This is a genomic window from Pseudoalteromonas sp. SR45-1 (assembly GCF_014163655.1).
Classification (GTDB): domain Bacteria; phylum Pseudomonadota; class Gammaproteobacteria; order Enterobacterales; family Alteromonadaceae; genus Pseudoalteromonas; species Pseudoalteromonas distincta.
Genome location: NZ_JACJDR010000016.1, coordinates 57672 through 115342, shown reverse-complemented (window position 1 = coordinate 115342; position 57671 = coordinate 57672). Strand labels below are relative to the sequence as shown.

The window sequence follows — 57671 nt, the reverse complement described above, 5'->3', positions numbered from 1 at the left end:
TCAAGTTTTATTAATCGCTTAGTCGGAACAAGTATAGTGGTGATCGCAGCAATTGTGTTTATCCCTAATATACTCGATGGCGAAAAAGTGCATTATAAAGAAGGCTTTAAAGCGATCCCAGACCGCCCTGAGTTCAAAACAATCGATCTTCAAGAGTCAATTGATGAAAATATGGCTAATGCTGAGCCACTAAAGCAAGATGAAATTGAAGACATTCAAGCTGACGATGAAGCTTTTGAGCAGCAAAGCGCGATGGATGAGAGTGATTACGCTGTGGAAGATAAAGTTGTTGAAGCAACTATAGAACCCAAAGCTACACCAATTACAAAAGCGCCTGTTCAAGCTAAGCCAGAGCCAATTGCACCACGTAAAAGTGATGAAAACCTAACGAGTATGGCCTATGTTATTCAATTAGGTAGTTTTTCACATGTTGCAAACGTTAAAGCATTACAGGCTAAATTAAAGGCTGAAGGGTTTAAAACATTTACTAAACCGATTAAAACCCCAAATGGGACATTAACCAAAGTATTTGTTGGTCCTTCGCTTGATAAAAGTGAATTACAAAAGCAGCTCCCCCAGCTCAAAGAGCTTACTAAATTAAATGGTAAAGTTACGCAGTACGAAGTAACAAAATAATTTAAAAAAGGCTTGTATAACAAGCCTTTTTTTATTTATTTATATTTTTTTTATCATTATCTTTATCTCACAATACCTAGACTAGAATGTTAATTTTTTGTATTAACTACAACCCAGTAATCTCCCGTTTAAACTTGCATACTAACGATGTTTGGGTATAGAATGCGCCCCAAATTAGCGACTAATTGGTTCTTATGATCTGGGTTGATTACGCCATTATTGGCATCATTGTATTGTCTACCATCATCGGTTTAATACGCGGCTTTGTAAAAGAAGCAATGTCATTAGCTGTATGGGCTGGCGCCTTTATCATCTCTAGCTTATTTTACCAATATTTAGCTTCCTTCCTAACAACCATTTCTGAACCCCTTTTAAGAAATGCGGCGGCCATAGCCATATTATTCTTTGCGACGCTACTGTTAGGCGGTTTACTAAACTACATTTTAGGTGAACTTGTACATCGTACTGGTTTATCGGGTACCGACCGTGTTTTTGGCATAGTGTTTGGTGCTCTACGAGGCGTGTTGGTCGTGAGCGCGTTACTCTTCTTTCTTGATGCTTTTACTGGTGCACCCAATACGCACTGGTGGGGCAATTCTATTTTGATTCCAGAATTTGGCTTTGTTGTTGAATGGTTCTTTTCGTACCTAGAAAACAACTCGAGCTTTTTAAATTCAGTAAACCGTTAATCGGCGAGGATAAATTACATGTGTGGTATCGTTGGAATAGTCGGAACATCCCCTGTCAATCAGGCGATTTATGATGGCTTAACTGTTTTGCAGCACCGTGGTCAAGATGCCGCGGGTATCATTACCATTGAGAATAATACGTTCAGCTTACGCAAAGCAAATGGCTTAGTGAAAGATGCCTTTCACACTCGTCATATGAAACGACTACAAGGTACGATTGGTCTTGGCCATGTGCGCTATCCTACAGCAGGGTCTTCAAGCTCATCTGAAGCACAGCCTTTTTATGTTAACTCACCGTTTGGTATAGCGCTTGCCCATAATGGTAACCTTACTAATGCAGAAGCTTTAAAAGAGCAGTTATTCTCAGAAGCACGTCGTCATGTAAATACAACATCTGATTCAGAAATCTTACTCAACATCATGGCACATGAACTAAGTAAATCTGATAAGTTGCATTTAGACCCTGAAGATATATTTACTGCGGTAACCGAGGTAAATAATAAAGTAAGCGGTGGTTATGCAACAATTGCTATGATTATTGGTCACGGCATTGTTGCTTTTCGTGACCCTAATGGTATCCGTCCACTTGTATTTGGTAAACGTGAGACTGCAAAAGGCACTGAGTACATGTTCGCTTCAGAAAGCGTTGCGTTAAAACCGGATGGTTTTGAGTTTGTACGTGATGTTGCCCCTGGTGAAGCTATATATGTTACAGAAGAAGGTGAATTTCATTCACTTAGTTGTGCAGATAAAGCATCTTACTCGCCGTGTATTTTTGAATTTGTTTATTTTGCTCGACCTGATTCAACAATAGACCGTATGTCTGTGTACGCAACACGCGTAAACATGGGCACAAAACTAGGTGAAAAAATTGCACGCGAATGGGCTGATAAAGACATTGATGTAGTTATCCCAATCCCAGAAACTTCATGCGATGTAGCACTGGAAATTGCACGTGTGCTTGATTTACCGTATCGTCAAGGTTTTGTTAAAAACCGTTATATCGGTCGTACATTTATCATGCCTGGCCAAGAGATGCGTAAAAAATCAGTGCGTCAAAAGCTAAACGCAATTGATCGCGAGTTTAAAGGTAAAAACGTATTATTGGTTGATGACTCAATTGTTCGTGGTACAACATCAGCACAAATTGTTGAAATGGCTCGAGAGTCTGGTGCTAAAAATGTTTACTTTGCATCCGCAGCGCCTGAAATACGCTTCCCTAATGTGTACGGTATTGATATGCCTTCAGCAGCTGAGCTTATTGCTCACGGACGTGAAGTTGAAGATATTAATGCAAGTATTGGTTCTGACGGTTTAATCTTTCAATCGTTAAAAGATTTAATAGCTGCGGTTAGCCAAGAAAATCCTGAAATTACTAAGTTCGAAACCTCTGTATTTGATGGGCAATATATTACAGGCGATATTGATCAAAACTATTTAAACCGTATTGATGAGCTACGTAACGATTCAGCAAAAAGCACCCGCGAAAGTGCGATGTCTTCAAGTTTAGAGATTCACAACCAAGACGAAAACGAAGCTGATTAATAATTAGTTAATAAAAAGTCGTTACATAAAAAAAGGAGCTAATTAGCTCCTTTTTTGCGAAGGAAAGAAAGGGAACATTTCTATCAAACACGACTCTTTATTAGCTAAACTTTACTAAGTAAACATTGGACTAACAATCCCATTTGTCCAAAGCATGGCTGTTACAGCTAAAATAATAACCAGTAATATTAATCCACACGTTACAACCGAGCTGGCATAAATAAAACCACGCTCTTCTGGAATATGCATAAGTATTGGTACGCCGGTATAAAGTAAGTAGATCGAGTAAGCTAGTGCAATAATTCCAATACACACTACAAACCAAAGTACAGGCCAAAAGGCGGCAAGCGCCGACATAAACACAGGTGTTGCAGTATAAGCTGCAAGTTCAAGTGTTTGTGTAAATGTAGGCTTAGAGCCAAATGTAACGGCCATCCAATGAGCCAAATACGCCAATGCAAAAACACCCGCTATTAAAGCAAAATACATTGCAACTGCAATTAACAGCGCACTATCGTGCGTTAAAAATACAGGATCGCCTGCGCCTATACTCCATCCTAAATAAACAGATGAGTAATAACCCATTATTGAAGGAAACAAAGCAATCAGTAAAATATGCGACAAACTATAGGTTAAACTTTCATGGCGATTATCTATTGTTTGCCATTCTTCAAGTGGGTGAGCATAAATGCCCCAGAGGTGATTTAATATCATAGTACTTACTCCATAAAAGGAACGTATTACTGTTTTGGTTGGTTTATTTTTATACAGTCTATGTACAGTTATGGTTCACTTATTTTGCAAAGTCAAGTTAACTCATTATTAACATTTTGCACAGATTAGGGCTTTGATTTATCCCAAACAAAATTTCGTGTTAAAATAATGGCATATCAAATTTATTTAGTAATGAGCAGTCAACGTGCCACATAGCCAACTTTTAGAGCCGATCAATAACTTTTTAGTGTGTACAACCCCACAGCAGTGGGTGGAGCAGGCAATTAAAAAAGAGAACTTATCAGTAATCTTAATCGATCACTTAATTTGTGAGTTAAAAGCGGCTCAAAGTGCGATGTTTTTAATACGTAAATACGCTGTTGATAAAGAGGGCAGTGATGCCTTACTCGAGTGGCTAAAGCCATTTGAAACGCTTATTTATAAGCGTGAAGGAAATTGGCGTGATCTCGCGGCTAAAAATAAGCTAACTAAATCAATAATTCCTAAATCTAATTCGCCATATGGACAAGATTTAATTGATAAAATGGTATTGTTGATAAAAGAAGAGTTGCATCATTTTTACCAAGTGCTCGAAATTATGGACGAGTACGGTGTAGAGTACCAAAGCATTACACCATGTCGTTATGCAAAAGGCATGCTTCGTCATGTTAAAACGTTTGAGCCAAACGCCCTTGTTGATAAATTAATTGTAGGCGCTTACATTGAGGCGCGTTCATGTGAGCGTTTCGCAAAGCTTGCGCCGCATGTTGACAAACGTTTAGGTGATTTTTATATTTCGCTGCTGCGCTCTGAAGCCCGTCATTACCAAGATTATCTAACTTTAGCGCAAGAAATTGCTGATTTTGATATTACCGAACGAGTTAAAGAATTTGGCGAGATTGAAGCCGAATTAATTTCATCACAGGATGAAGATTTTAAGTTTCATAGTGGCCTGCCAATAGCAGAAAGCTAATTTTCTTTTAAAAAATTAATGTATTCAGCTGTTTTTTGATTGCTGAAATTGTGTTTCTTCATGATTTCAGCAATGCTTCCGTTTTCAATTATTATATCAATCCCTCTATTAAACTTTTGTAAGTACTCTTTTGCCCTGTAATTTGATTTAGAGACAACTAAATATAGTTTATGAGAAGCAAGATCTGGCAATAAGTACTCAATTTTATTCTTATCTAAATCAACTTCGTTATTGTGCTCAAGCCAATACTTCCCTACTTCTTTAGTGCCTGCGACCAAATCAATACGTCCTTGTTGTAGCAGGTATAAACTTGTAGGAAGGCTTTTAGTGGATGTTATTGCCAGCTCAGTATTTCTTGTAAACTCTTGGCTTACAAAGGCATTGTCTTCTGTACCAATACTATAAGGTGTTAATGATTTAACTGTACCATCGAAGTTAATAGCACTCTCTTTGCGTTTAAAAATTCCTGAATGAGCAACTGCAAGTGGGCGAGAGTAGTAAAAAACTTCATTTCTTTTTAATGAATAAAAAGCGCCTAAAATAGCTGTTTTTCTCTTTTTTTCTAATAGCTTTAGGGCGCGGTCCCATGTCGTAAACTCGGCTTCGCTATTAATGCCTTGAGTTTTAAGGGCTGATTGAGTGATTTCATATAACCAACCGTTATCAGGAAGGTTTTCGCTAAAATAGGGAGGGTAGTTTTCAGTAACAATTTGCCATGTTTGCTCGCTAAATACTTTGGTAGGAATGGCAATTACTACGATGAAAATTAACAGCTTAATCATTAAACCTCTCACTATTATTCAAATATATAGTTAAATAATAGTCAGGATTTTAAATTATGCGAAAGGCGTGCTAATTAATTCTTGTGATTGAGGGGTAACGACTAAATAAGAGCCTTGGGTATACCAGTCACCTAGCACTGTACGAGTAAGCGTTTGTTCATTAACTTTATAGGTATGAACATTAGGGCGGTGAGTATGACCATGAATCATATTAGTAACGTTATGTTTGGCAAAGGTGGCAAGCACGGCTTCATCTACAACGTCTAAAATTTCGATAGGTTTATCAGCTTGGCTCAACTTACTTTTTTCGCGGGCATTACGCGCTATTTTTTTACGATACCAAAGTGGCATTGCAAGCATTAATTTTGGCCACCACCAACCACGGCTTTTTTTACGAAATTTTTGATACTCAGTATCTTGAGTACACATTTCGTCGCCATGTAAAATAACGGTAGGCGTACCATATAAATCAATGACTGTTTGTTCATCGAGTAAAGTCATTGCGGCCATGTCTGCATATTGCTTGCGCATGATGAAATCACGGTTGCCATGTATAAAATAAACAGGTGTCCCACCATCATTAACGGCGCTTAAATGCTTTGCTACATCGGCACTCAGCGCTGTAATGTAGTCATCTCCAACCCATACTTCAAAAAAATCACCCAAAATATAAAGTGCATCTACATCTTTATTTAGTATATGTGTATTTAAAAAGTCAAAAAATGCAGCGCTAATGTCGGGGCGGTTTTCGCTTAGGTGTAAATCTGCAATAAAGTAAGTTTGGCGAGTCATAGGTCAGTCTTTTCGATATAAATAAAGCGGGCGTATACACATTGCGTAAATGCCCGCTGATACTCCACATTACGTGGGTAAACTTACTATTAGCTAACAGTAACGCTTTCGATGATCACATCTTCAAGAGGCACGTCTTGGTGAAAACCAGTACTACCTGTTGCTACGCCTTTTATTTTATTTACTACGTCCATGCCTTCTACTACTTCAGCAAAAACACAGTAACCCCAGCCTTGCGATGTTTCGCTACTGTGGTTTAAAAAGTCGTTGTTATTCACGTTAATGAAAAACTGCGCCGTAGCTGAATGAGGATCAGGTGTACGTGCCATTGCTAAAGTACCTATCTTGTTAGATAGGCCATTATTAGCTTCATTTTTAATTGGGTCGTTAACTTCTTTTTGTTCCATACCTGGTACAAAACCACCGCCTTGAACCATAAAACCATCGATTACACGATGAAAGATAGTGCCGTTGAAAAAATCAGCATTTGCATACTCTAAAAAGTTTTTAACAGTGTTTGGAGCTTCTTGCTCAAACATTTTAATGGTGATGTCACCAAAATTGGTGTGTAGAACAACCATGTGTTTTCCTATATCTGGTTTAAATATTGGCGCTATTTTATCGTAGTTGGCTAAGATTAACAAAGTAGATGTTTGGTTTGTTATAAAGCGCTAGAGCAGGGGCTTTTCAAGTGGTAACATAACTGTTCAAGTAAATAGTCAAGGACTCAAAGTAAATGGTAAATATATACAACACACTCACGCGACAAAAAGAGCAATTTAAACCTATGGTCGAAGGCAAAATCGACATGTATGTGTGTGGTATCACCATTTATGATTACTGCCATATTGGACACGCTCGTACTTTTGTTGGTTTTGACGTTATTGTGCGCTACTTACGTCATATTGGTTACGATTTAAAATATGTACGTAACATTACAGATATCGACGATAAAATAATTAAACGTGCAAATGAAAATGGTGAGTCAATAAACGACTTAACTGTGCGCATGACTAAAGCGATGCATGAAGATTTTGATAGCCTAAATATGCTACGCCCAGATGTTGAACCAACAGTTACAAGCCATATGGATGAAATTATCGTTATGGTTAAGCGCTTGATTGAAAAAGGCCATGCCTATGTTGCAGCTGATGGCGATGTTTTGTTTGATGTATCAACGTTTGAGCAATATGGTGCGCTTTCTCAGCAAGATTTAACTATGTTGCAATCGGGCTCTCGCGTAGAAGTGGCTCAAGATAAAGACGATCCGCTTGATTTTGTGTTATGGAAAAAAGCCAAAGCAGGTGAGCCATCATGGTCATCACCGTGGGGTGAAGGGCGTCCTGGTTGGCATATTGAATGTTCGGCAATGAGCTCAAAACACTTAGGTGAGCATTTTGATATTCACGGTGGGGGGTCTGATTTACAGTTTCCACATCATGAAAACGAAATTGCCCAGTCGTGCTGTGCAAACAACGGCAAGTATGTAAATACATGGATACATACTGGCATGGTGCAAGTAAATAAAGAAAAAATGTCTAAGTCGTTAGATAACTTTTTTACTGTGCGTGAAGTTTTAAAAGCATACGATGCCGAATCTGTTCGTTACTTTTTAATTTCAGGGCATTACCGCAGCCAATTAAATTACTCACAAGAAAATTTAGACCAAGCGCGTTCATCACTTGAACGCATTTATACAGCGCTTCGTGATGTCGTACCGGTAGAGTGCGACTTAGAAGGCAATGAGTTTGTTGCTAAGTTTAGAAAAGCAATGAATGATGACTTTAATACACCAGAAGCACTACCTGTGTTGTTCGAACTTGCTAAAGAATTAAACCGCGTAAAAGAAAGTGACGCAGGTCAAGCTGGCAAGTTAGCGTTTATACTGCGTAGCCTCGGTGAAGTGTTAGGTGTTGCTCAACAAGCACCGGAAGCTTTTTTACAAGGTGGGCAAGATGACGACGAAGTTGCGACAATTGAAGCATTAATTGTAAAACGTAATGAAGCACGTGCTAGTAAGGACTGGGCTGCTGCTGATGAAGCACGTGATGCACTTAATGCATTAGGTGTAATACTTGAAGATTCAGCTGGTAAAACAACGTGGCGTAAAGCGTAAGCGTTTAAAGTTATTCAGGTCAAACTAAAAAAGGGTTGCCAAATGGCAACCCTTTTTTGATTTTTTAACAGCTTAGCTGTGATACTTTTCACACGCTTCAAGTGTGTTTTCAATTAAGCTTGCGACAGTCATCGGGCCAACGCCACCTGGTACAGGTGTAATAAAATGCGCTTTTTGTTCGGCCACACTGTATTGAACATCACCGACTAATTTACCCGTATCTAAGCGGTTAATGCCCACATCGATAACAATAGCGCCTTCTTTTATCCAATCTCCCGGTATAAATTCAGGTTTACCGACAGCCACAACTAATAAGTCAGCGCGGCGAACATGTGTTTCTAAGTCTTGAGTAAATTTATGGCACACAGTGGTAGTACAACCTGCTAATAAAAGCTCTAACGACATTGGACGACCAACAATATTTGACGCGCCAACGACAACTGCATGCATCCCTTTATAGCGTACACCCGTTGAATCAAGTAATGTAATAATGCCTTTAGGCGTACATGGGCGAAGGGCAGGCATACGCTGTGCTAATCGACCAATGTTATATGGATGAAATCCATCAACATCTTTATGTGGGGTAATACGTTCTAAAATCTTTTCAGCATCAAGACCTTTTGGCAGTGGTAACTGCACTAAAATTCCATCAACTTCGGCATCATTATTTAGCTCGTCAATTAAATCTAAAAGAGTTTGCTCTTGTGTGTCTGCTGGTAAATCAAATGATTTAGAGATAAAACCGACTTCTTCACAGGCCTTACGTTTTGAACCAACATAAACTTGGCTTGCTGGATCAAGTCCTACAAGTACTACTGCAAGTCCTGGTGCACGTAAACCATTTGCTACACGTTCACTTACGCGTTCTGCTACAGCGCTACGTACTTGTTTTGCGATTGCCTTACCATCAATGATGTTTGCCGTCATGGGTGACCTTTAATTGGGGTTAATTAACTAGATACCGATACTCTAAAAACGAATGCATAATAAAATAGGGGTAAAAATGCTAATAAAGAAAAATACGCTCTTTATTTAACTCGTTTTATAATGTGCCTACTATTTTCGCAGAAAAGCATAGCAGCGCCAAGTTGCTTTTAAGGTATATAACGTTTGAGCTGTTAAATAGTTTAAAATTCAGCCGACTATTGTAATATTTAACCATTGTGCACTAAAAATGAGCACTTGATTGGTTTTCTTAAAAAAACGTTTGACCTAACCCCGTCAAATCACTATTATGCACCCCGTTGTCAACGAGGTCACTCGCTAGCAATAATAAGTTTCGGCGATTAGCGCAGTTTGGTAGCGCACTTGGTTTGGGTCCAAGGGGTCGCAGGTTCAAATCCTGCATCGCCGACCATTTTTTTATAATTTTTTATAATCGAATAGCTTATTGGTAAACTATGAAGTTTTCGATGCGCCCATAGCTCAGCTGGATAGAGCAACGCCCTTCTAAGGCGTCGGTCGAAGGTTCGAATCCTTCTGGGTGCACCATTTGAAAACATGTAAATATAGCGGTGATTGTAGCTCAGTTGGTAGAGCCCCGGATTGTGATTCCGGTTGTCGTGGGTTCGAGCCCCATCAGTCACCCCATTTACAACGAATATCGGCGATTAGCGCAGTTTGGTAGCGCACTTGGTTTGGGTCCAAGGGGTCGCAGGTTCAAATCCTGCATCGCCGACCATTTTCTTAAAATGGTCTTAAACTCTCAGTTTAAGTGTTCAGTATGAAAAAAGAAGTTAACTCTTCAATGTCGGCGATTAGCGCAGTTTGGTAGCGCACTTGGTTTGGGTCCAAGGGGTCGCAGGTTCAAATCCTGCATCGCCGACCATTTTCTTATCTAATAAGAACAATAAGTAAATTCCTCTAAGTTATAATTCTAAATCTGTTAGCCTATAATTCTATTAAATAATTTCTATTTTATTCTATTTAGTCCGTAGTTAGCCTGTTTTTTATTCAGTTAGTCTTTATAGTCCCTTATCTAGTCCAAATAATTGCCCCCTATACTCGACTATCATAAATATTAGGTTATAATGCCGCGTCTATTGTTTAACATAGTGCCCGAAGGGCAAAGCAGCAATGGTGTCTCATGGTAGCGACGGATGCTTTTAAGTGTGGAAAACCGCTTAAACTTTATCAAGACTCATGCAGAACACTTTGTTTGTAAAGGAAGGCGAACAGTCGCCAAAATTGAATATTGAGGTAAATCATGCAAGTTTCTGTTGAGACGACCCAAGGCCTTGAGCGCCGTATAACTATCACCGTTCCTTCAGAGAACGTTGAGACCGAAGTAAAAAAACGCCTACAACAACTGTCAAAAACACAGCGTATAGATGGTTTCCGTGCTGGTAAAGTTCCAGTATCTGTAATTAACAAGCGTTTTGGCCCTGCAGTTCGTCAAGAAGTTGCTGGCGAAGTAATGCAACGTAATTACATTGAAGCAATCGTTTCTGAAAAAATCAACCCAGCTGGCGCGCCTACATTCGCTCCTAAATCACTTGAAGCAGGTAAAGATTTAGAATTCTCAGCAACGTTTGAAGTTTACCCTGAAGTTGAAGTTCAAGGTTTAGATAAAATTACTGTTGAAAAACCAGCAGTAACAGTAACTGACGAAGATTTAGCTAACATGCTAGAAACACTTCGTAAGCAACACGCAGCGTGGGCTGATGTTGATGCAGCTGCTGGCGAAAACGACCGTGTAACAGTTGATTTCGTAGGTACTATCGACGGTGAAGTATTTGAAGGCGGCAAAGCTGAAGACTTCCCATTAGAACTTGGCCAAGGTCGTATGATCCCAGGTTTTGAAGATAACATCGTAGGTAAAAAAGCAGGCGAAGAAGTAGTTGCTGATGTAACTTTCCCTGATGATTACCACGCTGAAAACTTAAAAGGTAAAGCGGCTCAATTCACTATCACAGTGAAAAAAGTTGAAGCGCAAGAATTACCAGAATTAAGCGAAGAGTTTGCAACTAAATTCGGTGTTACCGAAGGCGGCGTAGACGCGCTTAAAGAAGAAGTTAAAAAGAACATGACACGTGAGCTAGACCAAGCGGTTAAAGCAAGCGTTAAAGACCAAGCAATCAAAGGTCTTTTAGCTAACAACGAAATCGAAGTGCCTAAAGCACTTGTTGATCAAGAAGTTGATGCTCTACGTCAGCAAGCAGCTCAACGTTTTGGCGGCGACGCTCAAAACATGCCAGAGCTTCCAGCTGAATTGTTCCACGAGCAAGCTGTAACACGTGTAAAAACTGGCCTTTTATTAGGTGAAGTGATTAAAGCTAACGACATCAAAGTTGATGATGCTAAAGTTGAAGCATTAATCGCAACAGTAGCTTCTGCATACGAAGATCCAACTGAAGTAGTAGAATACTACAAAGGTAATGATCAACTTATGCAGCAAATGCGTAATGTAGCAATGGAAGAGCAAGCTGTTGAAGCTATTTTAGCTAAAGCAGTTGTTACTGATGTTGAAAAAGCATTTGATGACATCATGAATCCACAGCAAGGTGCTTAATAAGTCATTGACTTAAGCTCTCGCTAACGATTAAATGGCTCGTGTTACTCTGTTTATACAGCGTGCCCGGGCCATTTTAGTTTTTGGCTCTAAATTTGCGAAAAACGATAACTATGCTTCCTTATAATAAGGATAAGTATAAGCGCATAAGGAATTAAATAAGTATGAATACTGGTATTACAGATCCCCTAAATGCATTGGTCCCAATGGTTGTTGAACAAACACCAAAAGGCGAGCGCTCGTATGATATTTATTCGAGATTATTAAAAGAGCGTATTATCTTTTTAACAGGTCAAGTTGAAGACAACATGGCAAATCTGATCTTAGCGCAAATGCTATTTTTAGAATCAGAGAACCCTGATAAAGATATCTTTTTATATATCAACTCACCAGGTGGTTCAGTAACTGCGGGTATGGCTATTTACGACACAATGAACTTCATCAAACCAGATGTAAGTACAATATGTGTAGGTCAAGCTGCAAGTATGGGTGCTTTTTTACTTACTGCTGGTGCTAAAGGTAAGCGTTTTTGCCTACCAAACTCACGTGTGATGATTCACCAACCATTAGGTGGTTTCCAAGGTCAAGCATCTGACTTTGAAATACACGCTAAAGAAATTCTGTCTATTAAAGATAAGCTTAACCGCTTAATGGCTGAGCATACAGGCCAACCATTAGATATTATCTCTAAAGACACTGATCGTGATAACTTCATGAGTGCTTCGCAAGCTGTAGATTACGGCTTGGTAGACTCTGTATTTACAAATCGCGACAAAAAGTAAGCGCTTGGTAAGCAGGACTGCCTGTTTGCCACTTTGAGTTACTATGCGAAAACCAATAAATTTTGGTATAGTTAAAGCGTATTGAAATAGCCGCCAATAGTTTTGGTGGCCAACGTAATAAAATGAGGTAGCTGAATGTCTGACACTCCTACAGACGGCGACAAAAGTAATAAATTGTTATACTGCTCTTTTTGTGGCAAAAGCCAACATGAAGTGCGTAAATTAATTGCAGGCCCTTCAGTATACGTTTGTGATGAATGTGTAGAGTTGTGTAACGATATTATCAGGGAAGAGATCAAAGACATTGCTCCTAAGCATGATACGTCTGACAAACTACCTGTACCAAAAGAAATTCGTAAACACTTAGACGATTATGTTATTGGTCAAGACCATGCTAAAAAAGTATTGTCTGTTGCCGTTTATAACCATTATAAACGCCTACGTAACCAATCGACTAAGCAAGACATTGAATTAAGTAAAAGTAATATTTTGCTTATCGGCCCAACAGGTAGTGGTAAAACATTACTTGCAGAAACATTAGCGCGCCTACTTGACGTGCCGTTTACTATGGCCGATGCCACTACATTAACCGAAGCAGGTTATGTAGGTGAAGATGTTGAAAACATCATTCAAAAGCTTTTACAAAAGTGCGATTACGATGTTGAAAAAGCACAGCGCGGTATTGTCTACATCGATGAAATTGACAAGATTTCTCGTAAATCAGATAATCCTTCAATTACGCGTGACGTATCAGGCGAGGGCGTTCAACAGGCGCTACTTAAACTGATTGAAGGCACCGTTGCTTCTGTTCCACCGCAAGGTGGTCGTAAACATCCACAGCAAGAGTTTTTACAAGTAGATACATCTAAAATCTTGTTTATTTGTGGTGGTGCATTTTCAGGCCTAGATAAAGTAATTGAGCAACGTAGCCATAAAAACACCGGTATCGGTTTTGGCGTTAGCGTAAAAGAGTCTGCGGCGAGTCGTTCTTTAAGTGAAACATTTAAAGATGTAGAGCCAGAAGATTTAGTTAAATATGGCTTAATTCCTGAGTTTATAGGTCGTTTGCCGGTAGTGGCTACGCTAACAGAACTTGATGAAGCAGCTCTTGTACAAATATTGAGTGAACCTAAAAACGCGATTACTAAACAGTTTTCAGTATTGTTTGGTATGGAAGACGTTGAACTTGAGTTTCGCGATGATGCCTTAGCTGCAATTGCCCACAAAGCAATGGAGCGTAAAACAGGCGCACGTGGTCTTCGTTCAATTGTTGAAGGTGTACTACTTGATACTATGTACGAGCTTCCTTCAATGGATGATGTAAGCAAAGTAGTTATTGATGAAACCGTTATTAAAGGTGAGTCAGATCCAATCTTGATTTATGAAAATAATAAACAAGATAAAGCTGCATCAGAATAGTTTTTAAGCTATTTGAATGGAAAAAGGAGCCTTAGGCTCCTTTTTTTATAATTAATTTAATCGAGTTAGGGAAAATTGTTGAACTTTAATTAGGTTATCCCCATATACTTGAGTAATCTTTAAAATAAATGAAGTGCGAAGAGAAACTATAATGACGCTTGAGAGAACCGACCGAGTCGAAATCCCAGTCCTTGCACTGCGCGATGTTGTGGTATACCCGCACATGGTGATCCCGCTTTTTGTTGGCCGTGAAAAATCAATAAAATGCCTAGAAGCGGCAATGGACAAAGACAAACAAATTTTCTTGGTTGCACAAAAAGATGCAACTGTAGATGAACCAGAGCAAGATGATATTTATCGTATCGGTACTATTGCCACTGTACTTCAGTTATTAAAATTACCAGACGGTACAGTTAAAGTTTTAGTCGAAGGTACACAGCGCGCACAAATTGAAGAATTTGTAGATAACGATGACTTTTTTGTCGCTAATGCTCAATTTATTGAATCTGATTCTGTAGATGAACAAGAGCAAGATATTTTTATCCGAAGCGCAATTAGCCAGTTTGAAGGCTATGTAAAGCTAAATAAAAAAATTCCACCTGAAGTACTAACTTCGGTTTCAGGTATTGATGAGCCAGCACGTCTTGCCGACACAATGGCAGCGCATATGCCGCTTAAAGTACCTGAAAAACAAAAAGTGCTCGAAATTTCAAGTGTCACAGAACGTCTTGAATATTTAATGGCACTAATGGAAGGCGAAATAGACTTATTGCAAGTTGAGAAGAAAATTCGTACCCGCGTTAAAAAGCAGATGGAAAAATCTCAGCGCGAGTATTACCTCAATGAGCAAATGAAAGCCATTCAAAAAGAACTTGGTGAGCTTGATGATGTGCCTGATGAATTTGAAGCGCTTAAAAAGCGTATTGAAGATTCAGGCATGCCTGATGAAGCTAAAGAAAAGGCAACTACAGAGCTCAATAAGCTTAAAATGATGTCGCCAATGTCTGCAGAAGCAACTGTAGTGCGTTCATACATAGATACATTAATTAATGTGCCATGGAAAAAACGCTCTAAAGTGAAAAAAGACTTAGCAGGCGCACAAAAAATTCTTGATAGCGATCACCACGGCTTAGATAAAGTAAAAGAACGCATTATTGAGTACCTCGCAGTACAACAGCGTACTAATAAGCTCAAAGGGCCAATTTTATGTTTAGTTGGACCACCAGGTGTTGGTAAAACATCACTTGGGCAATCTATTGCACGTTCGACTGGTCGTAAGTATGTTCGTATGGCGCTTGGCGGCGTACGTGATGAAGCTGAGATTCGCGGTCATCGTCGTACATACATAGGTTCAATGCCAGGTAAGCTAATTCAAAACATGACAAAAGTGGGCGTTAAAAACCCATTATTCTTATTAGATGAAATCGATAAAATGTCATCGGACATGCGCGGCGACCCAGCATCAGCATTGTTAGAGGTGCTTGATCCGGAACAAAACAGTCATTTTGCCGATCACTATCTTGAAGTCGATTACGATTTATCTGACGTTATGTTTGTAGCAACATCAAACAGCTTTAACATTCCTGGTCCATTATTAGATCGTATGGAAGTTATTCGCTTGTCGGGTTACACCGAAGATGAAAAGCTAAACATTGCAAAAGAGCACTTAATTACTAAACAAGTTAAACGTAACGGTTTAAAAGAGTCTGAAATAGTTATCGAAGACAGCGCAATTATTGGCATTATTCGTTATTACACACGTGAAGCGGGTGTACGTAACTTAGAGCGCGAAATTTCGAAACTATGCCGTAAAGCCGTTAAAAATATCTTACTTGAAAAAGACACTAAAATAGTGACCATCAATCAAGATAACCTAGAAGAGTTTTTAGGTGTGCAGCGCTTTGACTATGGCAAAGCTGAAGATGGCGACCGTATTGGTCAAGTTACAGGCTTAGCATGGACAGAAGTTGGCGGTGATTTGCTAACAATTGAATGTGCGGCAGTGCCAGGTAAAGGCAAGTTAAGTTACACCGGCTCTCTTGGCGATGTAATGCAAGAGTCGATTCAAGCTGCAATGACGGTTGTGCGTAATCGAGCAGATACTTTCCGTATTAACAGCGACTTTTACGAAAAACGTGATATTCACGTACACGTACCTGAGGGCGCAACACCAAAAGATGGTCCTAGTGCGGGCGCAGCAATGGTAACGGGTCTTGTATCTAGCTTAACGGGTAATCCTGTACGAGCAGATGTTGCTATGACTGGTGAAATTACACTACGCGGTGAAGTACTTCCGATTGGTGGTTTAAAAGAGAAGTTATTAGCGGCGCATCGTGGTGGAATTAAAACAGTGATCATTCCAAAAATTAACGAACGTGACTTAAAAGAGATACCAGACAACGTGCTGGCAGGTCTTGATATTCACCCAGTTACTTGGATTGACGAGGTGTTAAAGCTTGCTTTAGTGCATCCTGTTGAGAGTTTTTCGGTCGAAACACCTAAAAACCAAGAAAAAACATAAAAAAAGTGCTTTTTAGGGCTTTTCAAATCTAAACGGTATGATAAGTTAAGCACTGGTTTTCAAGCCTAGCCCTTACGGGGCCTAGGCTTAAGAAAAATATAATCATGTGGGCATTAAAAGTTTGCTCTAAAATTTTCAAAAAAGTGATGTTAGTTTAAAAAACCATCGCTCTTGATAATAACAATGAAAGAGGATGATATTGTGAATAAATCTCAATTAATCGATCAAATCGCAGCTGATGCTGACATTTCTAAAGCGGCTGCAGGTCGTGCACTAGATTCATTCATCGAATCTGTATCTGGCGCGCTAAAAGATGGCGACTCAGTTGCACTTGTAGGTTTTGGTACTTTCTCAGTACGTGAACGTGCTGCACGTTCAGGCCGTAACCCGCAAACTGGTGAAACTATCCAAATTGCTGCTGCAACTATTCCAGCTTTCAAAGCCGGTAAAGCGCTTAAAGACGCAGTAAACTAATCACTGTTTTAAACACATTAGTTATGGCGAGTGTAAAGTTACTGATTCACCACAACAGATGAGTTAAGTAACTTTTCCGCCAGTTACTTCAAGTGAAAAAGCGTATCTGGTAAGATACGCTTTTTTTACATGTGACAAGGTAAAATACCTTGATCAAAAAGAGATAAACAAATGCTTGAGAAAATCAGAGAAGGTTCGCAAGGACCTGTAGCCAAAATAATTTTAGGCGCGGTGATTTTATCTTTTGCCTTAGCAGGGATCGGTAGTTACTTAGGTCAAACCACAGAACAACCCGTTGCTGAAGTAAATGGAATTAAAATTAGTCAAACCGATTTTAACCGTGCTTACCAAAATGAACGTAGCCGTTTAGAGCAACAATTTGGTGAATACTTTACACAAATTGCAGCTGATCCAAATTACATGGCACAAATTCGTCAAGGTGTAGTTGACCGCTTAGTACAACAAGAATTGCAATCACAGCTAGCGGCTGATTTAGGCCTTCGCGTAAGCGACGAAAGTGTACGTAAAACAATTTTAGAATTACCGTACTTTCAAATTGGTGAAAAATTTAATAACGACCGTTACCTACAAGTAATTCGTCAAATGAATTTTCAACCAGACGCTTTTCGTGAATATTTACGTAAAGATATGACACGCAGCCAGGTAGTATCTGCTGTTGCAGGTACAGACTTTGCTCTAGAGAGCGAGCTGAAAAGCGCAATTGCTCTTCAGCAGCAAACTCGTAGTATTGATTACGTAGTTGTAAACAAAGAGGCACTTGCCGCGAATGTTGAAGTATCAGATCAAGAAGTATCTGATTACTACGACTTAAACGCATCTCAATTTTTATCTCCAGAGCTTATCTCAGTAAGTTACATTGAGCTTAAAGCGGCAGATATCAATGTTGAATCGGTAACCGAGGATGACGTTAAAGCGTATTATGAGCAAAACAAAGCACAATACGTTGAGCCAGAAAAGCGTCGCGTATCACATATCTTAATTGATAACAGTGAAGACGATGATGCAGCAAAAGAAAAAGCCAATGCTCTTCATGCACAGCTAGAGCAAGGTGCAGACTTTGCTGAGTTAGCACAATCATCGTCTGACGATATCGTTAGTGGCGAAATGGGCGGCGATCTTGAGTGGATTGAGCGTGATGTAATGGACCCTGCATTTGAAGACGCGGCTTTCGCGCTTGAAAATAAAGGTGATATTTCTGACGTTGTTACTTCTGAGTTTGGTTATCACATAATTAAACTTACTGACATTCAATCACAACAAGTTAAAGCGTATGACGATGTTAAAGCTGACTTACGTGCTGAATTAGAACAAGCTGAAAAAATTGATGCATTTTACGAAAAGCAAACTGAAATGGGTGCACTTGCATTTGAAATTTCAGACCGCTTAGATGATGCTGCAGAAGTTGCTGAAGTGGAAGTTAAATCTACACCTCTTTTAGCACTTAATGCTCTACCAGAGCCGTTAAACAGCCCTGCAGTTGTCACAGCACTAACATCAGTTGATTTACTTGAAGATAAAGTAAATTCTGAAGTTATTGAGCTTGGCGATGAGCATGCAATCATTGTTCGTATTAACGAGCACAAAGCTGCTGCTACTAAGCCGTTAGACGAAGTAAGCGAGGAAATTAAAGCGCGTTTAGTGAATGAAAAATCATCTGAGCTTGCTAAAGAAAAGGCACGTAGCTTATTTGCAGAAGTACAAGCAGGTAAGAGCTTAAACGATGTTGCTAACGAGCAAAGCTTAACACTTCGCCAAGAAGCTAAGTTAACACGTCAAAGCTACACTGTTTCACCTGCTATTGTGACTCAAGCTTTTAAAATGGCTCACCCAGCGGATTCTGCGGTAGTCGATCTCGTTAATTTAAATAATGGTGATGCAGCAATTGTTGCGCTTAAGTCGGTAACGGATGCACAAGTTGCAGCTAATATTGACCCTCAAGCAAAACAAAGCATTACTATGGCGCAAGCTAATAAAAACTACATGGTATTTATTGAAGCGCTTAAAGCCAATGCTGAGCTTAACTTACCAACGGCTACACAAACTGTTGAGTAATTAATTTTAGCTCATAAAGAAAGGCGCTTTTAAAGCGCCTTTCTTTATTGTCTTTTAATTACCTCTGGCAATAAACTCAATCCGATTGCCGCTAGGCTCTCTTATCATCATATGTTGGGTTGGGCCGCTACCTAAGTTTTCGGGTGCAAACTCTATAATAATATTATTTTGCATTTTTAAGTGTTCATGTAGTTCGCTTAACTTTTTGATACTTTCAACACTGAGTGCTAAATGGTGTAAGCCCACATTTTCTGCTCGATTAAACTCCACACGTTTTGCATCGTTTTTCACGCGCCATAATGTAATGGTTATTTTATTGTTTGATAAAAAATAAGCAGGATAGGCTGGGTCATTCCCTAGCGTTTTAAAGCCAAGTACATCAGTAAAAAAATGCTTTGGATGCATCTAAGTTTGATACGGTTAAACCTAAATGATCAACGCCACCAACCCAATTTGTATCAGCAATAGCTGAGGCTGATAGAAGGAGTAATGGGGAAAGGCTAAGTAGTAACTTTTGTTTAAGCATGAGATCTCTTGTTAATTAAATACAATTAACAAGAAGACCTAGTTAAATACGGTTACCTTACAAAAAAGTTAGGTATTTATAATCTGCTTTAGCAGCTTAATAAACGCTGCGTTACTTTTGATTGAGGGTTTTGAAAAACATCTTCAGTAGGACCGTATTCAACCACTTCGCCTTTATCAAGTACAACTACAAAATCACTAATGTGACGTACTAAACTTAAATGATGAGTGATCATCACATACGTAAGGCCTGTATCGCGCTGCAGCTTAAGTAACAAGTTTACTATTTGCGCTCGTATAGAGGGATCTAAAGACGAAACAGCTTCATCAAGTACAATCACCTTAGGATCTAAAATTAATGCACGAGAAAACGCTACACGCTGTAACTGCCCCACGCTAAACATATGCGGGTAGTAGTGTTTATGATCGATTAACAAACCCACCTTAGAAAGCGTTGCATCAATCTTTTCAGTGCGTTCACTAGCATCAAGCTCAGTATTATATTGCAGGCAATCATCAAGCATTTCGCCAATGGTTAAGCCCGGGTTGAGCGATGCAGCTGAATCTTGAAAAATCATACGAATATGGCGACATTGATTATCGCGTACGCCATTATCTTCGATAATATTATTCTCGAGCAAAATTTGCCCGCTATCAGCGCTATCAGCTCCTGAAAGTAGTTTTGCCAACGTACTTTTACCTGCGCCTGTTTCGCCAATTATGGCAATGCTTTCACCTTTACCTACGCAAAATGAAATGTTTTTAAGGACTTCAAACTTTTTACGTGAAAAAAGCCCAGCTCGCACATTAAAGGTTTTACAAAGTGCTTGTACTTTTAACAGTGGCTGCATTATTTCATGTCCTTAATTAACGGGAAGTGACACGCATAACTATGCCCATGATGTTTAGTCAGGGCTGGTGTAACCACACAGGCTTTTTGCGCTTGTGGGCAACGCGGCCCGAGGCGACAGCCAATAGGCAAATGTTGCAGAGTAGGGATAGTCCCTTTAAGCGCATAAAAAGGTTCTTTATGTGCTAAGCCTTGCTCGTAGTCTGGCAAGCTTTTTAGTAATGCTTGCGTGTATGGATGGCGAGGCTGTTTGAATATTTCATGGGTTGGGCCTGCTTCAACCATTTGCCCGCAATATAAAACATGAATGCCATGCGACCAATGTGCAATCTCTTCAAGTTCATGAGAGATCATTAAAATAGACATATTTTTAAGTTGGTTTAAGCTTTTTAGTAATCTAAATACTTGTGCGCGAGTTGTGCTCTCAAGCGCTGTAGTTGGCTCATCTGCTATCAATAGCTTTGGAGTGCGGGCAATGGCCATTGCAATCATTACTTTTTGACATACGCCTTCTGAGAGCTCATGAGGGTAACTACTTAGTACTGCTTCGTGGTTTTTAATGCCCACTTTATGAATAAGCGCTTTTACTCTGTCTTTTCTCTCGCGGTTGCGCTTTAAAAAGAAACCTTTAGTTGCGACCTCTGGGAGTGTTTCGGCAATTTGGTCAAATATTTTAGCGGTTGGGTCAAGGCAGCGACTTGGATCTTGATAGATCATCGCTATATCTTGGCTTACTATTTTACGGCGTTTCTCTGGGCTTAAACGCATTAAGTCTACGCCGCGCCAATGAATACGGTCGGCAGTAATATCCCAGCGTTCGTTTAATACACCAATAATCGCTTTTGCTATTAGGCTTTTACCAGAGCCAGATTCGCCTACAAGCGCATGTACTTCACCTTCTTTTAAGCTAAAACTCACTCTGTCTACGGCTCTAATTACAGTTTCAGAGGTACGTAGTTCAATTGTTAAGTTACGAACATCGAGTAATTGCATTTAATCAGCCTTACGTGCTTTTAGCACTTGTCGCAGGCCATCGCCTACTAAATTAGTAGATAACACGGCTAAAAATAACAGTACACCAGGTAGCGCTACAGTCCACGGCGCTAGATAAATAAGGCCTAAGTTTTCGGCTAATATTGCGCCCCATTCGGTCGTCGGTGGTTGAGCCCCTAATTTTAAAAATCCCAGTGCTGAAATATCTAATATCGCAGTAGAAAGCGCCATCGTGAATATAACCACAATATGCTCATAAATATTAGGGAAAATACCGCGCGATATTATATGCCAATTAGATGCGCCATCGAGTCTAAACGCAGTAATGTAATCTTTACTTAATTCATCAACAATTAGGTTGCGCACCGAGTGAATAAATTGCGGTAGTAACGCTAAAATAATTGCCCATACGGTATTCATTAAACCAGGGCCGAGTATGGCGATTATTATTATGGCCAATAACAAAGAAGGAATAGAAAGTGTTATATCAAGTAAATGATTTAAAAAGCTTGAACGCAACCCTTTACTAATCCCTGCAAAAGTCCCCACTAATACACCAAACAGGGTCGTGATTAGGGCAGCTACAACAGAAAGTCCAAACGTATATGTTGCACCATTCATTAAGCGCGAGAGTACATCACGGCCTAAATCATCGGTGCCTAAAATAAAGCGTACATCGCCCATTTCTCGCCATGAGGGCGGTATGAGTAGTGCATCACTATGCTGTTGGTTTACGCCATAGGGCGCTAAAAAAGGAGCTGTGGCGGCCAATAATGCAAACGCCATAAATATCCATAAACCAACCAAAGCTGGGTGATTGTTTTTAAATTTGCGCCAAAATCGCGCAAGTGGCGATTTATTCGACTCTTCAGAAAATAAATTAAACTTTGCCATGGGCCTGATTCCGCGAGAGTGGATCGAATAAAGTGTAAGTAAGCTCAGCTGTAATAGAGGCTAAAATAACAAATAAAGACACCGCCATTAATCCGCCTTGAATTGCAGGAAAGTCGCGCTGATAAATACTATCGATTAACCATCGGCCAATACCCGGCCAAGAAAAAATAACTTCAGTAATCATCGCAAGTGTTATCAAGGTGCTAAATTGCAAACCAATTTGCTTAATTACCGGTAGTAGAGCATTACGCAGTGCATGGTGCATGATAAGTTGACGGCGGTTAAGGCCTTTTGCCCTAGCTGTTTTAATAAAGTTTTGATCCATTACCTTAAGCATAGACTCGCGAGTAAAGCGCACTAATACCGTGGTTGGATACATGGCCAATACAATAGTAGGGAGTGTTAAATGACGCAGCGCATCAACAAAGGCCATTCCTTTATATGGAAATCCAGCTAGAGCAATATCAATTAATATAAACCCTGTACTGGCGGGTATTTCGTAAAGGAGGCCCATTCTGCCCGACATAGGAAACCAGCCAAGCTTTAATGAAAAAACCATTATTAACAACAATGCGAGCCAAAACACAGGCATTGAATAACCTACCATAGTGACAGAGTTTATAAGTTTGTCGGGCCAGCGTTTATGATAGCCAGAGCCTAAAATGCCAGTAGGTACACCAATAACAACCGATACAATTAATGCATATACGCTTAGCTCTAAAGTAGCCGGTAGTAAGTCAATAATATGGCTAAACACGCTGTTACCAGAGGCAAATGAAAGCCCCCAATCGCCTTGAAATATTCTCCCTAAAAAGGCAATGTATTGCATAAAGTAATTGCTGTTGTATAAATATTTATCCTCAAGCTCACTATGCTGTGCAAAGTTACCACTTGGTATGCCACTTAAATTACTTAGCGGATCACCGGGAAATAAATACGCCAGTGAAAACGTAAATACGCTGAGCATTAGTATCATAAAAAAGAACAAACCAAGGCGACGTAAAATATAATCTAAGATCATTATTTTTTCCTCGCATTAGCAAGCGAAATAGCACCAAACGGGCCAAGTGTTATGCCTTCCACATCAGCGCTACTTGCTTGAAAGCGCAAGCCATGAGCAATTGGTAATAACGGCAACTCTTTAATAATTAAGCTTTGTGCATCTTCGTAGTATTTTTTACGTTTGTTTAAATCAGTGGTGTCTAGTGCTTTAGTAAGCAATAAATCAAATTGGGGATTACACCAGTTTGCAGGGTTTTTGCCACTAAAAGTAGCGGTGCAACTCAGCAGCGGGCTAAAAAAGTTATCAGGGTCGGGTGTATCTGCGGCCCAACCAAGTAATACACTGTCGTGCCTATGCTCGCCAATACGTTGAATAAACGTATTCCACTCATATTCTACAATACTGACGTTAACCCCTACTTTGCGTAAATCACTTTGCATAAGCTCAGCCATTTTACGTGCGTTGGGATTATAAATACGACTCACAGGCATAGCCCATATCGTCATATCAAAGCCATTAGGCAACCCTGCTTCAATAAGTAATTTTTTAGCAAGTTCTGGATCAAACGTAGGTATATCTTCTTGTGGCTCAAATGCCCAAGAGGTTGGCGGCAAAATAGATTGTGCGCGAGTACCGTTACCGTAATAAACCGCCTGCATTATTTTATCTACATCTATTGCGTGCGCAAGCGCTTGGCGTACGCGTAAGTCGTCAAACGGAGCACGCTCTGTATTAAATGCCCAATAACCTATGTTTAAGTTTGTTTCTTTTTCGACGTTTATATCATCGCGTTGCGCTAAAATGCTCAATTGTGCACTACTTGGATGAGCCGTTACATCGCACTCTTTAGTCAGCATTTTTGCTATGCGCGTAGTGCCGTTAGGGGTTATATCGTAAACCAATTGCTCAAGTGCAACGTCATGCTTCCAATAAAGTGGGTTACGGTAAAAGCGCACAAGATGATCTCGGCGGTATTCTTTATAAATATACGGGCCGGTGCCAATAGGGTACTGATCAAATAAGTTTTTTTGATTATTTTTCTTAAGTTTCATGGCGTATTCTTCTGAAAGCACCACGGCAAAGTCGGTAGCCATATTAGCTAAAAAACTACTTTCAGGATTAAACAATTCAAAACGGACTTGGTAGTCAGACACGCGCACAATTTTGCGAATAAGTTGATCAATTCCTACACTTTGAAAATACGGGTAATCGGCATCGCCCACAAAGTGATATGGATTATATACATCGAATAATCGGCTAAAGGTGAATATAACGTCGTCGGCGTTAAAGTCCCGCGATGGGGTAAAATAAGAAGTTGTATGAAACTTTACATCTTTACGCAGGGTAAAGGTAACCGATTTACCATCTTTGCTAATTTTCCAATCGGTCGCCAGCTCACTTTGAAACTCTGCCGTAACAGGGTCAATGCTAATTAAGCGGTCGTATAATTGGTTAGCAATTATATCAATAGTTGAACCGGTGGTCGTGACTTGCGGATTAAACGACACAGGGTTAGCTTCAGCGCAATAAACTAAGCCTTGGTTTTTTTCTTCTATGATTTCTTCTTTGCTATCAAGGCAACCAACTAAAGTGGTGGTAAGCAAAACAAGTAATAATTTATGCACCCGCATAACCTCTGACTATTGTTGATCCAACAAGTTGTATTTTTTAAGATAACCACGTAATTGATGATACGTTAAACCAAGTACTTCTGCAGTTTTCTTTTGATTAAATTGGCTATGTTCGAGTGCTTTATTAATCATGTTTATTTCAAAGTCGTTTGAACGCTCTTTTAAGCTGCACGGAAATTGAATATCGACGGCTACATTACTGCTTGCTTGAGTAATCGGTGGCGCAACAACAATAGGCTCGGCATTAACCGTTTGAGCTGCTATAGGTGCTTTAATGCGCGCTTTTGGTCTAAATGGGCTATCGAATGGGTCTAAAATAATCTGGTGAACGGGAATATGTTCACTACCGTGGCGATACAAACTGCGTTCAACCACATTTTTAAGTTCACGAATATTACCAGGCCAGTCATAACTAAGCAGTGTTTCTGTTGCGCTTCGGGTAAAACCGCTAAACAGTTCCCACTCTAAATCGCGCGCCATATTCATCGCAAACTGCTCAGCAAGAAGCATAATATCGTCTTGGCGTTCGCGCAGTGGTGGCAGGGTAATTACATCAAAGGCTAAACGGTCGAGTAAATCACTTCTAAATTCACCTTGCTCGGCCAAATAAGGAAGATCTTCGTTTGTCGCACACACTAAGCGGGTATCTACTTTTACAGTTTGTTTGCCGCCAACACGTTCAAACTCACCGTATTCTATAACGCGCAGCAGTTTTTCTTGTACCATAGCTGAGGTATTAGCTAATTCATCTAAAAACAGTGTGCCGCTGTTAGCGCGTTCAAAACGACCTTCGTGACGTTTACTTGCCCCCGTAAAAGCACCGCTTTCGTGACCAAATAACTCACTTTCGAGTAGGTTTTCGTTAAGCGCTGCGCAGTTAAGCTTTACGTAGTTTTGATCCCAGCGTTTTGATAAAAAGTGTAAGCGTGCTGCTATTAGCTCTTTACCTGTGCCGCGTTCACCAATAATAAGTACCGGTTTATCTAAATTAGCCAGTTGCGATACCTGATCTAATACAGACAGAAAGCTATCTGATTGGCCGAGTAAATTATCCTGTTGGCGATATTGGCTCATATTTCCTAACTCTTGGTCATTTTTACTAACAGTTAGTGTATTTCATAATTAGGGATAACTAAAGAAATTTGTATATTTAGTTTAACGTAATGAAAATAAAGTGTATTTTAACTTTTAAAAAGTTGGCAAGCATATTGATACTAGTTATAGCAGACTAACTAAGTTTTAATTACAGAGGTAAATGTTATGGGAATTTTTTCACGTTTTGCAGATATCGTTAATTCTAATATCAACGCCATTTTAGATAAAGCAGAAGACCCAGAAAAAATGGTTCGTCTGATTATTCAAGAAATGGAAGATACGCTTGTTGAAGTACGTTCTACATCAGCTAAAACATTGGCTGAGAAAAAAGAAATTGTACGCCGCTTAGATACACTTAAAGCGCAGGTAAGTGATTGGCAAGATAAAGCCGAACTGGCTTTAAGTAAAGACCGCGACGATTTAGCGCGTTCAGCCTTACTTGAAAAGCAAAAGTCGGCAGATGCAGTTGCTTCAGTAGCGAGTGAGCTTGAACATGTAGAGTCTCATATTGAGAAATTACAGCAAGAAGTAACGACGCTACAAGAAAAGCTAGCAGATGCTAAATCTCGTCAAAAAGCGATTATACTTCGCCAACGTTCGGCTGAGTCGCGCCTTGAAGTGAAAAAGACACTTGATAGCTCAAAAGTAGAAGAAGCACTTAACCGCTTTGAACGTTACGAAACCAAAATTGATGGACTAGAATCTCAAATTGAGTCGTACGATTTAGGTAAAAAGACGTTAGCGGATGAAATTGCTAATCTACAAAAAAATGAAAAGATAGATGATGAGCTAGCCGAACTTAAAAAGAAGTTAGCTGATAAATAATTACATATAAAAATATATGGGGCCCTTGTGCCCCAGCTTAAAAACATCAAAACGGATTGTCAGGAGAGGATTATGTTTGATCCAGAGATATTAGTTGCACCATTTATCTTGTTTATGATTTTTGTTGCTCCGCTGTGGCTAATTTTGCACTACCGTAGCAAGAAACAAGTAAGCCAAGGTTTAAGTGAGCACGAACATCGCCAATTACTTGAGCTTGCACACAAAGCTGAAAAAATGGCTGATCGATTAGAAACACTTGAAGCATTGCTTGATCAAGAGTCACCACAATGGAGACGCAAAGTATGAGTGCCAAACGCGAATTATTAAGAGACCCACAACGCGGTAAAATAGCCGGTGTGTGTGCGGGATTAAGTGACTACTTTAATATGGAGTTATGGTTAGTTCGCATTATATTTGTTAGTGCGGTACTGCTAACGGGTGGCCCATTATTTGTGGTAGCGTATATTGCAGCCTGGTTCATTTTAGATAAAAAAGAGCCCGCAACAGCGCAAACAAAAAGCTCAACTAAAACTGATGATCCGCTAGAAGTAAAATTTAAAGTATGGCAAAAAGGCGAGCCGCCGCGCCGCGCATTGCAAGATTTAAAAGAGCGTTTAACGCGTGTAGATACTCGCCTTCAAGATATGGAGCGCCATGTAACTTCAAGCGAGTTTACGGTGAGCCGTGAAATTAACAAACTTTAAAGGATTTAATAGCACCTTATTTGCAGCGTGATAAATTACGGCAAATTAGGTGCAAGACACTTTATGAGCCAATCATTTGCAAAAAAGACCTTTAAAAGCATTAAAGGCAAAGCACAAAAAGCCCTTCATCGCAGTTTAGACCAACACGTAAAGCTTGCCGTAACTGGCCTAAGTGGTAGTGGTAAAACTGCCTTTATTACCGCGCTTGTTAAACACTTAACAACCCAAGCGGACGATAAAAACTTACCTTTTTTTGATGTAATGCGCGAGCACCGCCATGTGGCCACTAAAGTTGTGCCGCAAGAGGCGTTAAAAGTCCCTACGTTTAATTACCCTCGAGCACTCAATACTTTATTACCCAGCGATGGGATGCCTACATGGCCTGCATCTACCGAGCGTATTAATACGCTGCGCTTGGCAATAAAGTATCAAAGTAATGCAGGGCTGCGTGGGCACTTTTCGCCGCAATCAACGCTTTATTTAGATATTATTGACTACCCGGGTGAATGGCTCCTTGATTTACCTATGCTTGAGCAAAGCTATTCTCAATGGTGCGAGCAGCAATATCCGTTATTAACTCAGCCTTCGCGCGTAAACACATCAAGTGATTTTTTAATGGCCGTTGAGCAACTTGACTTAAACGCTCCCGTTGATGAAAACGCACTTGCTCATATTGCTCAGCTTTATCAAAGCATGTTAGTCGGGCTTAAAAAAGACACCAAACTTGCCATGTTGCAACCTGGGCGCATGCTTATGCCTGGCGACCTACAAGGCGCGCCATTGTTATTGTTTTTTCCGGTATCGGGTGAAATAAACGGTGACGATGTCGTTGCGGGTTCTAATTTAGCGCATTTAATTAAGCGTTTTAACGCCTATATAAAAGAAGTTGTAAAACCATTTTATAATGAGCATTTTAGGCACTTTGATCGCCAAATTGTACTTGTAGATGTACTTAGTGCATTAAACGAAGGGCACGAAACACTCCAAGAGCAAAGCAGTGTAATAAACCAATTACTCGCACATTTTAACTATGGCGAGTCGGGCTTTTTTAAACGTTTATTTAAGCCCAACATAGACAAAATATTATTTGCAGCTAATAAATCAGATCACATAAGTGCTAAGCACCATAAAGATTTAGCACTGCTACTTGATTCGCTCGTGCATGAGCAAAGTAATCATTTAAAGTTTGATGGTGTAAAAATAGAAACCATGGCCATGTCGTCAATTACAGCAACGCAACCGCGCCAAATTACCGACAAAGGCCAAACGCTTGACTGCATTTACGGTAAACCATTACACGAGCCTGATTGGCTTACGTATCTACCGCCGCAACCACCCTCGCGGATGCTTAATAAAAATGAGTGGCCAGCACAGGGATTTGAGTTTTTATCGTTCTCTCCAATGCCGAGCCCCGATAAACAACTACAACATATTCGATTAGATCATGTCATGCAGTACCTGCTAGGAGACAAATTAACATGAGTGAGTCAAACCAAACATTTCAAGCAGGGCGTCGGATAGATACGCAAAGCATTGAACAAAACGAACCCGTTTTAGCACCTGCAAAAATTATTCAGCACGGGCAAAGTGATTACGAAGAACTTGAAGATGAAGCACTAGAGCCCGAAATAGATCTGGAACCGGTGTACAAAAAGTCAAAGTGGCAAACGCTTAAAGGTGTTTTTGCTATTAGTTTTATAGTACTGGTGCTTTTAGAGTTTGCGTACTCGTTATTATTTGCTTTCGAGCAGTCAATTATTTTAGGCAGTGTTTATTTAACTGCGGTTGTAAGTGGCGTACTGCTAATAGGGCGCTTATTGTGGCGAGAGTACCGAATGCTCCGCAGTTTAAAGCGTAACCAATTGCACCGAGTTGAAGCCGACAGGCTTTTAAATAGTGAGCAAGTAGGTGGTGCATTACCTTGGCTCGAAAAGCTCAATAAACATCAGGAGCTTGATAACTTTGAAACCTTTAAAAACCAAGTAGCGATGCATCACAGCGACAAAGAAATAATGACGCTGTACGCCAATAGTTTATTAATAACCCAAGACACCAAAGCTAAAAAGCTTATAAATCGTTTTGCGACTGAATCTGCACTGCTAGTTGCCTTAAGCCCACTTGCGCTGGTGGATATGATGGCCGTGCTTTGGCGCGGTACTAAGTTAATAGAACAAATTGGTAAAATTTATGGCATTGGTTTTGGCTACGCGAGCCGTATAAAGTTATACCGTATGCTGATAAAACAAGTGATGTTTGTAGGCAGTGCAGAGCTTGTATCTGACCTTGCTGCAACTGCACTAAGTGCTGAGCTTTTAGGTAAGCTTTCGGGACGAGCTGCGCAAGGGGTCAGCGCCGGTATTTTTACAGCGCGTATTGGTTACAAAGCAATGGAGCTTAGTCGCCCATTACCACGGCTTGAAAACAAACGCAGCTTACTAAAAGGCACTGTGCAAAGCATCGCAGGTAAAATTATGAGCCGTAAAAAGGCGGAGTCAACGCAGTAAAATACGAGGGCGTGTTTATCTTTGATGGTTGAATTTGCAGCAGTCTGTTTGGTATTTAGGCAAGGCAGAGCCTATGTAGTGTGGTTATTCCCCATAAATAGGTGATAACGTAGCATTAATGCCAAACAGGCGCTGCCCAAAGGGTACTTCCTAGGGGCTATTTACTCTTTGTTGCCTACATGGATGTAGGTAAGGGGCGTGAGCAGGACGCGGAAGCTTTGCTCGGTTTTACTTATTCTTACATGGATGTAAGCCAGTAGGGTAACGCAGGAGCAGTTACCGAGCCCACTAGGTTACAAACCTCGCGCCGCGATTTAATCTTCCTTGGATTGAACAAATTTCAATCCGCAAAGGTCAACACGCCCTGGTGGCAATATTTGTGTACAAACGTGCGCTGCACGGTTTTTACACAAATAGCCATCTGAGCATCCGGCATGCTTGCTGTTTGTAAGCGCATACGTTTTGATTGTTGAATCGCAAAAACATAATAATCAAAAAAATGAGCCTACAATGAGCAAGCATCATATAAACACCCAGTGTATTCACGGACCACAAAAAGCAAACGACCCGCACGGCGCACTTACTTCTCCTTTGTATCAAACCTCGACCTTTCATTTTGAAAATGCCGCACAAGGTGCTGCGCGTTTTGCAGGCGACGAACCTGGCTATATTTATACGCGTTTAGGAAACCCCACAACCACAGAGCTTGAACAAAAAGTTGCTCAACTAGAGAGTTGTGAAGCAGCAGCTGCAACCGCAACAGGTATGGGGGCTGTATCTGCCTCAGTACTGAGCTTTTTATCGCAAGGAGATCATCTTGTTGCCTCAAGTGCTTTATATGGTTGTACCTTTGCGTTTTTCTCGCATATGTTGCCGCGCTGGGGAATCGAAGTCACTTTTGTTGATATGACCAACGAGGACGAACTACGCGCTGCCATCAAACCTAATTCAAAAATGATATTTGTAGAAACGCCAATCAACCCCACTATGGCGGTTATTGATTTGGCACTTATTGGCGCAGTTGCTAAAGAGCACAACTTAATTAGTGTGGTCGACAACACCTTTTTAACGCCGCTACTGCAATCGCCTAAAAAATACGGTATCGACATTATAATGCACAGTGCGACCAAGTACTTAAACGGCCACGGAGATGTAGTTGCCGGTATTGTATGTGGATCGTTTGAGCACATAACACACATTAAAATGACCGTACTAAAAGATATTGGTGCAACCATAAGCCCACACGATGCATGGCTAATTAATCGAGGCCTAAAAACACTCGCTATTAGAATAGAGCGCCATTGTCAAAGCGCACAAACAATAGCGCAATATCTAGAGGCTCACCCACAAGTAAGCACCGTATATTACCCGGGGCTTAAGTCGCACCCAGGTTATAAGTTTATTGGTAATCAAATGAAAGCCGCTGGTGGTGTTATTGCGTTTGAAATAAAAGGCACGCTACAAGATGGCGCACAATTTATTGATAGTATGAAACTTTGTACACTTGCAGTAAGCCTCGGCGACGCTGAAACACTGATTCAGCATCCTGCATCTATGACTCACTCGCCTTATACGCCAGAGGAGCGAGCTGCCGCTGGAATAAGTGATGGGCTGATCAGACTCTCGGTTGGGCTTGAAGATGTTAACGACATTATTAGTGATTTAGACCAAGCTTTTACTAAAATTGGTTAGGTGTATTTAATTTTGTACACTAAAAACAAGGTGTAGGCCTTTGTTTAAAGGCCTGTATTTTTAATGTGCCACAGGTGTAATTTTAAATTTACAATCTAAGTGATCGCGCTAAATACTGATGTTAGCCTATCTATTAAACTTTTCTTCACTTTTGCATAGTATGGGGCCATTCGATATTCATTAGGTTTGAGTATCACACTGACACCGATTTAGGGCTCACACCCAAGAAGGTACTTATGGCTAAAGCAAGTAAATACACATCCAAAACACCAGACGAAAATGGTGTTATACATTGGAGTGATGAAGAAAATAAAATTTGGTCTGAGCTTGTAGCGCGCCAACTTGCATGCATTGAAGGCAAAGCCTGCGATGAGTACATGCAAGGGTTAAAAAAGATTAACCTGCCGCACGACCGCATTCCGCAGTTAAGCGAACTAAACGAAGTGTTACTAGCCACAACCGGTTGGCAAGTTGCACCAGTACCTGCGCTTATCGACTTTGATGAGTTTTTTAGATTACTGGCAAACAAGCAGTTTCCGGTAGCTACATTTATTCGTAGCCGCGAAGAATTTGACTACCTACAAGAGCCTGATATTTTTCATGAAATATTTGGCCATTGCGCCATGCTAACTAACCCTGACTTTGCCGAGTTTACGCATAAGTACGGGCAATTAGGTTACGCAGCGCAGAAAAAAGACCGTGTATACCTTGCGCGTATATACTGGTTTACAGTCGAATTTGGTTTAATGCAAACCGAACACGGTCTGCGTATTTACGGCGGTGGTATTTTATCAAGCCCAGGGGAGACTCAGTACGTATACTCAAACACGCCAGAAATCAGCCCAATGAATGTTCTAGATGTACTGCGTACGCCGTACCGTATTGATATTATGCAACCACAGTACTACACCATAAATTCGATTCATGATCTGTTTGATATATCACAAATGGATATTATGACTTTGGTTGAGCGAGCTAAAGAGCTTGGTTTGCACGACCCAAAATTTCCACCAAAAGAAAAATTAGCCAGTTAAACATTAATGCTACAAAAGCTAAAAGTAAGGATTTAGAATGTCTTCATTAAGTGCACAAAAATGCGAAGCCTGTCATGTAGATGCGCCAAAAGTATCTGACGAAGAGTTAGCACAATTAATTACTAAAATCCCAGATTGGGTACCAGAAGTACGTGACGGCATTATGCAGCTTGAGCGTGTTTATAAATTTAAAAACTTCAAACAGGCTATCGCGTTTACTAACAAAGTAGGCGACATGGCAGAAGACGAAGGCCATCACCCAGGTTTATTAACCGAGTGGGGCAAAGTAACGGTTACATGGTGGAGCCATTCAATTAAAGGCCTACACAAAAACGATTTTATTTGCGCAGCTAAAACAGACGACGTATTTAACGCGCTGTAGTTAAAAATTAATTGAGCGAACTAAAAAGGCACTTTTCAGTGCCTTTTTTATTGCAATAATTGTGTATTAAATACGATGCTTATTTAAGGTTTATCGCTATTTAACATGTCATCGTGTTCGGCCATATCCCAAGGTAGTTCACCTGGGCTGTTACCTAAAAAGTGTAAGTAATTCTCAAATTGATCAAGAATATCCTTCACAATATCATCTTCACTGTAACCATACACATCGTAAGATTGCCCACCACGGCGTAAGAAAACATCAGCCTTGTAATACATTTCGATGTTATCAGTCTCAGGTTTCAGCTCAGAATAGGCAAAGCTTGGCATAGGGTGTTCGGTTAGACGAATGTCATACACAAAATCAACATGCTCATGGCGTAGCACAGTTAAATGAGCACGGCCTAAGTCGGTATCAAAATCAACCTCTGCATGCCATTGTCGCGCTTTTAATTCAGCCTGAACGGCTTGCATTGCTTGTACTACCACACTACTAATGAAGGTGTGTACTTTTTCTTTATTGGGGTAATTAACCATGGCGGCTAAACGGCGCTTCCAATGAGATAAGTTAATATTACGGCCATTAAGCGCATGTGCTTGTAAACTAGTATCGCGATGGCCTTCAATGGTGAGTGCTCGCCAAAGCCCAGCGGTTGCAATAAGCATAATAATCGCAAAGGGTAAGGCACTGGCTATAGTCATAGTTTGTAGCGCACTTAACCCACCTGCCACTAATAAAACAGCAGCCACCGCGCCCTCTAGCACAGCCCAAAACACGCGTTGCCATGCGGGTGTATTAATATTACCTCCAGAGGCGAGAGAATCAATAACTAATGATCCTGAGTCAGACGAAGTAACAAAAAAGGTAATGATTAGAATAACGGTAAGTAGCGAAATAATAAATGATAACGGTAACACCTCAAATAACTGAAACAATGCAACAGCTTGGTTTGCTTGAACATCAGTAATTAAAGTATTGAACCCTTCATTCATTATTAGATTTAACGCGGTATCACCAAACACAGAAAACCATAAAAAGGTAAAAATAGTCGGGACTAGCATCACGCCAACAACAAATTGCCTGATGGTTCTGCCGCGGCTAATTTTAGCGATAAACATGCCAACAAAGGGTGCCCAAGCAATAGTCCAGCCAAATATAAATAGGGTCCAGTTACCAATCCAATCACTACGGCTGTACGCTTGTAAATTAAAAGTACGCTCAACAATACCGCTAAGGTAGCTGCCGGTATTTTGTAAAAACGATTCAAGAATATGAATAGTAGGGCCAATAAAAAATACAAAGGCCATTAACGACACTGCAAGAGTCATGTTTACAATAGATAAGCGCTTTACACCTTTATCCATCCCAGCCACTACTGAGAGAGTAGCTGCTGCGGTAATAATGGCAATAGCAGTAATTTGTACTGTGGTATTAATAGGGATACTTGGCCACAAATAATGCAGCCCAGCATTAATTTGGGTAACGGAAAGTCCTAACGTTGTGGCAATGCCAAATAACGTGCCTAATATGGCAAACACATCAACAGTGTGACCAATAGGACCATATATTTTATCACCAATAAGTGGATACAACGCTGAGCGAATCGACAGTGGGAGGCCATGACGAAATGCAAAATACGCAAGGACTAAACCGACAATCCCATAGATTGCCCATATGTGAAAACCCCAATGAAAAAATGCAATTTGCATAGCTTGCTTGGCAGCGTCGACGGTTTCTGCTGCGCCTGCGGGCGGAGATGCATAATGGAGCACGGGCTCTGCTACACCAAAATAAAGTAATGCGACTCCGTAACCGGCCGAAAATAGCATAGCAAACCATTCAGCGAAACTGTATTGCGGCTGCGCATGATCAGGACCCAGCTTGATATTTCCCCAGCTGGAGGCTGCTACACAAACAATGAAAACTAAGAAAATAGCGACTGATAACATATAAAACCAACCAAAGGTTTCTGTTATCCACTTGAGGGTAACGCTGAATACTTGCCCTGCGAGTTCAGGGTTGCTAATTGTACCAATTACCAAGAGCAGAATAATAACCACTGCAGGTAAAAATACCGGTAGCAAAATAGTTGAGCGTAAAGCAGTTTTTGTCATATTAATCCTTAATATTAATTGCTAACTTTCAATTGTGCTTTACTACCTTATTATATCTTGGGTGTGTTGGCTAATTCAGTCTCTTGTTTAAGATTATCAAATTTTATTGTTGCCACTTATCAAGCTTAAACTAAAGATTAACATTACTTGGGATTTTAAATATGGAATATGTTTATCATTACACTTCTGCAGATGGTTTAAAGGGAATTTTAGAGAGCAAAAGTTTATGGGCTACTAACGCAGAGTATCTAAATGATTTTAGAGAAATAAAGCAAGGTATTGATAGAATAAAATCACTCAGAGGGAGTTTGTCTGAGTTTTCACAAATCAAACTCGAAGAAATTTATGCCAAACACAAAAATATACCTTTAGATGTTACCCAAAAAGAAATGCGAAGTAAGGACGTGCATCTCGCAAATCATTTTTTAAATTTTCTATGGAACATAATTGATAATAATACCATTGATGAAATTTATACCACTTCATTTACAACTAAGCGTGATAGCCTAAACCACTGGCTAACTTACGGGTCAGAGCAAACTTCATATTGCATAAAGTTTAATAAAGAAAAGCTATTTGATGATGAGTACTTTAGGCAAAGAAAACTTTTGAGTGGCTATGATGATGTTGATTACCAACCAACTGAGGAAATGCTTCATTCTTTAATTGAAGAACACTATCTGCCTGAGGTTTTAAGTTATGTGTTAGATCCAAATTCAAATGGAAATGACCTAAATGAAAAATGTGCTATTGCTGCAATTGAAATTTTTAATGAAGCGATTTTTAAGATTGCTAGCATAAAAGATCAAGCGTTCGAATATGAAGAAGAGTATCGTTTTACTCTTTTTTACCCTGGTTTAGTCTCATTAAATGAAAATACTGAAAAGGGTTATTTTGATTTTATAGACTCCTCTAATATTGATTTTATAGAGCTTGAAAATGGAGTGAAAGAGTTTTTTCCTTTATGCTACAGAACCCTAAAGTCTGGCATTATAGCCCCATATAGAGCGATACCTTTTCCTAAAAATTCAATTGATGAAATTATAATAGGACCATCAGAAAATAATGAGTTAGCTGTTAAAGGCTTAAAGTCTTTTTTGAGTTCATTAAATTTTGATGTAGAAGTGTCTAGTACTAAAACTTCATTTAGAAGAATTTAAAAAAGCTCCAAACCAAAGGGCTTAGAGCTTTCTATATATAATTAAAGTTTAGCTAAAACACTTAACTTCAACGTATCGTTGGGTTTCATTTCACTCAACCCAATCGACTATTACTCATCAATTGAGCGTAGTAGGGCGTTTATACCTACTTTTTCACGTGTTTGCTTATCTACTTTTTTTACGATGATTGCAGCGTATAGGCTGTGAGTACCATCTTTTGACGGTAGTGCGCCTGGTACAACTACTGCGCCTGCTGGTACGCGGCCGTAGTGAATTTCGCCAGTTTCGCGGTCATAAATACGAGTGCTTTGGCTGATGTAAACGCCCATTGAAATTACTGCGCCTTCTTCAACAATTACGCCTTCAACAATTTCAGAACGTGCGCCAATAAAGCAGTTGTCTTCAATGATAGTTGGATTAGCTTGTAGAGGCTCTAAAACGCCGCCTATGCCTACGCCACCTGATAAATGTACGTTCTTACCAATTTGTGCACATGAGCCTACAGTCGCCCATGTATCAACCATGGTGCCGTCGTCAACGTATGCGCCAATATTTACGTACGATGGCATAAGTACGACGTTTTTACCTACAAAGCTGCCTTTACGTGCTACTGCGTTTGGTACTACGCGCATACCACCTTGCTGAAATTGCTCTGGCGTGTAGTCGCTAAATTTAAGTGGTACTTTGTCGTAAAACTGGTTTACGCCGTCGTTCATTGGTTGGTTGTCGCGAATACGAAACGACAGTAAAACGGCTTTTTTAAGCCACTGGTGTACAACCCATTCACCTGATATTTTTTCAGCAACGCGTGCTGCGCCGCTATCAAGCAAATCAAGTGCATCAATAATGGCTTGTTTTACGTCGCTTGATACTGTGCTTGGGCTAATGCTATCGCGGTTGTCCCATGCGTTTTCGATCATCGTTTTTAAATCTGACATGTGTGTCCTCTATTCTGTTTCGGCGTTGAATTTTTTACGTAATGCCTGATGAATTTTTGCTTGCTCTTCATCAGTCAGCGCTTGGTATTCGTTATTAGATACAACAAAGAAATCCTCTGCACGTTCACCTACCGTTGTAATACGGGCAGCGTGAATGTGTAGTAAATGCGCTTGGAAAACTTCGGCTATTTTGGTTAGTAAACCTTGTATATCGACGGCTTGAATTTCTATTAAGCTACGGTCTTTGCGTGCATGTGGGCGCAACACAATTTTAGGTTTAATATTAAAATCTTTAAAGCGTTGAGAGCGGCTCTTTTTAAAGCGAATTTTTTTACGCGGATCGCTAAGTGCTTGCTCAAGCCCGCGTTTAATTGATTGCGCTCGACCACTTGCAATAGGGTCGCCACTTACTTCAAGTATTACAAAGCTAAACAGGACGTAACCATCTTTTGTGGTCAGTACTTGCGCGTGCTGTATTTGTGCTTTTTTAGAGCCAATTACACTCACTAATCTCGCAAAAAGCGCACCAGAGTAGGGGCTGTATACAAATACTTGTGTACCCCCATGCATTGCTTTGTTAGATACAATGACACTAGGTTGGCTTAAATCGGTGCTAGTTAATAAATGCTCACTTTGCCACGATATTTGCTGTTCGCTAAAGGCGGTAAAGTAGTTGGCTTTAAAGCGACTCCAAATTAAATCAATTTTATTCTCAGGGTAACCTAAGTTGAGTAGACGTTGTTTAGCTTGGTGCTTTTTATCGCGAATTTGGTCGCGCTGATCCATTGGGTTTTCAAGCCCTAAGCGTAATGCGCGCTGCGTGTGCAAGTACAATTCACGCAGTAGGGTGTTTTTCCAATCGTTCCATAAGTTGTCGTTGGTTGCACGGATGTCGGCAACGGTTAAACAATATAAATAGTCGAGTTGGCGCTCTGTTTTAATACGTGTTGCAAAGTCTTTTATTACAGCAGGGTCGTTAATATCTTTACGCTGCGCGGTAACCGACATAAGTAAATGGTTACTTACAAGCCATGCTACTAATTTTGCATCAGAGGATGAAAAACCATGTAGTTTAGCAAAGGCTATAGCATCAACAGCGCCAAGTTCAGAGTGATCTCCCCCTCGGCCTTTAGCAATGTCGTGAAATATACCGGCTAAATAAAGTAGCTCTGGTTTGTCCATTCGAGTGACTATTTCACTACAAATAGGAAACTCGCTAATGCCAGTTTTATCAAAGTATTCGTAAATATTTTTGATTAATTTGTGAGTATGCTCATCTACGGTGTAGGCGTGAAACAAATCGAACTGCATTTGTCCAAATATATTACGCCACTGCGGTAAGTAGGCGGCAAGCATGCCGTGCTTGTGCATTAACGTAAATGCGCGGCCCATACCATTAGGGTGTTTAACTAAGCGTAAAAAAGCTTCACGACAGGCTGCATAATCTTGTAAATCCCCCAATAAACGGCGGCGTACTTGGCGGATTGTACGAATAGTGCTTGGGTAAATATGCGTTATTGCAGGGTTGTCTGCTATGTGCTCAAACAATACAAAAAGTTGGTCACGTCTAAAAAATACAGATGGATCTTTTACGCGTATTTGATGGCCCACTTGCTCAAAGTTTCTGTCGAGTACTATCACCGTTTTTTCACTACTTTCGGGCATGATACTTTGCTCAAAGTATGAAAGTAGCATTTGGTTAAGTTCGCGCACGCGGCTCATTATTCTAAATAAGCGCTTCATCATACGCTCAACAGAGGCTTTACCGTCGCTACCAAAACCTAAAATTTCGGCGGCTTGTGGTTGATGATCAAACAATAAGCGGTTTTCAGCCCGACCTGCGGCTAGATGCAGTGCAAAGCGAATATTCCATAGGTTCTCTAGGCACTCTGAAAGCTCTTGAAACTCTTCATGGGTTAAGTAGCCGTGACTTATTAACTCTTGCAGGGTTTCGGTTCTAAAGTGCTTTTTTGCGACCCAAATAATGGTTTGCAAGTCGCGCAGGCCACCGGGGTTTTCTTTAATGTTTGGCTCAAGATTATACGCGGTGCCATGGCACTTTTTGTGACGTAAGTTTTGTTCTTGAACTTTGGCAGTAAAAAACTCACCGGAGCGCCATACGGGGGTTTCTAGAATATGCGTTTTGAGTTTTTCAAACTCAATATGATTACCAAAAATAAGGCGGCTTTCGAGTAAACTGGTGGCAAAAGTAACGTCTTCACGTTTTTGCTCAATGGCTTGTTCTATCGTGCGCACGCTGTGGCCAATCTCTAAGTTGAGATCCCATAGCATGGTGACAAACTGGCCTATTTTTTCGCATATTTCTTCGCTTGGTGGTTTAGTTACAAGCAATAAAAAATCGATGTCGGAGTAGGGATGTAGCTCGCCACGTCCGTATCCGCCTACTGCTATTAGTGCTAAATCAGGTTCGCGCGCTAAGTCGTAAACATGAAAAAGCTTAATTAGTAGGCGGTCAATAAACTCAGCCCGGGCATTAATTAAATTCCCAACCGGTTGTTTAGAAAATTCGTTATGTAACCATTTATAAAAATAGCTAGAACAATCGCGATAATCACTAAGTTGCTCTGCATCGCTGAGCAACTTTTTTACTTTGTTGGGTAATGCCACGTGGGCTGGCTCCTAATTTCTTATTTATTATTAGTGTTCTATGATCCTGTCGATAGTATCATCTGATCGTAGCGTTAAAATTTCAACACCATTTTCAGTCACTAATAAAGTATGTTCCCACTGTGCAGACAAGCTGCGGTCGCGAGTTACTACAGTCCAATCATCTTTAAGTAGCTTACATTGGCGTTTACCCGCATTAACCATTGGTTCAATTGTTAAGCACATGCCCGCTTTTAAAGTTTCGCCAGTACCCGCTTTACCGTAGTGCATTACTTGTGGTTCTTCATGAAATCCTGCGCCAATACCGTGGCCGCAATATTCACGAACAATAGAGTAATTAAAACTTTCTGCATATTTTTGAATAGCAGAGCCAATATCACCTAAGCGCACACCTGGTTTTACCATTTTAATAGCAAGGTATAAGCTTTCTTGTGTTACTTCTGCAAGACGCTTAGCTTGGATGTTTGGTGTACCAACGTGGAACATTTTAGAAGTATCGCCGTGGTAGCCATCTTTAATGACAGTTACGTCAATATTTACGCTGTCGCCTTCTTTTAATGCTTTGTCATTTGGAATTCCGTGACAAATAACATGATTAACTGACGTACAAACTGATTTTGGAAAGCCATGATAATTTAACGGAGCAGGGATTGCTTGTTGCACATTCACAATATAATCATGACAAAGTGTATTTAGCTCATCGGTGGTAACACCCGGCACTACATGAGGGCCGATCATTTCAAGTACATCGGCCGCTAAGCGCCCAGCTACGCGCATTTTCTCTATTTCTTCAGGGGTCTTGATAATAGCGCTCATTGAGGCTCCAAAGTTGAGTTTCTAACATTTATCGCCGAACAAATTTTGCACGCGACGTTGAGTATTTAATTTTAATATGGTATAAAGCGCGCCGTCTTTTTACAAATAAATTCTTAAATGATTTTTTGTATTTAAGGCAAACACAATTTTATTTTAACACACACACGTATCGTCACATACACTTGGGTGCATTTGAAGTTTAATTACTTCGGTGTTGGTGCTATGGGATATGTGGAGGCCTAACCCTAAACAACTATAGAGGATCTATAAAATGGCAAACGTTTCAATGCGCGATATGCTTCAAGCTGGTGTTCACTTTGGTCACCAAGCACGTTACTGGAACCCTAAGATGAAGCCTTTCATCTTCGGCACACGTAACCGTGTACATATCATCAACCTTGAGCAAACTGTACCAATGTTCAACGACGCACTTAAGTTTTTATCAAGTGCTGCAGCTAACAAAGGTAAAGTTCTTTTCGTTGGTACTAAGCGCGCAGCAAGCGACGCAGTTAAAGCAGCTGCTTTAGAAAGCGATCAGTTCTTCGTAAATCACCGTTGGTTAGGTGGTATGTTGACTAACTGGAAAACTGTACGTCAATCAATCAAGCGTCTTAAAGACCTTGAAGTACAAAGCCAAGACGGTACTTTCGAGAAATTAACTAAGAAAGAAACGTTAATGCTTAACCGCGAAATGGAAAAGCTTGAAAAGAGCCTTGGTGGTATCAAAAACATGGGCGGTCTTCCAGACGCGCTTTTCGTTATCGATGCTGACCACGAGCACATTGCTATCCGTGAAGCAAACAACCTAGGTATCCCTGTTGTTGCAATCGTTGATACTAACTCTAACCCAGACGGCGTTGATTACATCGTTCCTGGTAACGATGATGCTATCCGTGCTGTAAGCCTTTACACTAGCGCTGTTGCAGCTGCTATCACTGAAGGTCGCGAGAATAACATCGTTGCTCAAGCTGAGAAAGACGATTTCGTTGAAGCTGAGTAATTAGCTATCATCAAGTCTTCATCTTTTTAAGGTGAAGACTTGTTATTCTTGTAGAGCGGGTAACCCGCTTATCTAAACCAGATTTCAGATTTGAGGATTTACTAATGGCTGTAACTACTGCCCTAGTTAAAGAATTACGCGAGCGCACAGGCGCTGGCATGATGGATTGTAAAAAAGCGTTAACTGAGACTGATGGCGACATCGAGTTAGCGATTGAAAACATGCGTAAAAGTGGCGCTGCGAAAGCTGCTAAAAAAGCAGGTAACATTGCTGCTGAAGGTACTATCATCATCAAGCAAAACGCTGGTGTTGCAGTACTAGTAGAAGTTAACTGTCAAACAGACTTCGTTGCAAAAGACGTAAGCTTTTTAGCATTTGCTGATAAAGTTGCTGAAGCTGCAATTGCTGACACTCTTACTATCGAAGACTTACAAGCTAAGTTTGAAGAAGACCGTGTTGAGCTAGTAACTAAAATTGGCGAAAACATCAACGTACGTCGTCTGCAGTACATCGCTGGTGAAAACCTAGTTGAGTACCGTCATGGCGACCGTATCGGTGTTGTTGTTGCAGGTGTTGCTGATGAAGAAACACTTAAGCACGTTGCAATGCACGTTGCTGCTTCACGTCCAGAGTACTTAACTCCTTCTGACGTACCAGCTGACGTTGTAGAAAAAGAAAAGCAAGTACAAATCGAAATCGCGATGAATGAAGGCAAGCCTGCTGAAATCGCTGAGAAGATGGTTGTTGGTCGCATGAAAAAATTCACTGGTGAGGTTTCTCTTACTGGTCAAGCTTTCATCATGGAACCTAAAAAATCTGTTGGCGATATTCTTAAAGAGAAAAACGCAACAGTTACTGGCTTTGTACGTGTAGAAGTTGGTGAAGGTATCGAGAAGAAAGAAGAAGATTTTGCTGCTGAAGTTGCTGCTCAAATTGCAGCTGCTAAAGGTCAGTAAGATTAACTATTTGTGATGCAAAAGGAAATTAGATGCAATTAAAGTACTATTTGGTTTTGCTTCACAGCTAGAAATTCTTTAAAATAACCGCGCTTTTATGTTTAACATAAGCGCGGTTATTTTTTATCCATAATTCAATAAAAGTTGGCCCCTATACTATGACTATCAATCGCAAACCTATTTTCAGACGTGTTCTTCTCAAATTAAGTGGTGAAGCTTTAATGGGAGACGAAGGCTTCGGCATCGACCCTAAAGTTTTAGACCGTATGGCACAAGAAATTAAAGAGCTAGTAGAGCTTGACGTAGAAGTGGGTTTAGTTATTGGTGGAGGTAACTTTTTACGCGGTGGTTCACTTGCAGAAGCAGGTATGAACCGCGTAGTAGGCGACCACATGGGTATGCTTGCAACGGTTATGAATGGCCTTGCAATGCGTGATGCGCTACACCGTGCATTTGTAAACTGTCGCTTAATGTCGGCTATTCCGCTAAATGGTGTATGTGACGCTTATAACTGGGCTGAAGCAATTAGTTTATTGAAAACTGGCCGCGTTGTTATTTTTGCAGCAGGCACCGGTAACCCATTTTTTACTACCGATTCTGCAGCGTGTTTACGCGGTATCGAAATTGAAGCGGATACAGTAATTAAAGCGACTAAAGTGGATGGCGTGTACAGTGATGATCCTGTTAAAAACCCAGAAGCGACGCTTTACAGCCACTTAAGCTACAATGAAATCATTGAAAAAGAATTAAAAGTTATGGATTTAGCGGCATTTACTCTAGCCCGCGATCACAATATGCCATTGAGCGTATTTAATATGAATAAATCAGGCGCGCTAAAACGCGTAATTATGGGTGAAGAAGAAGGAACACTTATTTCTTCACAAGCCTCAGATGAAATAATCAAATAATTAGGATTAAACCGTGATTAACGATATTCAAAAAGACGCGCAAGCGCGCATGCAAAAAAGTGTAACTGCACTAGGTAGCCAATTATCTAAAATTCGTACTGGCCGTGCACATCCTGCAATCCTAGATGGCATTATGGTGTCGTACTACGGTGCACCAACGCCTTTAAACCAAGTTGCTAACGTAACAATTGAAGATTCTCGTACACTTGCTATTGGTGTATTTGATAAGTCTTTAGCGCAAGCTGTTGAAAAAGCAATTATGGCGTCTGACTTAGGTTTAAACCCTATGTCGGCAGGTACTGTTATTCGTGTACCTCTTCCTCCACTTACAGAAGAGCGTCGTAAAGACCTAATCAAAATTGTACGTGGCGAAGTTGAAGGCGGTCGTGTTGCTATTCGTAACATTCGTCGTGATGCTAATGGCGATGTAAAAGGTTTATTAAAAGATAAAGAAATATCTGAAGATGAAGCGCGTCAATCAGATGATGCGATTCAAAAACTTACAGATAAGTTTATCAAAGAAATGGATACTCTATTAGCTGCTAAAGAAGCAGAGTTAATGGAAATCTAAGTAGGGCCTGTTTATCTTTTGAGGTTGAATTTGCAGTAGTGTGTTTGGTTTTAAGGCAAGGCAGAGCCTACGTAGTGTGGTTATTTCCCATTATTAGGCGATAGCAATGCATAAAATCTAAAAACGCGCTGCCCAAAGGGTTCTGCCTAGATTGAATAAATTACAATCCTGAAAGGTCGACAGGACCTATTAAAATTATTAGTTTTGAAACGCCGTCTAGGGTATACTAGGCGGCGTTTTTTTATGGAATACTCGATATTTATGGTTCTAGATGCTGACACAATTTCACAGCAATGTTTACCCAAACATGTTGCTATCATCATGGATGGGAACGGACGTTGGGCACAAGCTAGAAATAGACCTCGTGTGTATGGGCATAAAAAAGGCGTAGACGCAGTTCGTCAATCTGTTCAGTTTTGTACTAAATTAGGGATACAATCGTTAACCTTATTTGCTTTTAGTAGTGAAAACTGGCGCCGCCCTGAAGACGAAGTAAACACTTTAATGGAGCTTTTCTTATTTGTTTTAACAAAGGAAGTTAAAAAGCTTCATAAAAACAATGTAAAACTGACCATTATTGGAGACTTATCACGATTTTCTGAAGGATTACGTAGCAAGGTAGACGCTGCGCATAAGCTGACTGAAAATAATACCGGATTGCGCTTAAATGTTGCAGCTAATTACGGTGGTCGTTGGGATATGGCTAACGCGGCTAAACAACTTGCTTTGCAAGTTGCGCAAGGCACACTCAACGCAGAAGATATTACAGAAGAGCGCTTAGCACAGCATATGAGCATGGCAGATCAGGCAGAACCTGATTTACTTATTCGCACTGGTGGCGATGTTCGTATTAGTAATTTTTTACTATGGCAAGTTGCTTATGCAGAACTTTACTTTACCGAAACACTTTGGCCTGATTTTAATGAAGCAGCATTTGCTGAGGCTATAGCGTGTTACGTTGCCAGAGAGCGACGTTTTGGTTGTACGGGCGAACAAATAAAACAATTACTCGCTCAAACCTAAATAGAATAAGGGTCACATTTTGTTAAAACAACGAATTTTAACCTCACTTGTGCTTGCACCATCGGCATTAGCTTTGGTTTTTTATACACCGCTTACGTTATTTAGTTACTTTGCCGGTGCAATAGTATTATTAGGCGCATGGGAATGGTCTGCGTTTATGGGTTTATGCGATAAGCTCAAACGTGGTGCTTTTGTTGTATTGATTGCAGCCTTACTTGGCCTGCTTAATTTACATTGGCCTATTGAATCACTATGGGAAAGTGGCAAGCTAGTAGGTGATGCGAATTACTTATTTACGCTTTCGTTTGCTTGGTGGATTGTTGCTAGTTATTTAATTTGGCGCTATCCAGAAATGGCTAAAGCGTGGAATGAAGGTCTAGTAATGCGCGGCATTGCAGGTTTATTAACACTTGTGCCGTTATGGCTTGCACTAAATACGCTGCGCAGTGCGCAATATGCTGAATCAACACATTTTGGCTCTGTACTGATTTTAGTCGTATTGGGTATTGTGTGGAGTGCAGACGTTGGTGCTTATTTTTCAGGTAAGAGCTTTGGTAAGCATAAACTTATGCCAAAAGTGAGCCCTAATAAAACAATTGAAGGGTTAGCAGGCGGTGTAGTCGCTTCTATCATTTTTGTTTTAGCATTTTGTCACTTTACCGATGTTGATTTAGGTGTTTGGCCTATCTACGCGATAATGACTGCATTTATTGCATTGTTCTCTGCGGTAGGTGATTTACTTGAAAGCATGTTTAAACGTGAAGCTGGTTTAAAAGATAGCGGCCGTTGTTTACCTGGGCACGGCGGTATTTTAGATCGCATTGACAGCTTAACGGCTGCAGCTCCAATGTTTGTAATGTGCTATGCGTGGACTCTTAGTTTATGAGCCAAAAGCAATTGCTGGTTATTTTAGGCGCAACAGGTTCAATTGGTTTAAGTACACTAGATGTTGTATCGCGCAATAAAGAGTTATTTGATGTTTTTGTTTTAGCTGCAGGGCAAAACGCAAAAAAAATGGCTGAGCTGTGTATTGAACACGAACCACTTTATGCGATTATGGCTACCCAGCAAGCCGCTGAGCAGTTATCTGCTTATTTAGCTAATACACCATGCCAAACGCTTGTTATGCACGGCGAGCAAGCAATGTGCGACTTATGTGCTCACCCAGATGTTGATGTCGTGATGTCGGCAATTGTAGGTGCAGCTGGTTTACTGCCAACATTAAGTGCAGTAGAAGCAGGTAAAAAAGTACTCCTTGCTAATAAAGAATCGTTAGTTATGTCAGGTCAGTTGTTTATTGATAAAGTTAAACAACATAAAGCAACCTTGCTGCCAATTGATAGCGAACATAATGCTATTTTTCAATGCCTACCTTCTTCGTTACAAAATGCCAAAGGCGATCAAAATTTACAGCAACATGGCGTAAGTAAAATTTTGCTTACCGGTTCTGGTGGCCCGTTTTTAACGCGCGATATAAACACACTAAAAGATGTAACTGTAAGTGAAGCCGTGGCGCATCCTAACTGGTCGATGGGTCAAAAAATATCAGTAGACTCGGCCACTATGATGAATAAAGGCTTAGAGTTTATTGAAGCTAAGTGGTTATTCAATTGCGACACCAGTGATATAGACGTAGTGATTCATCCACAAAGTATTATTCACTCAATGGTGCAATACCACGACGGTTCTATTTTAGCGCAAATGGGTAACCCTGATATGCGTACGCCAATTGCCCATGCACTTGCATACCCTGAGCGAATTAATGCAGGCGTTAAACCGTTAAACTTCTCTGATATATGTGATTTCTCATTCACCAAGCCTGACTTTTCTCGCTATCCAAATTTACAATTAGCGATTGATGCGTGTAGTGCAGGGCAGGGCGCGACCACAACGGTTAATGCTGCAAATGAGATAGCAGTAAGTGCATTTTTAAACGGTAAAATTGGTTTTACTGATATATACAAAATAAATGCACAAACGCTTGAAGCTGCAACGTATACCAATGTACAAAGCTTAGATGAAATTTTAGAGTGCGATAAATTAGCGCGTATTAGCGCTTCAGAATTTATAACAAAAGTGGCGCATTAATATGTTTGATTTTTTTTGGAATCTTGGCTCATTTATTTTAGCGCTTGGTATTTTAGTGGCCATACATGAATATGGCCATTTTTGGGTTGCACGAAAAATGGGCGTTAAAGTGCTGCGTTTTTCAATTGGCTTTGGTAAGCCACTATTAAAATGGCACGATAAATATAATACCGAATATGTGATTGCGGCTATTCCATTAGGCGGTTATGTAAAAATGCTTGATGAGCGTGTTGATGACGTGCCGGCAAACCAACGTCATTTATCGTTTAACGCTAAATCTGTACAAGCACGTATTGCCATAGTTGCAGCGGGTCCAATGGCCAACTTTTTGTTTGCCATTTTTGCTCTTGCTGTAATGTATATGGTGGGTGTGCAGTCGGTAAAGCCTGTGGTAGGTAGTATTACCGAGGGCAGCCGGGCAGAGCAAGCGGGCATTATGCCTTCTCAACATATTATAAAAATTGGTGATGATGATATAACGACCTGGCAAGATGCCACGTTTGCACTTATGTCTAATTTAGGTGAAGAAAGCGTTGAAGTGATAGTGCGCGATAAAAACCTTCAACCACGTGTTAAAACGCTTAATTTAGAGGGGTGGAAACTAGATCAGCAAGACGTACCACCACTGAGTTCGTTAGGTATTGTACCGTTTAGACCTCAAGCAACTTTAACAATTGCCGCCGTAACTAAAGACTCAGCTGCAGAACACGCTAATTTACAAGTTAATGACACAATTTTGGCTGTAAACGGTGAAACAATAAGCAATTGGCAGCAATTAGTTAATCTTATTACGCAATCAGCTAACAAATCTTTACAATTTAGTGTAAAAAGACAAGATACTATAAAAGCCATTACAGTAACCCCTAAAGGGCGCATTGATAATAACGGTATTGAGCAAGGCTTTTTAGGCGTTGCTCCTGTTGTACAGCAATGGCCTGATGGTTATGTAGAGACTAGACATTACGGTCCGCTCGATAGTATCGTGCGAGGCACAAAAGAAACGTGGCGCTTAATTACACTCAGTTTTGATATGATTGGTAATTTAATTACAGGCCAGGTTTCGGTTAAGAATTTAAGTGGCCCTGTGGGCATTGCAGTAGGCGCTGGAACTAGCGTAAGCTATGGGTTAGTGGCCTTTTTAAGCTTTTTAGCCTTAATAAGCGTTAACTTGGGTGTATTTAATTTATTACCCTTACCAGTGCTTGATGGTGGACACTTAATGTATTACATAATTGAACTTTTTCGTAAAAAGCCGGTCTCTGAAAAGACACAAGAGTTTGGTTTTAAAGTGGGCGCCCTGTTGCTCATTTTTCTAACATGTTTCGCTTTGTTCAATGATGTATCGCGTTTGTAGTTTTACAGCGTGGCAAATTACTAATTAGAACACGATTGTAAAGCACCACTTTAGTAGGGTGTTATGCGGTAATACAGTTGTAAAGGATAAAGATAATAAAATGGCTATAAAAAAACATTTGGCAGTAACAAGTTTATTGGGTGCAAGTTTTGCAGCCCTAGGCCAAAACTCCTTTATTGTTGAAGACCTGAAAGTTGAAGGTTTGCAGCGTGTAGCACTTGGTGCAGCGCTAACACATATTCCTATTAACGTAGGCGATAATGTTGATGACTATACGATTTCAAAAACAATAAAGTCACTTTATCGTTCTGGGCACTTTGATAACATAAAAGCCCTTCGTGATGGCAACAACGTTATTTTTAAAGTAACGGAACGTCCTACCATCAGCTTCATTGAGTTTGAAGGCAATAAAGACATTAAAGACGAGCAGCTTAATGAGTCTCTTGATCAGCAAGATATTCGCCAAGGTGAACCACTTGATAAAACCGTTATCGATAGTATCGAAAAGGGCTTAGTTGAGTTTTTCCACAGTATTGGTAAATACAACGCTAAAGTAGATATCAGCATTACTAAATTGCCTCGTAACCGCGTTAAACTTAAATTAGAGTTTGATGAAGGTGATGCAGCTTCTATCCGACAAATTAACTTAGTGGGTAATGAACTTTTTTCTAATGAAGAGCTTCTTAAACTTGCTGAATCGCAGCAAGATTTACCTTGGTGGCAGTTTATGGGTAGCGATCGCTACCAAAAGCAAACCATTGAAGGCGATTTAGAAAAAATTCGTAGTTATTATTTAGACCGTGGTTACCTACGTTTTAATATCGATTCAACGCAAGTATCAGTGAGCCCTGAACGTGAATCAGTTTACGTTACAGCTAACTTAACTGAAGGCGTAAAATATACCGTTAAAGGCTTTGACTTTATTGGTGACTTGCTTGGCCGTGAAGACTTAATTAAAAGTGTTATCCCACTTAGAGCGGGTGAGCTTTACAATGGCTCAGTCGTTACTTCGTCAGAAGAATTTATTAAAAGCTACTTAGCACGTTTTGGTTACGCTAATGCTGAAGTGCGTACAATTCCAGAAATTGACGACGAAAAGCAAGAAGTACAACTAACACTATCGGTTAATCCAGGTAAGCGTGTATATGTTCGTCGTATTATTGTTGGTGGTAACCAAAATACAGCTGATGAAGTACTTCGCCGTGAAATGACACAACTTGAAGGCGCCTGGTTATCTAATCAAAACCTTGAGCGTTCAAAACTACAAATTCAACGTTTGCCTTACATGGAAACTGTTGATTTTAACGTAGTGCCTGTACCAGGTGTGGATGACCAAGTAGATGTAGACTTTACTGTAAAAGAGCAATCAGCGGGTAGCTTTAATGCTGGTCTTGCTTATGGTTCTTACTTAGGTCTGCAGTTTAATATTGGTGTAACAGAATCTAACTTTTTAGGCACAGGTAACCAAATTGGTTTAAACCTTAATACGTCTACAGGTTCTGAAAGCTTAAGCTTATCGTACACAGACCCATACTTTACGCCAGATGGTGTATCGCAAGGCAGTAGCATCTTTTACAGAAACTACGATGCAAGTAAATTCAGTCTTGTTGAGTACAAATCAAAAAGTTATGGTTTAGGCACAAATATTGGTTTTCCAATTGATGCTGTAAATCGTGTTAACTTTGGCGCCCGTTGGATTAAAGAAGAGCTTTCGGATATAGCAGAGTACGAGCAAACGCGTGTACTTCGTGAAACATTCTTAGATCCAGACAACCCAGATGCAGGCTTTGACTTTACTAAGTACGAGCTGAGTGTTGGTTGGTCGCGTATTACTGTTAACCGTGGTTTATTCCCAACAGCGGGTTCGCGTCAAACTCTAAACTTAACAGCAACAACGCCTAACTCAGATCTTCAGTACTTTAAACTGAATTACGATTCGCGTTTTTACTGGCCTATATCAAATGACCACCGTTGGGTATTCTCAACGCGTGCAGCGCTTGGTTATGGTAATGGTTATGGCTCTACAAACGGGTATGAGCAAACACTTCCATTCCAAGAGTACTTCCGTATAACGGAAATGGAACTTCGTGGCTTTGACCGTAATACAATATTACCACGTGCTGTATCGCGTATACCGCAGTCTATTCCGGGTACGCCAGGTGCAGACGGTACTACAACCGGTAGCATTGGTGGCGCATCAGAATTTGATATTCTAGTGCCACAAGGCCGTATTGGTGGTAATGCTAAAGCAGTGGCAGGTATGGAGCTAATTGTTCCTACGCCATTCTTAGATGAAGAGAATACCAGCTCTGTACGTACTAGCTTCTTTGTTGATGCTGCAAACGTATGGGATACTGAGTTTAACGTAGACCGCTATCAAAACTTAGGCGTTGATGAACGTGCTAAATTAGATGACTATTCAGACCCAATGCGCTTTAGGGTTTCAACCGGTCTTTCATTACAATGGATCTCTCCAATGGGTCCAATGCTGATCAGTTTTGCGTATCCATTGCAAAAAGAAGAAGATGACGATACGAAAACCATCAGCTTTAACATTAGTAACACTTTCTAAAGGAGTTTTTTGTGAAAAAATTATTTAAATCAACAGCTGTAGCAGTTTTAGCAACTTTAATGATGGGTACTTCTGTGAATGCATTTGCACACAAAGTAGGTATTGTTGATATGCAGGAAATCTACAAGCAAATTCCTCAAATGGCTAAAATTGAACAGTCTTTACAAACTGAGTTTGCTGAACGTCGTCAAGAGCTTGAAAAGTTACAAGGCGATATTCGTTTTGAAGCTGAAAAATTTAAACGCGAAAGTACAACTATGAGCCAAGCTCAAAAAGATGCACTACGTGATAAAATCCAAGGCATGCAAAAAAATCTTGCTGAACAAGGTCGTCCTTTAGAGCAAGAAATCAAAGCGCGCCAAAACCAAGAACTTGCTAAAGTTCAAGGTGTAATCATCAAAACAATTGAAGAAATTGCTAAAGACGGCGACTTCGACGAAGTTAAAGTAAAAGACACAACAATTTACTTTAATCCTAAAGAAGTAACTGATCTTTCGTCTAAAGTTGTAGCTGCAGTTAGTAAGAAATAATCACTCTATGCAAAATTATACGCTTTCGCAAATTGCGGAACTTCTAGGCGCCGAACTTCAGGGTGATGGCGCTTTAGAAATAAAAAAAATAGCGACACTTGCAAATGCCCATTCTGGGCATATTGCATTTTTAGCGAACTCAAAATATCGCTCGCAACTTGAAACTACTCAAGCTAGCGCTGTAATAGTAAGCCAAGCCGATGCTCAGTACTTTAGTGGTAGCAAAATTATTGTTGCTAACCCGTATGTAAGTTACGCAAAATTAGCGCAATTTATGGATACAACACCACGCTCAGCCTCGACGGGTATTCATCCAAGTGCTACGGTTCATTCAACAGCGATTGTTAGTGACAGCGCCGCTATAGGGGCTAATGCAGTCATTGAAGCTGATGCGGTGATAGGTGACAATGCGCAAATTGGTCCGAACAGTTTTATCGGAGAACGTGTTAAAATAGGCTCTGGCACTAAGCTTTGGTCTAGTGTGACTATTTATCACGATGTTGAAATTGGTTCAGATTGTTTGTTTCAAGCAAATAGTGTTGTAGGTAGTGATGGGTTTGGCTATGCGAACGAACGCGGGCAATGGGTAAAAATACCTCAGCTTGGTTCAGTGATCATAGGTAACAAAGTTGAAATTGGTGCAAGCACGACAATTGATCGTGGCGCACTGGACAATACCATTATCCATAGCAATGTTATTATCGATAATCAGTGTCAAATAGCGCACAACGTTGAAGTTAATTCAGGCACCGCAATCGCGGGCTGCACCGTACTTGCAGGAAGCGTTACCATTGGCAAAAACTGTCAAATTGGTGGCATGGTTGCAATTAATGGTCACATGTCTGTATGTGATGGTGTTATAATTACCGGCATGAGTATGGTGACAAAATCAATCACCGAACCAGGTATTTACTCATCTGGTATGCCCCATACAACAAACAAAGAATGGCGTAAATCAATAGCTCACTTGCGTAACCTTTCAGACATGAAATCTCGTCTTAAAGCGCTGGAAGCATTGGCTAAGTCATAACGTTGAACACTAATAAGGATGCTATTTTGGCAAACGAATTAAATAGCCTTGATATTCAAGAAATTTTAAGTTTATTACCGCACCGTTACCCGATGCTATTAATTGATCGTGTTATTGATTTTACACCTGGCAAATCTTTACATGCTATTAAAAATGTTTCTATAAACGAACCTATATTTACTGGCCATTTCCCAAATCAGCCAATTTTTCCTGGTGTGCTAATATTAGAATCAATGGCGCAAGCCACGGGTTTATTAGGTTTTAAAACAGTAGAAAATCGTAGTGAAAACGAATTATATTTATTTGCTGCTGTTGATAACGCACGTTTTAAACAGCCAGTGATCCCAGGTGATACAATGCACCTTCATGTTGAGTTTTTAAAAGAACGTCGCAACATTTGGAAGTTTGCAGCAGAAGCTAGAGTCGACGGCAAAGTAGTGTGTAGTGCCGAAATTATGTGTGCGAGAAGAGAGTTTTAATAGTGATCCATTCTACAGCAATAATCGAACCTGGCGCTAAACTAGGTAACAATGTCTCAGTTGGTCCGTATAGTTATATTGGCAATGATGTTGTTATCGGTGATAACTGTATTATTGAGTCTCATGTTGTTGTTAAAGGGCCATCAACTATTGGCTCTGGCAATCATATTTTTCAGTTTGCGTCTGTGGGCGAAGCCTGCCAAGACAAAAAATACAACAACGAGCCAACCACATTAGTCATGGGTGATAACAATGTTATCCGTGAATGTGCCACTATTCACCGTGGTACAATTCAAGACCAAGGCGTTACTAAAATTGGTAGTAATAACTTATTTATGGCTTATACACACGTTGCACATGACGCGGTAATTGGCGATAACGTAATTTTTGCTAACAATGCAAGTGTGGCCGGCCATGTACATGTAGGCGACTGGGTTATCTTAGGTGGTAATTCGGGAGTTCATCAGTTTTGTAAAATTGGTGCACATGCCTTTATTGGTATGTATTCAGGTGTTAACAAAGATGTACCACCTTTTGTTACTACCATTGGTATGCCAGCAGGTCCTGCCGCTATCAATAAAGAAGGCATGAAACGTCGTGGTTTCGAAAGTGATGAAATTATGGCTGTACGCCGTGCATACAAAGCGTTTTACCGTAAAAGCTTAGGTGCTGAAGAAGCGATTGAATCTCTCACAGAAGATGCTGAAAAGTACCCTGCTGTGAAATTGATGGTCGACTTTGTTAAAAGCTCAGAGCGCGGCATTGTAAGATAATTCGCGTGTTTTGCTTCAAGCATAAAAAAAACCACCCTAGATGATAAATCGAAGGTGGTTTTTTATTGCCCACGGTTTAGACCTAATTCAGTTAATACTCAGCGAGCTCAAGTTAGTATGCATCTAATTTGTATAATAAAAGTCATCCTATGCGTTTACCTAAGTTAGTTGTCACTCTTTTTATTACTTCAGCTTTAGCCGCTTGTAGTAGCCAACCTATTGTTAAATCATCTATTGGAGAGGTTACTCAAGTTGGTAAAGCATCTTTTTATGCTGACAAATATCACGGGAGAACAACTGCCAACGGAGAGCGCTTTAGCCAACAAGCCGCCACAGCAGCCCATTTAGAGTTCGACTTTGGCACTAAGGTCGTTGTTACCAACCTCGCTAATAATAAATCAGTCACGGTAAGAATTAACGATAGAGGCCCGTATGTGCGAGGTCGTATTATTGATTTATCAAAGAGTATGTTTAAAAAGATAGCCGACCCTAAAGTCGGCGTTATTGATGTATCAGTAACGGTTTTAAAACCGGGTAGTTAGCGCAATATAATCGGGATAAGTGCTACTGAGCTCTTTATGAGAGCCTTGTGCGACTACTTTACCGCCTTCTAACCATACAACATTATCCATTTGAGCAAGTAGAGCGGGATCGTGCGTAATTGTCAGCACGCTCGCGTTATTCATAACATGCATTATTGCTTGCATTACCCCTTGCTTAGATTGATTATCAAGACCTTCTGTTGGTTCATCAAGTACTAAAATAGCAGGGTTTTTAAGTAATGCTTGGGCAATGGCTATACGCCTAGATTGGCCTTGCGACACGTTACGCCCGCCAGTGCCTAAACGTGTTTTTAAACCTTCTTTTAGCTCATTAAACCATGGGCTCAATTGAGCTAATGCGAGCGCTTCAATCATTTGCTCTTTAGTTGCATTTGGCGCGGCATAACGTAAGTTTTCACTTAATGTGCCATCAAAAATATGGTGCTGCTGGGCGAGTATATTTATAACATTTGCGCGTATATCATTATTTAACGAATGTAAGTCAACAACGCTATTTTGATTGTTTAGCGTTATGCAGCCTTGTTGCAAAGGCCATAAACCAGTAAGTAAATTTACAAGCGTCGTTTTACCGCTGCCGCTTCTACCTACAATCGCTACTTTTTGCTGAGGCATTAGTTCAAAACTGATATTAGTTAGCGCTGTTTGTTCACCATATTGGTAGCTAATATTGTTAAGTACTAACTTGTGATTTTGCGCGCTAAAGTTTTCATCAATGTCTACATGTTTACTTTCAATTTGCGTACTAGCTGCTTTATCTTCAAGTGTAAACAATCGCTCTGCTGCTTTTAAAACATTTGGAAGCTCTATAAACGCGTTGGGTAGTAGTAATACGCTTTCAAAGCTTGCCAGTACAAATAAACTTAACATAGCAAGTTCTACATTTACCATACTGCTTGCGTAAACCAGCGGCACAATGGTCACTATGCTAGCAAGCATGGCTAATTGAACAACCAACAAGCTTAATCCATCTGAGTTTGCCAGTGCTTTGTGGCGAATAAATAATTGCTGATTGTACTGCTCGCTTAATTCGTCGCACTTATTAAGTTGCTGCGAACGGGCTTGATAAATACTAAGCTCTCTAAGGCCTGTAAGTGTATCTGAAAGCTCAGAGCGAAGTTGTGCACTAAGTTGTGTTTCTTTATGGCTGTTTTTAGTGAGCTTTATGCTGAGTAGGGCAGGTATAACCACACCAATAAGTATAATGCCAGTAAAGCAAATAAGGGCGACGTTGCCATTATAGGCCGACATAAACAGCATGATGATTGGCACACTTAAAAGAGCGACCAGCATAGGAAGTAAAACGTTTAAATAAAATTTGTCGAGTGCGTCTACATCGTTTTGTAATCGGTTAACTAGATCAGCGCTGCGGCTCATTGCTAAATCAACATTGTTAAGCTTGCTTAACGTTGCAAATACATTGGTACGTATTTCACTTAGTAATAAAAACGTGGCGTTATGAGTAACTAGGCGTTCGCCATAGCGCGATGCTGTTCGCACAATAGCTAAAAAACGAATCGTGCCGGCAGGAGTAAAATAATTCATTTGTACGCCCGCAATACCAGCAGCGGCCATTGATGCTAAAAACCAGCCAGATATAGCCAACAGGCCCACATTAGCTAATACCGTAATCGTCGCTAAAAATGTACCCAATAGCATAGCTTTGTAATGAGGAGCACAAAGTTTTAATAAACGAATAAAATTACACATGCACCACCCCTTGTTCAGCCGTTTTTAGTAAGTCAGCAAATGCACCATTTTGCGCTGCAAGTGTTTCAAAGTGACCTTGCTCAGCTATTTTTCCATCGTGCATCATAATGATATTGCTGGCATGTTTAACGGTATTTAATCTATGGGCAATAACTAATACTAAGTTGTTTTTAGCATATTCATTAATAGCATCTTGAATAAGCAGCTCTGTTTGACTATCAAGGTGCGCAGTTGGCTCATCAAGCACTAAGACTGGTGCTTCTTTTATAAATGCGCGAGCCAGTGCAATACGTTGTTTTTGACCGCCAGAAAGCCCTTCACCTTGCTCACCTATCTGGGTGTTAAAACCATCGGGTAGGGTATTAATAAATTCAAGCACACCAGCTTGTTTTGCCGCGTGTTCAAGCTCTTGCTGTGTGGCAGTGGGTTTGGCCAATTTAATGTTGGCAGCAATGGTGTCGTAAAATAGCGTCGCTTGTTGTGGTATCCATGCAATATTATTTTGCAAGTAAGTAATATCGGTTGTACTTAAACTCTGATCATTAATAGATAGGTTGTTAATCACCTCAGGGTGAAACCCTAATAGACAATCAAACAACGTACTTTTACCTGAGCCACTACTGCCCACAACTGCAATTAAGCCTTTATTTGGCAATGTTAAATTTATATTTTTAATCCCTTCGTTACTACCAGGGTATATAAAATTAAGGTCGGTAATACTTATTGAATTAATTGTATTTAAAGTTAAATTGTTTTCAGGTGCGCTGGTAGTTACTGACGCATTTTCGTCACTTGGCAGTGGGGCATTTAAAATCGCAACCATATCGGCCGCCGCACTAATACCTTGTAAACGTGCATGGTAATGACTACCTAGTTGGCGCAGTGGTAAATAAAATTCAGGCGCTAAAAGTAGCACCACAAAGCCAGTGGCAAAATCAAGAGTGCCAAAAAATAGTCTAAAACCAATAATTACGGCAACGAGTGCCACGCTAATAGTGGCTAAAAACTCAAGTGCAAATGATGATAAAAACGCGATTTTTAAAACATCGAGTGTCGCGTGTCTAAAATCATCTGAAATTTTAGCTATTTGTTTAAGCTCGGTACATGTTGCATTAAATAGTTTTAGCTGAGTTAAACCTTGCACGCGGTCAAAAAAGTAATTGCCCAGTACAGCAAGTTGCTTCCAGCGTTTTTGGTTTAAAGCTTCGGCTTTAGAGCCTACTAAAATCATAAAAAAAGGAATGAGCGGGGCGGTTAATAAAAATATCAGCCCAGCTTTATAATCTGTCGGAAAAATAACTA

Annotated in this window: 51 protein-coding genes, 5 tRNA genes and 1 pseudogene (2 of these 57 cut by a window edge); 39 read left to right on the top strand and 18 right to left on the bottom strand. The window is 40.3% G+C overall.

All coding sequences use genetic code 11. The features are described 5' to 3' along the window. The 3 genes from H5089_RS16010 to purF all read left to right on the top strand — a co-directional run. Positions 1-636, top strand: partial view of an SPOR domain-containing protein gene (locus tag H5089_RS16010; RefSeq protein ID WP_002958357.1) — the 3' portion only. It extends 6 nt beyond the left edge of the window; 636 of the gene's 642 nt are visible here — the last part of the coding sequence; its start codon lies beyond the left edge, outside the window; it ends in the stop codon at positions 634-636. A gap of 194 nt (positions 637-830) precedes the next feature. Beyond that, a complete protein-coding gene (locus H5089_RS16005; protein ID WP_002958356.1) occupies positions 831-1325 on the top strand; it encodes a CvpA family protein in 495 nt (164 codons plus the stop codon). A gap of 18 nt (positions 1326-1343) precedes the next feature. Then, a complete protein-coding gene (gene purF / locus H5089_RS16000) occupies positions 1344-2870 on the top strand; it encodes an amidophosphoribosyltransferase (protein WP_024596369.1) in 1527 nt (508 codons plus the stop codon). A gap of 114 nt (positions 2871-2984) precedes the next feature. Here purF and H5089_RS15995 read toward each other — a convergent pair whose 3' ends face one another. Then, entirely contained in the window at positions 2985-3584 is a 600-nt protein-coding gene (locus H5089_RS15995; RefSeq protein ID WP_182712639.1) for a Yip1 family protein, read from the bottom strand. 205 nt (positions 3585-3789) lie between these two features. Here H5089_RS15995 and miaE point away from each other — a divergent pair, with 205 nt between their 5' ends. Next, positions 3790-4557 carry a tRNA isopentenyl-2-thiomethyl-A-37 hydroxylase MiaE gene (gene miaE, locus H5089_RS15990; RefSeq protein WP_182696375.1) on the top strand — a complete coding sequence of 256 codons (768 nt, stop codon included), beginning with the start codon at positions 3790-3792 and terminating at the stop codon, positions 4555-4557. Here miaE and H5089_RS15985 read toward each other — a convergent pair. From H5089_RS15985 to H5089_RS15975, 3 genes are all read right to left on the bottom strand, one after another. After that, positions 4554-5339: a transporter substrate-binding domain-containing protein gene (locus H5089_RS15985; protein WP_138488746.1), complete on the bottom strand. Its 786-nt coding sequence runs from the start codon at positions 5337-5339 to the stop codon at positions 4554-4556. The two genes, miaE and H5089_RS15985, sit on opposite strands and share 4 nt — an antisense overlap. Positions 5340-5393: 54 nt before the next feature. Beyond that, positions 5394-6131: a UDP-2,3-diacylglucosamine diphosphatase gene (locus tag H5089_RS15980; RefSeq protein ID WP_002958351.1), complete on the bottom strand. Its 738-nt coding sequence runs from the start codon at positions 6129-6131 to the stop codon at positions 5394-5396. 89 nt (positions 6132-6220) lie between these two features. Then, entirely contained in the window at positions 6221-6712 is a 492-nt protein-coding gene (locus tag H5089_RS15975) for a peptidylprolyl isomerase (RefSeq protein WP_002958350.1), read from the bottom strand. Between the two features lie 155 nt (positions 6713-6867). Between H5089_RS15975 and cysS the strand changes: the two genes are divergently transcribed. Next, positions 6868-8247 carry a cysteine--tRNA ligase gene (cysS, locus tag H5089_RS15970; RefSeq protein WP_024596371.1) on the top strand — a complete coding sequence of 460 codons (1380 nt, stop codon included), beginning with the start codon at positions 6868-6870 and terminating at the stop codon, positions 8245-8247. A 72-nt stretch (positions 8248-8319) separates the two neighbouring features. On the opposite strand, the gene folD is transcribed toward cysS, so the two are convergent. After that, complete coding sequence (gene folD, locus H5089_RS15965) at positions 8320-9174, bottom strand: bifunctional methylenetetrahydrofolate dehydrogenase/methenyltetrahydrofolate cyclohydrolase FolD (RefSeq protein WP_002958348.1); 855 nt, start codon at positions 9172-9174, stop codon at positions 8320-8322. A 353-nt stretch (positions 9175-9527) separates the two neighbouring features. Between folD and H5089_RS15960 the strand changes: the two genes are divergently transcribed. From H5089_RS15960 to H5089_RS15910, 11 genes are all read left to right on the top strand, one after another. Beyond that, positions 9528-9604 (top strand) — tRNA-Pro (locus H5089_RS15960). A 57-nt stretch (positions 9605-9661) separates the two neighbouring features. Then, positions 9662-9738 (top strand) — tRNA-Arg (locus H5089_RS15955). Positions 9739-9761: 23 nt separating this feature from the next. Next, positions 9762-9837 (top strand) — tRNA-His (locus H5089_RS15950). A gap of 14 nt (positions 9838-9851) precedes the next feature. Further along, a tRNA-Pro gene (locus H5089_RS15945) sits at positions 9852-9928 on the top strand. A 70-nt stretch (positions 9929-9998) separates the two neighbouring features. Beyond that, positions 9999-10075, top strand: a tRNA-Pro gene (locus tag H5089_RS15940). Between the two features lie 378 nt (positions 10076-10453). Then, positions 10454-11758 carry a trigger factor gene (gene tig / locus H5089_RS15935; protein ID WP_002958347.1) on the top strand — a complete coding sequence of 435 codons (1305 nt, stop codon included), beginning with the start codon at positions 10454-10456 and terminating at the stop codon, positions 11756-11758. 164 nt (positions 11759-11922) lie between these two features. Further along, on the top strand, positions 11923-12540 hold the full coding sequence (gene clpP / locus H5089_RS15930; protein WP_002958346.1) for an ATP-dependent Clp endopeptidase proteolytic subunit ClpP: 618 nt from the start codon (positions 11923-11925) through the stop codon (positions 12538-12540). Positions 12541-12675: 135 nt separating this feature from the next. After that, on the top strand, positions 12676-13959 hold the full coding sequence (clpX, locus tag H5089_RS15925) for an ATP-dependent protease ATP-binding subunit ClpX (protein ID WP_002958344.1): 1284 nt from the start codon (positions 12676-12678) through the stop codon (positions 13957-13959). 151 nt (positions 13960-14110) lie between these two features. Further along, entirely contained in the window at positions 14111-16480 is a 2370-nt protein-coding gene (gene lon / locus H5089_RS15920; protein ID WP_182694190.1) for an endopeptidase La, read from the top strand. Positions 16481-16663: 183 nt separating this feature from the next. Then, a complete protein-coding gene (locus tag H5089_RS15915) occupies positions 16664-16954 on the top strand; it encodes an HU family DNA-binding protein (RefSeq protein WP_158000827.1) in 291 nt (96 codons plus the stop codon). Positions 16955-17125: 171 nt separating this feature from the next. Continuing rightward, entirely contained in the window at positions 17126-19027 is a 1902-nt protein-coding gene (locus H5089_RS15910) for a SurA N-terminal domain-containing protein (RefSeq protein ID WP_182712638.1), read from the top strand. 54 nt (positions 19028-19081) lie between these two features. Here H5089_RS15910 and H5089_RS15905 read toward each other — a convergent pair. From H5089_RS15905 to pspF, 7 genes and pseudogenes are all read right to left on the bottom strand, one after another. Further along, positions 19082-19553: pseudogene (locus tag H5089_RS15905) on the bottom strand (VOC family protein). Positions 19554-19641: 88 nt separating this feature from the next. Then, positions 19642-20403, bottom strand: coding sequence for an ATP-binding cassette domain-containing protein (locus tag H5089_RS15900; RefSeq protein ID WP_002958339.1), 762 nt, complete (start codon positions 20401-20403; stop codon positions 19642-19644). Continuing rightward, positions 20403-21395, bottom strand: coding sequence for an oligopeptide/dipeptide ABC transporter ATP-binding protein (locus tag H5089_RS15895; protein WP_002958338.1), 993 nt, complete (start codon positions 21393-21395; stop codon positions 20403-20405). Before H5089_RS15895 ends, H5089_RS15900 begins: the two co-directional genes overlap by 1 nt. Next, the gene (locus H5089_RS15890; protein WP_002958337.1) at positions 21396-22289 is read right to left on the bottom strand and encodes an ABC transporter permease subunit; all 894 of its coding nucleotides are present in this window, start codon (positions 22287-22289) and stop codon (positions 21396-21398) included. Next, positions 22276-23310, bottom strand: a complete 1035-nt coding sequence (locus tag H5089_RS15885) for an ABC transporter permease subunit (protein ID WP_002958336.1) — start codon at positions 23308-23310, stop codon at positions 22276-22278. The genes H5089_RS15890 and H5089_RS15885 overlap by 14 nt, the downstream gene beginning before the upstream one ends. Further along, positions 23310-24917 (bottom strand): ABC transporter substrate-binding protein, encoded by a 1608-nt coding sequence (locus H5089_RS15880; RefSeq protein WP_024596506.1) that lies wholly within the window; start codon positions 24915-24917, stop codon positions 23310-23312. The genes H5089_RS15885 and H5089_RS15880 overlap by 1 nt, the downstream gene beginning before the upstream one ends. Positions 24918-24932: 15 nt before the next feature. Further along, on the bottom strand, positions 24933-25997 hold the full coding sequence (gene pspF / locus H5089_RS15875; RefSeq protein ID WP_182712637.1) for a phage shock protein operon transcriptional activator: 1065 nt from the start codon (positions 25995-25997) through the stop codon (positions 24933-24935). Between the two features lie 186 nt (positions 25998-26183). Here pspF and pspA point away from each other — a divergent pair, with 186 nt between their 5' ends. The 8 genes from pspA (at position 26184) to H5089_RS15835 (ending at position 33159) form a co-directional block, all read left to right on the top strand. Continuing rightward, positions 26184-26843, top strand: a complete 660-nt coding sequence (gene pspA, locus H5089_RS15870; RefSeq protein WP_007376832.1) for a phage shock protein PspA — start codon at positions 26184-26186, stop codon at positions 26841-26843. 72 nt (positions 26844-26915) lie between these two features. Next, complete coding sequence (pspB, locus tag H5089_RS15865; protein WP_024596504.1) at positions 26916-27149, top strand: envelope stress response membrane protein PspB; 234 nt, start codon at positions 26916-26918, stop codon at positions 27147-27149. Next, positions 27146-27547, top strand: coding sequence for an envelope stress response membrane protein PspC (pspC, locus tag H5089_RS15860; RefSeq protein WP_024596503.1), 402 nt, complete (start codon positions 27146-27148; stop codon positions 27545-27547). The genes pspB and pspC overlap by 4 nt, the downstream gene beginning before the upstream one ends. Positions 27548-27610: 63 nt before the next feature. Continuing rightward, on the top strand, positions 27611-29029 hold the full coding sequence (locus H5089_RS15855; RefSeq protein ID WP_182712636.1) for a YcjX family protein: 1419 nt from the start codon (positions 27611-27613) through the stop codon (positions 29027-29029). Then, positions 29026-30051, top strand: coding sequence for a TIGR01620 family protein (locus tag H5089_RS15850; protein WP_024603638.1), 1026 nt, complete (start codon positions 29026-29028; stop codon positions 30049-30051). Before H5089_RS15855 ends, H5089_RS15850 begins: the two co-directional genes overlap by 4 nt. Before the next feature lie 510 nt (positions 30052-30561). Further along, positions 30562-31743 carry a methionine gamma-lyase gene (gene megL / locus H5089_RS15845; RefSeq protein WP_024596502.1) on the top strand — a complete coding sequence of 394 codons (1182 nt, stop codon included), beginning with the start codon at positions 30562-30564 and terminating at the stop codon, positions 31741-31743. A gap of 236 nt (positions 31744-31979) precedes the next feature. Beyond that, positions 31980-32777, top strand: a complete 798-nt coding sequence (phhA, locus tag H5089_RS15840) for a phenylalanine 4-monooxygenase (RefSeq protein WP_024596501.1) — start codon at positions 31980-31982, stop codon at positions 32775-32777. 37 nt (positions 32778-32814) lie between these two features. Continuing rightward, entirely contained in the window at positions 32815-33159 is a 345-nt protein-coding gene (locus tag H5089_RS15835; protein WP_002958326.1) for a 4a-hydroxytetrahydrobiopterin dehydratase, read from the top strand. A gap of 83 nt (positions 33160-33242) precedes the next feature. On the opposite strand, the gene H5089_RS15830 is transcribed toward H5089_RS15835, so the two are convergent. Continuing rightward, positions 33243-35273: a BCCT family transporter gene (locus H5089_RS15830; RefSeq protein ID WP_182712635.1), complete on the bottom strand. Its 2031-nt coding sequence runs from the start codon at positions 35271-35273 to the stop codon at positions 33243-33245. 161 nt (positions 35274-35434) lie between these two features. Between H5089_RS15830 and H5089_RS15825 the strand changes: the two genes are divergently transcribed. Continuing rightward, the gene (locus H5089_RS15825; protein WP_182712634.1) at positions 35435-36433 is read left to right on the top strand and encodes a DUF2971 domain-containing protein; all 999 of its coding nucleotides are present in this window, start codon (positions 35435-35437) and stop codon (positions 36431-36433) included. 110 nt (positions 36434-36543) lie between these two features. Here the strand turns inward: H5089_RS15825 and dapD are convergent, their stop codons facing one another. From dapD to map, 3 genes are read right to left on the bottom strand one after another with little or no spacing between them, the layout of a single operon-like run. Beyond that, a complete protein-coding gene (dapD, locus tag H5089_RS15820) occupies positions 36544-37371 on the bottom strand; it encodes a 2,3,4,5-tetrahydropyridine-2,6-dicarboxylate N-succinyltransferase (RefSeq protein WP_002958324.1) in 828 nt (275 codons plus the stop codon). Positions 37372-37380: 9 nt separating this feature from the next. After that, positions 37381-39999, bottom strand: a complete 2619-nt coding sequence (gene glnD, locus H5089_RS15815) for a [protein-PII] uridylyltransferase (RefSeq protein WP_002958323.1) — start codon at positions 39997-39999, stop codon at positions 37381-37383. A gap of 30 nt (positions 40000-40029) precedes the next feature. Continuing rightward, positions 40030-40815, bottom strand: coding sequence for a type I methionyl aminopeptidase (gene map / locus H5089_RS15810; RefSeq protein ID WP_002958322.1), 786 nt, complete (start codon positions 40813-40815; stop codon positions 40030-40032). A 271-nt stretch (positions 40816-41086) separates the two neighbouring features. Between map and rpsB the strand changes: the two genes are divergently transcribed. The 14 genes from rpsB to H5089_RS15740 all read left to right on the top strand — a co-directional run bounded on the left by rpsB (position 41087) and on the right by H5089_RS15740 (position 54641). Continuing rightward, the gene (rpsB, locus tag H5089_RS15805) at positions 41087-41815 is read left to right on the top strand and encodes a 30S ribosomal protein S2 (protein ID WP_024596499.1); all 729 of its coding nucleotides are present in this window, start codon (positions 41087-41089) and stop codon (positions 41813-41815) included. Between the two features lie 104 nt (positions 41816-41919). Next, entirely contained in the window at positions 41920-42771 is an 852-nt protein-coding gene (gene tsf, locus H5089_RS15800) for a translation elongation factor Ts (protein WP_002958320.1), read from the top strand. A gap of 158 nt (positions 42772-42929) precedes the next feature. Continuing rightward, positions 42930-43679, top strand: a complete 750-nt coding sequence (gene pyrH, locus H5089_RS15795; protein WP_024596498.1) for a UMP kinase — start codon at positions 42930-42932, stop codon at positions 43677-43679. A 49-nt stretch (positions 43680-43728) separates the two neighbouring features. Then, a complete protein-coding gene (gene frr, locus H5089_RS15790) occupies positions 43729-44250 on the top strand; it encodes a ribosome recycling factor (protein ID WP_206013162.1) in 522 nt (173 codons plus the stop codon). 243 nt (positions 44251-44493) lie between these two features. Next, positions 44494-45273, top strand: coding sequence for an isoprenyl transferase (locus tag H5089_RS15785; RefSeq protein ID WP_024596497.1), 780 nt, complete (start codon positions 44494-44496; stop codon positions 45271-45273). A gap of 19 nt (positions 45274-45292) precedes the next feature. Then, positions 45293-46159 (top strand): phosphatidate cytidylyltransferase, encoded by an 867-nt coding sequence (locus tag H5089_RS15780; RefSeq protein ID WP_024596496.1) that lies wholly within the window; start codon positions 45293-45295, stop codon positions 46157-46159. Then, positions 46156-47361: a 1-deoxy-D-xylulose-5-phosphate reductoisomerase gene (ispC, locus tag H5089_RS15775; protein ID WP_182682332.1), complete on the top strand. Its 1206-nt coding sequence runs from the start codon at positions 46156-46158 to the stop codon at positions 47359-47361. The genes H5089_RS15780 and ispC overlap by 4 nt, the downstream gene beginning before the upstream one ends. 1 nt (position 47362) lies before the next feature. Then, positions 47363-48715 (top strand): sigma E protease regulator RseP, encoded by a 1353-nt coding sequence (gene rseP / locus H5089_RS15770; RefSeq protein ID WP_002958314.1) that lies wholly within the window; start codon positions 47363-47365, stop codon positions 48713-48715. Positions 48716-48815: 100 nt separating this feature from the next. After that, positions 48816-51287 (top strand): outer membrane protein assembly factor BamA, encoded by a 2472-nt coding sequence (bamA, locus tag H5089_RS15765; RefSeq protein ID WP_024596248.1) that lies wholly within the window; start codon positions 48816-48818, stop codon positions 51285-51287. 11 nt (positions 51288-51298) lie between these two features. Then, positions 51299-51817, top strand: a complete 519-nt coding sequence (locus tag H5089_RS15760; protein ID WP_002958312.1) for an OmpH family outer membrane protein — start codon at positions 51299-51301, stop codon at positions 51815-51817. A gap of 7 nt (positions 51818-51824) precedes the next feature. Next, positions 51825-52847: a UDP-3-O-(3-hydroxymyristoyl)glucosamine N-acyltransferase gene (gene lpxD / locus H5089_RS15755; protein ID WP_182712633.1), complete on the top strand. Its 1023-nt coding sequence runs from the start codon at positions 51825-51827 to the stop codon at positions 52845-52847. A 26-nt stretch (positions 52848-52873) separates the two neighbouring features. Then, positions 52874-53326, top strand: a complete 453-nt coding sequence (gene fabZ, locus H5089_RS15750; RefSeq protein WP_002958310.1) for a 3-hydroxyacyl-ACP dehydratase FabZ — start codon at positions 52874-52876, stop codon at positions 53324-53326. A gap of 2 nt (positions 53327-53328) precedes the next feature. After that, the gene (gene lpxA / locus H5089_RS15745) at positions 53329-54099 is read left to right on the top strand and encodes an acyl-ACP--UDP-N-acetylglucosamine O-acyltransferase (RefSeq protein ID WP_182712632.1); all 771 of its coding nucleotides are present in this window, start codon (positions 53329-53331) and stop codon (positions 54097-54099) included. 149 nt (positions 54100-54248) lie between these two features. Beyond that, the gene (locus H5089_RS15740) at positions 54249-54641 is read left to right on the top strand and encodes a septal ring lytic transglycosylase RlpA family protein (RefSeq protein ID WP_182712631.1); all 393 of its coding nucleotides are present in this window, start codon (positions 54249-54251) and stop codon (positions 54639-54641) included. On the opposite strand, the gene cydC is transcribed toward H5089_RS15740, so the two are convergent. Together cydC and cydD are read right to left on the bottom strand one after the other, a co-directional pair. Then, positions 54624-56369, bottom strand: a complete 1746-nt coding sequence (gene cydC / locus H5089_RS15735) for a thiol reductant ABC exporter subunit CydC (protein ID WP_182712630.1) — start codon at positions 56367-56369, stop codon at positions 54624-54626. The genes H5089_RS15740 and cydC overlap by 18 nt on opposite strands. After that, positions 56362-57671: the 3' portion of a thiol reductant ABC exporter subunit CydD gene (cydD, locus tag H5089_RS15730; protein WP_182712641.1), read on the bottom strand. Its footprint extends 484 nt past the window's final position; the window shows 1310 of its 1794 coding nt (coding positions 485-1794); its start codon lies off the right edge, out of view; its stop codon occupies positions 56362-56364. Before cydD ends, cydC begins: the two co-directional genes overlap by 8 nt.

What these genes read in the sequence shown, in the direction of transcription:
- H5089_RS16005 (WP_002958356.1), top strand. Translation starts at nt 831, where the DNA reads ATGATCTGGGTTGATTACGCCATTATTGGCATCATTGTATTGTCTACC.
- purF (WP_024596369.1), top strand. Translation starts at nt 1,344, where the DNA reads ATGTGTGGTATCGTTGGAATAGTCGGAACATCCCCTGTCAATCAGGCG.
- H5089_RS15995 (WP_182712639.1), bottom strand. Translation starts at nt 3,584, where the DNA reads ATGATATTAAATCACCTCTGGGGCATTTATGCTCACCCACTTGAAGAA.
- H5089_RS15985 (WP_138488746.1), bottom strand. Translation starts at nt 5,339, where the DNA reads ATGATTAAGCTGTTAATTTTCATCGTAGTAATTGCCATTCCTACCAAA.
- H5089_RS15980 (WP_002958351.1), bottom strand. Translation starts at nt 6,131, where the DNA reads ATGACTCGCCAAACTTACTTTATTGCAGATTTACACCTAAGCGAAAAC.
- H5089_RS15975 (WP_002958350.1), bottom strand. Translation starts at nt 6,712, where the DNA reads ATGGTTGTTCTACACACCAATTTTGGTGACATCACCATTAAAATGTTT.
- cysS (WP_024596371.1), top strand. Translation starts at nt 6,868, where the DNA reads ATGGTAAATATATACAACACACTCACGCGACAAAAAGAGCAATTTAAA.
- folD (WP_002958348.1), bottom strand. Translation starts at nt 9,174, where the DNA reads ATGACGGCAAACATCATTGATGGTAAGGCAATCGCAAAACAAGTACGT.
- tig (WP_002958347.1), top strand. Translation starts at nt 10,454, where the DNA reads ATGCAAGTTTCTGTTGAGACGACCCAAGGCCTTGAGCGCCGTATAACT.
- clpP (WP_002958346.1), top strand. Translation starts at nt 11,923, where the DNA reads ATGAATACTGGTATTACAGATCCCCTAAATGCATTGGTCCCAATGGTT.
- clpX (WP_002958344.1), top strand. Translation starts at nt 12,676, where the DNA reads ATGTCTGACACTCCTACAGACGGCGACAAAAGTAATAAATTGTTATAC.
- lon (WP_182694190.1), top strand. Translation starts at nt 14,111, where the DNA reads ATGACGCTTGAGAGAACCGACCGAGTCGAAATCCCAGTCCTTGCACTG.
- H5089_RS15915 (WP_158000827.1), top strand. Translation starts at nt 16,664, where the DNA reads ATGAAAGAGGATGATATTGTGAATAAATCTCAATTAATCGATCAAATC.
- H5089_RS15910 (WP_182712638.1), top strand. Translation starts at nt 17,126, where the DNA reads ATGCTTGAGAAAATCAGAGAAGGTTCGCAAGGACCTGTAGCCAAAATA.
- H5089_RS15900 (WP_002958339.1), bottom strand. Translation starts at nt 20,403, where the DNA reads ATGCAGCCACTGTTAAAAGTACAAGCACTTTGTAAAACCTTTAATGTG.
- H5089_RS15895 (WP_002958338.1), bottom strand. Translation starts at nt 21,395, where the DNA reads ATGCAATTACTCGATGTTCGTAACTTAACAATTGAACTACGTACCTCT.
- H5089_RS15890 (WP_002958337.1), bottom strand. Translation starts at nt 22,289, where the DNA reads ATGGCAAAGTTTAATTTATTTTCTGAAGAGTCGAATAAATCGCCACTT.
- H5089_RS15885 (WP_002958336.1), bottom strand. Translation starts at nt 23,310, where the DNA reads ATGATCTTAGATTATATTTTACGTCGCCTTGGTTTGTTCTTTTTTATG.
- pspF (WP_182712637.1), bottom strand. Translation starts at nt 25,997, where the DNA reads ATGAGCCAATATCGCCAACAGGATAATTTACTCGGCCAATCAGATAGC.
- pspA (WP_007376832.1), top strand. Translation starts at nt 26,184, where the DNA reads ATGGGAATTTTTTCACGTTTTGCAGATATCGTTAATTCTAATATCAAC.
- pspB (WP_024596504.1), top strand. Translation starts at nt 26,916, where the DNA reads ATGTTTGATCCAGAGATATTAGTTGCACCATTTATCTTGTTTATGATT.
- pspC (WP_024596503.1), top strand. Translation starts at nt 27,146, where the DNA reads ATGAGTGCCAAACGCGAATTATTAAGAGACCCACAACGCGGTAAAATA.
- H5089_RS15855 (WP_182712636.1), top strand. Translation starts at nt 27,611, where the DNA reads ATGAGCCAATCATTTGCAAAAAAGACCTTTAAAAGCATTAAAGGCAAA.
- H5089_RS15850 (WP_024603638.1), top strand. Translation starts at nt 29,026, where the DNA reads ATGAGTGAGTCAAACCAAACATTTCAAGCAGGGCGTCGGATAGATACG.
- megL (WP_024596502.1), top strand. Translation starts at nt 30,562, where the DNA reads ATGAGCAAGCATCATATAAACACCCAGTGTATTCACGGACCACAAAAA.
- phhA (WP_024596501.1), top strand. Translation starts at nt 31,980, where the DNA reads ATGGCTAAAGCAAGTAAATACACATCCAAAACACCAGACGAAAATGGT.
- H5089_RS15835 (WP_002958326.1), top strand. Translation starts at nt 32,815, where the DNA reads ATGTCTTCATTAAGTGCACAAAAATGCGAAGCCTGTCATGTAGATGCG.
- H5089_RS15830 (WP_182712635.1), bottom strand. Translation starts at nt 35,273, where the DNA reads ATGACAAAAACTGCTTTACGCTCAACTATTTTGCTACCGGTATTTTTA.
- H5089_RS15825 (WP_182712634.1), top strand. Translation starts at nt 35,435, where the DNA reads ATGGAATATGTTTATCATTACACTTCTGCAGATGGTTTAAAGGGAATT.
- dapD (WP_002958324.1), bottom strand. Translation starts at nt 37,371, where the DNA reads ATGTCAGATTTAAAAACGATGATCGAAAACGCATGGGACAACCGCGAT.
- map (WP_002958322.1), bottom strand. Translation starts at nt 40,815, where the DNA reads ATGAGCGCTATTATCAAGACCCCTGAAGAAATAGAGAAAATGCGCGTA.
- rpsB (WP_024596499.1), top strand. Translation starts at nt 41,087, where the DNA reads ATGGCAAACGTTTCAATGCGCGATATGCTTCAAGCTGGTGTTCACTTT.
- tsf (WP_002958320.1), top strand. Translation starts at nt 41,920, where the DNA reads ATGGCTGTAACTACTGCCCTAGTTAAAGAATTACGCGAGCGCACAGGC.
- pyrH (WP_024596498.1), top strand. Translation starts at nt 42,930, where the DNA reads ATGACTATCAATCGCAAACCTATTTTCAGACGTGTTCTTCTCAAATTA.
- frr (WP_206013162.1), top strand. Translation starts at nt 43,729, where the DNA reads ATGCAAAAAAGTGTAACTGCACTAGGTAGCCAATTATCTAAAATTCGT.
- H5089_RS15785 (WP_024596497.1), top strand. Translation starts at nt 44,494, where the DNA reads ATGGAATACTCGATATTTATGGTTCTAGATGCTGACACAATTTCACAG.
- ispC (WP_182682332.1), top strand. Translation starts at nt 46,156, where the DNA reads ATGAGCCAAAAGCAATTGCTGGTTATTTTAGGCGCAACAGGTTCAATT.
- rseP (WP_002958314.1), top strand. Translation starts at nt 47,363, where the DNA reads ATGTTTGATTTTTTTTGGAATCTTGGCTCATTTATTTTAGCGCTTGGT.
- bamA (WP_024596248.1), top strand. Translation starts at nt 48,816, where the DNA reads ATGGCTATAAAAAAACATTTGGCAGTAACAAGTTTATTGGGTGCAAGT.
- lpxD (WP_182712633.1), top strand. Translation starts at nt 51,825, where the DNA reads ATGCAAAATTATACGCTTTCGCAAATTGCGGAACTTCTAGGCGCCGAA.
- H5089_RS15740 (WP_182712631.1), top strand. Translation starts at nt 54,249, where the DNA reads ATGCGTTTACCTAAGTTAGTTGTCACTCTTTTTATTACTTCAGCTTTA.
- cydC (WP_182712630.1), bottom strand. Translation starts at nt 56,369, where the DNA reads ATGTGTAATTTTATTCGTTTATTAAAACTTTGTGCTCCTCATTACAAA.